This window comes from Chryseobacterium sp. NFX27, assembly GCF_049887855.1.
Taxonomy (GTDB): domain Bacteria; phylum Bacteroidota; class Bacteroidia; order Flavobacteriales; family Weeksellaceae; genus Chryseobacterium.
Map to the genome: position 1 here is coordinate 230567 of NZ_JAGEKK010000004.1, position 43287 is coordinate 273853.

The 43287-nt window shown below is 36.0% G+C and carries 35 protein-coding genes and 2 tRNA genes (1 of these 37 running past the window's edge); 18 read left to right on the forward strand and 19 right to left on the reverse strand.

The window, feature by feature from the left end; translation table 11 throughout:
• Window positions 1-61, reverse strand: the 5' portion of a protein-coding gene (locus J4Q03_RS06665; protein WP_426047426.1) for a glutamine--tRNA ligase/YqeY domain fusion protein. 1613 nt of this gene lie to the left of the window's left edge; 61 of the gene's 1674 nt are visible here — the first part of the coding sequence; its start codon is at window positions 59-61; the stop codon falls past the left edge of the window.
• A gap of 154 nt (window positions 62-215) precedes the next feature.
• Here J4Q03_RS06665 and J4Q03_RS06670 point away from each other — a divergent pair, with 154 nt between their 5' ends.
• Both J4Q03_RS06670 and J4Q03_RS06675 read left to right on the forward strand, forming a co-directional pair.
• The gene (locus tag J4Q03_RS06670; RefSeq protein WP_426047427.1) at window positions 216-1349 is read left to right on the forward strand and encodes an alpha/beta hydrolase; all 1134 of its coding nucleotides are present in this window, start codon (window positions 216-218) and stop codon (window positions 1347-1349) included.
• Between the two features lie 436 nt (window positions 1350-1785).
• Window positions 1786-1938, forward strand: coding sequence for a hypothetical protein (locus tag J4Q03_RS06675; protein ID WP_426047428.1), 153 nt, complete (start codon window positions 1786-1788; stop codon window positions 1936-1938).
• On the opposite strand, the gene menC is transcribed toward J4Q03_RS06675, so the two are convergent.
• Entirely contained in the window at window positions 1935-2951 is a 1017-nt protein-coding gene (gene menC, locus J4Q03_RS06680; RefSeq protein ID WP_426047429.1) for an o-succinylbenzoate synthase, read from the reverse strand. The two genes, J4Q03_RS06675 and menC, sit on opposite strands and share 4 nt — an antisense overlap.
• A complete protein-coding gene (gene fbp, locus J4Q03_RS06685) occupies window positions 2951-3967 on the reverse strand; it encodes a class 1 fructose-bisphosphatase (protein ID WP_040998657.1) in 1017 nt (338 codons plus the stop codon). The genes menC and fbp overlap by 1 nt, the downstream gene beginning before the upstream one ends.
• Before the next feature lie 325 nt (window positions 3968-4292).
• On the opposite strand from fbp, the gene J4Q03_RS06690 reads away from it, so the two are divergent.
• The 3 genes from J4Q03_RS06690 (at window position 4293) to J4Q03_RS06700 (ending at window position 7575) form a co-directional block, all read left to right on the forward strand.
• Window positions 4293-5531, forward strand: coding sequence for an aspartate kinase (locus J4Q03_RS06690; RefSeq protein ID WP_426047430.1), 1239 nt, complete (start codon window positions 4293-4295; stop codon window positions 5529-5531).
• A 22-nt stretch (window positions 5532-5553) separates the two neighbouring features.
• Window positions 5554-7395 (forward strand): lysophospholipid acyltransferase family protein, encoded by a 1842-nt coding sequence (locus J4Q03_RS06695; protein ID WP_426047431.1) that lies wholly within the window; start codon window positions 5554-5556, stop codon window positions 7393-7395.
• Window positions 7396-7502: 107 nt separating this feature from the next.
• Window positions 7503-7575: transfer RNA gene (locus J4Q03_RS06700), tRNA-Phe, on the forward strand.
• A 154-nt stretch (window positions 7576-7729) separates the two neighbouring features.
• On the opposite strand, the gene J4Q03_RS06705 is transcribed toward J4Q03_RS06700, so the two are convergent.
• A complete protein-coding gene (locus J4Q03_RS06705) occupies window positions 7730-8296 on the reverse strand; it encodes a cysteine hydrolase family protein (RefSeq protein WP_426047461.1) in 567 nt (188 codons plus the stop codon).
• A gap of 259 nt (window positions 8297-8555) precedes the next feature.
• Here J4Q03_RS06705 and J4Q03_RS06710 point away from each other — a divergent pair, with 259 nt between their 5' ends.
• Complete coding sequence (locus J4Q03_RS06710; protein ID WP_426047432.1) at window positions 8556-8918, forward strand: winged helix-turn-helix transcriptional regulator; 363 nt, start codon at window positions 8556-8558, stop codon at window positions 8916-8918.
• 138 nt (window positions 8919-9056) lie between these two features.
• Window positions 9057-9129: transfer RNA gene (locus tag J4Q03_RS06715), tRNA-Phe, on the forward strand.
• A 216-nt stretch (window positions 9130-9345) separates the two neighbouring features.
• Here the strand turns inward: J4Q03_RS06715 and J4Q03_RS06720 are convergent.
• The 3 genes from J4Q03_RS06720 to J4Q03_RS06730 all read right to left on the reverse strand — a co-directional run bounded on the left by J4Q03_RS06720 (window position 9346) and on the right by J4Q03_RS06730 (window position 13955).
• Window positions 9346-10629: a galactokinase gene (locus tag J4Q03_RS06720; protein ID WP_426047433.1), complete on the reverse strand. Its 1284-nt coding sequence runs from the start codon at window positions 10627-10629 to the stop codon at window positions 9346-9348.
• 188 nt (window positions 10630-10817) lie between these two features.
• The gene (locus J4Q03_RS06725) at window positions 10818-11876 is read right to left on the reverse strand and encodes a UDP-glucose--hexose-1-phosphate uridylyltransferase (protein ID WP_426047434.1); all 1059 of its coding nucleotides are present in this window, start codon (window positions 11874-11876) and stop codon (window positions 10818-10820) included.
• Between the two features lie 195 nt (window positions 11877-12071).
• Entirely contained in the window at window positions 12072-13955 is a 1884-nt protein-coding gene (locus J4Q03_RS06730) for a beta-galactosidase (RefSeq protein WP_426047435.1), read from the reverse strand.
• 128 nt (window positions 13956-14083) lie between these two features.
• Here J4Q03_RS06730 and J4Q03_RS06735 point away from each other — a divergent pair, with 128 nt between their 5' ends.
• Entirely contained in the window at window positions 14084-15082 is a 999-nt protein-coding gene (locus J4Q03_RS06735) for a GntR family transcriptional regulator (protein WP_426047436.1), read from the forward strand.
• Between the two features lie 392 nt (window positions 15083-15474).
• Here J4Q03_RS06735 and J4Q03_RS06740 read toward each other — a convergent pair whose 3' ends face one another.
• The 3 genes from J4Q03_RS06740 to J4Q03_RS06750 all read right to left on the reverse strand — a co-directional run bounded on the left by J4Q03_RS06740 (window position 15475) and on the right by J4Q03_RS06750 (window position 24030).
• Window positions 15475-19227, reverse strand: a complete 3753-nt coding sequence (locus tag J4Q03_RS06740; RefSeq protein ID WP_426047437.1) for an RICIN domain-containing protein — start codon at window positions 19225-19227, stop codon at window positions 15475-15477.
• Between the two features lie 255 nt (window positions 19228-19482).
• Window positions 19483-21135 carry a RagB/SusD family nutrient uptake outer membrane protein gene (locus J4Q03_RS06745; RefSeq protein WP_426047438.1) on the reverse strand — a complete coding sequence of 551 codons (1653 nt, stop codon included), beginning with the start codon at window positions 21133-21135 and terminating at the stop codon, window positions 19483-19485.
• A gap of 21 nt (window positions 21136-21156) precedes the next feature.
• Window positions 21157-24030: a SusC/RagA family TonB-linked outer membrane protein gene (locus tag J4Q03_RS06750; RefSeq protein WP_426047439.1), complete on the reverse strand. Its 2874-nt coding sequence runs from the start codon at window positions 24028-24030 to the stop codon at window positions 21157-21159.
• A 1108-nt stretch (window positions 24031-25138) separates the two neighbouring features.
• Between J4Q03_RS06750 and J4Q03_RS06755 the strand changes: the two genes are divergently transcribed.
• The 5 genes from J4Q03_RS06755 to J4Q03_RS06775 all read left to right on the forward strand — a co-directional run bounded on the left by J4Q03_RS06755 (window position 25139) and on the right by J4Q03_RS06775 (window position 28656).
• Window positions 25139-25723: a Crp/Fnr family transcriptional regulator gene (locus tag J4Q03_RS06755; RefSeq protein ID WP_426047440.1), complete on the forward strand. Its 585-nt coding sequence runs from the start codon at window positions 25139-25141 to the stop codon at window positions 25721-25723.
• Window positions 25724-25790: 67 nt separating this feature from the next.
• Window positions 25791-26486, forward strand: a complete 696-nt coding sequence (locus J4Q03_RS06760; protein ID WP_426047441.1) for an alpha/beta hydrolase — start codon at window positions 25791-25793, stop codon at window positions 26484-26486.
• A 159-nt stretch (window positions 26487-26645) separates the two neighbouring features.
• Window positions 26646-27821 carry a thioredoxin family protein gene (locus J4Q03_RS06765; protein ID WP_426047442.1) on the forward strand — a complete coding sequence of 392 codons (1176 nt, stop codon included), beginning with the start codon at window positions 26646-26648 and terminating at the stop codon, window positions 27819-27821.
• A complete protein-coding gene (locus J4Q03_RS06770; RefSeq protein WP_426047443.1) occupies window positions 27822-28445 on the forward strand; it encodes a DUF3575 domain-containing protein in 624 nt (207 codons plus the stop codon).
• Window positions 28446-28449: 4 nt separating this feature from the next.
• Window positions 28450-28656 carry a hypothetical protein gene (locus J4Q03_RS06775; RefSeq protein ID WP_426047444.1) on the forward strand — a complete coding sequence of 69 codons (207 nt, stop codon included), beginning with the start codon at window positions 28450-28452 and terminating at the stop codon, window positions 28654-28656.
• 101 nt (window positions 28657-28757) lie between these two features.
• Here the strand turns inward: J4Q03_RS06775 and J4Q03_RS06780 are convergent, their stop codons facing one another.
• The gene (locus J4Q03_RS06780) at window positions 28758-29954 is read right to left on the reverse strand and encodes an exo-beta-N-acetylmuramidase NamZ family protein (protein WP_426047445.1); all 1197 of its coding nucleotides are present in this window, start codon (window positions 29952-29954) and stop codon (window positions 28758-28760) included.
• Between the two features lie 4 nt (window positions 29955-29958).
• On the opposite strand from J4Q03_RS06780, the gene J4Q03_RS06785 reads away from it, so the two are divergent.
• Window positions 29959-31188 (forward strand): ABC transporter permease, encoded by a 1230-nt coding sequence (locus tag J4Q03_RS06785; RefSeq protein WP_426047446.1) that lies wholly within the window; start codon window positions 29959-29961, stop codon window positions 31186-31188.
• A gap of 244 nt (window positions 31189-31432) precedes the next feature.
• The gene (locus J4Q03_RS06790) at window positions 31433-32416 is read left to right on the forward strand and encodes a PLP-dependent cysteine synthase family protein (RefSeq protein WP_307212655.1); all 984 of its coding nucleotides are present in this window, start codon (window positions 31433-31435) and stop codon (window positions 32414-32416) included.
• Between the two features lie 66 nt (window positions 32417-32482).
• Here J4Q03_RS06790 and J4Q03_RS06795 read toward each other — a convergent pair whose 3' ends face one another.
• Genes J4Q03_RS06795 through J4Q03_RS06805 form a run of 3 tightly spaced genes read right to left on the reverse strand, consistent with a single transcriptional unit; the run spans window position 32483 to window position 34275 of the window.
• The gene (locus J4Q03_RS06795) at window positions 32483-33010 is read right to left on the reverse strand and encodes a hypothetical protein (protein ID WP_426047447.1); all 528 of its coding nucleotides are present in this window, start codon (window positions 33008-33010) and stop codon (window positions 32483-32485) included.
• Between the two features lie 44 nt (window positions 33011-33054).
• Window positions 33055-33357, reverse strand: a complete 303-nt coding sequence (locus J4Q03_RS06800) for a chaperone modulator CbpM (RefSeq protein WP_426047448.1) — start codon at window positions 33355-33357, stop codon at window positions 33055-33057.
• A gap of 3 nt (window positions 33358-33360) precedes the next feature.
• Window positions 33361-34275: a DnaJ C-terminal domain-containing protein gene (locus J4Q03_RS06805; RefSeq protein WP_426047449.1), complete on the reverse strand. Its 915-nt coding sequence runs from the start codon at window positions 34273-34275 to the stop codon at window positions 33361-33363.
• A gap of 92 nt (window positions 34276-34367) precedes the next feature.
• On the opposite strand from J4Q03_RS06805, the gene J4Q03_RS06810 reads away from it, so the two are divergent.
• Complete coding sequence (locus J4Q03_RS06810) at window positions 34368-35567, forward strand: dicarboxylate/amino acid:cation symporter (RefSeq protein WP_426047450.1); 1200 nt, start codon at window positions 34368-34370, stop codon at window positions 35565-35567.
• A 23-nt stretch (window positions 35568-35590) separates the two neighbouring features.
• Window positions 35591-36103 (forward strand): hypothetical protein, encoded by a 513-nt coding sequence (locus J4Q03_RS06815; RefSeq protein WP_426047451.1) that lies wholly within the window; start codon window positions 35591-35593, stop codon window positions 36101-36103.
• Window positions 36104-36112: 9 nt separating this feature from the next.
• On the opposite strand, the gene J4Q03_RS06820 is transcribed toward J4Q03_RS06815, so the two are convergent.
• The 3 genes from J4Q03_RS06820 to J4Q03_RS06830 all read right to left on the reverse strand — a co-directional run bounded on the left by J4Q03_RS06820 (window position 36113) and on the right by J4Q03_RS06830 (window position 39824).
• The gene (locus J4Q03_RS06820) at window positions 36113-36496 is read right to left on the reverse strand and encodes a DUF779 domain-containing protein (protein WP_426047452.1); all 384 of its coding nucleotides are present in this window, start codon (window positions 36494-36496) and stop codon (window positions 36113-36115) included.
• Between the two features lie 428 nt (window positions 36497-36924).
• Window positions 36925-37959 (reverse strand): alcohol dehydrogenase AdhP, encoded by a 1035-nt coding sequence (adhP, locus tag J4Q03_RS06825; protein ID WP_426047453.1) that lies wholly within the window; start codon window positions 37957-37959, stop codon window positions 36925-36927.
• 335 nt (window positions 37960-38294) lie between these two features.
• Complete coding sequence (locus tag J4Q03_RS06830; protein WP_426047454.1) at window positions 38295-39824, reverse strand: aldehyde dehydrogenase family protein; 1530 nt, start codon at window positions 39822-39824, stop codon at window positions 38295-38297.
• Between the two features lie 180 nt (window positions 39825-40004).
• Here J4Q03_RS06830 and J4Q03_RS06835 point away from each other — a divergent pair, with 180 nt between their 5' ends.
• Window positions 40005-40937 carry an AraC family transcriptional regulator gene (locus J4Q03_RS06835; protein ID WP_426047455.1) on the forward strand — a complete coding sequence of 311 codons (933 nt, stop codon included), beginning with the start codon at window positions 40005-40007 and terminating at the stop codon, window positions 40935-40937.
• 70 nt (window positions 40938-41007) lie between these two features.
• Here the strand turns inward: J4Q03_RS06835 and J4Q03_RS06840 are convergent, their stop codons facing one another.
• Window positions 41008-42336, reverse strand: coding sequence for a hydroxymethylglutaryl-CoA synthase family protein (locus J4Q03_RS06840; RefSeq protein ID WP_426047456.1), 1329 nt, complete (start codon window positions 42334-42336; stop codon window positions 41008-41010).
• 145 nt (window positions 42337-42481) lie between these two features.
• A complete protein-coding gene (locus tag J4Q03_RS06845; RefSeq protein ID WP_426047457.1) occupies window positions 42482-42907 on the reverse strand; it encodes a hypothetical protein in 426 nt (141 codons plus the stop codon).
• Between the last annotated feature and the right edge of the window lie 380 nt (window positions 42908-43287).

Below are 43287 nucleotides of genomic sequence, written 5' to 3' on the forward strand. Positions count from 1 at the left end.
TTGCCATATCATCTTCAATAATTTGCTCAATAAAATTGAGTGATTTTTTTTCTTCTTCCATTTAAATTAGCTTTTATTGTATGCAAAAAAAGTTTGACAAAGTTACGGAAAATTTAGAGCTTACGGAAATGATAATCCAAATGCTGAACGGGTAATAAATCATTATTTTTAGCTAACTTAGATACAGATAAAACCAATTTACAAAATTACTGACTATGGCTGTTTATATCCTAAGCAATCGTAAGATCGTCCGTCACAAAGGCGAAAAATCAGATTCATTTTCCAATGATGAATATTCTATTCCCAATTTCAGGATCGCAAAATGTGATTTTGAAACCTACAAAGAGCCTGCTGCTGCTGCAGCCAGAAAGAAGAAAGATTATACCAATCGTAATATTTTAAATTACAAATTATTTTCTGAGCCCGAAAAGCAGGGCTATGAAGATGTCCTGGAAGTTTTACGAAGCGAAAAAGGCATTAAAAACTCTCCACTGACAGCCAATAATCTCGGAGGAACCCAAAGGATGTTCTATGAATTATATAAGAATATGTCTTCTACAAAAGAAAGAAGCGATGTTTTGATTTTTATTCATGGGTATGCCTACGATTTTGATGATGAGTTAAAAGCAATTATTGATCTTAAAAATCTGTTTATTGATAATCCGGCATCACCCGTGGAACATATTCTTTTTGTGAGCTGGCCTGCTTCAAGCAGCATTGTTCCTCTAACCTATTTTGATGATAAGGCATCAAGTATTAATTCCGGATCATCGCTGATGCGCCTGTTTTATTTCTATACCCAGTTTTTAAAAGATATTTTTTCAACCCGTGGCCTGGCGCCATGCAATCAAAGAATACACCTGATGGCCCATTCTCTTGGAAACAGGGTTCTTCAAAGCATGCTGTACAGCCTTAAAAAGGAAAATGTTCTCCGCGTTATCGATCAGGTCCTGCTTTTAAATGCTGATGTAACGTATAAAGTTTTCGAAGATTCTGAAGATTCATATAATAAGCTTCCGCTGCTGGCCAGCCGTATTTCTGTTTATCTCAACAGAAAAGATACGGTGTTGGGAATTTCACAATTCACTAAAAATATCCTGACACCGAGATTGGGCAAAAACGGGCCCAGTGATATTGAAAATCTGAAAGATATTGTTGCTATTATCGACTGTACTTTTGTAGAGGATGACATTTTAAACAGTCTCAAATATGACATCGGAAATCATTGGGGATACCTTTCCAGCTCAAGGGTTCAAAATGATATTTTTCAGAATTTACATGGAATTGACAGAAGCTTAATCACAGGCAGAATAAAAAATAACGAAAATCTTTTCACAATTATTTCTTAACAATTAATTAAAAAATTCTTATAAAATGAACTATATGTTAAAGTTTAATTTATTGCTCTAAATGGCACAAAGATTGTAAATCATTACCATGAGAAATAAAATATTTTATCATGAAAAGAATTAAAAACAAGTTTTCTTACATAGTGAGATATATTAAGAAAGCAATTTTTGTAAAAGACGTGATTTAATAAATGAATATTAACCTATAAATAGAATTATCCGACCCTAACACTACTTTGCTCCTATTTTTAAATCCAACATCTTCTTTATTAATTTAAAGAAGTCATTTGTGATTTCCTTAATTTAGGTATAAACAGATAATATTGACAAAATAATTCCTCCCCTTGTGATTTTAGTTAATTAAAGTTAAATTCTTGTGTAATAAAAAAAAGAGATTGATATTTACTATATTAATCAAATCAAAACCCATTTCACTATGAAAAACATGAAAAAACTTAAAAAAGCTGAACTAAAAGTAATTAAAGGAGGGATAGTTCCACTTGGTTGCAACAATTGGGACCCAAGAAAAAGATGCTGTACATCATGGGATGAGGAGCACATGTTCAACCCTATCTGTCCGGAGGCTTAATTAGTCTTGCTTGTTTTGAACCAGAGCATCTCATTGTTCAGTTCCAAAATAGATTCAAAATTATTTACAAATAAAGATCCGGTTCCCAAACCCTGGGGCATCGGATTTTTTTTTGTGAACGTATATTGTGCGATAGCATTCAGTCCTATATTACTTTCGAGCGCGGAAGTGATCCACCAGCCGATGTTCTGCTCCTCTGCAAGTGAGATCCATTCATCTGAACCGGCAAACCCACCAACCAATGCAGGTTTAAGAATAATATACTGAGGCTTGACGACTTCCAAAAGCCTTCTCTTTTCAACAGGATCTGTAATGCCTATCAGCTCTTCATCCAAAGCAATGGGAGTTGGAGTCTCGGCACATAAAAATGCCATATCATTCCAGTTTCCTGCTTTGATAGGCTGCTCAATAGAATGAATATGAAGATCTGCAAGCTGCTGCAAAACAATTAGCGCTTCTTCTTTATTAAATCCGCCATTGGCATCTACACGAAGCTCTAATGCATGTTCCGGGAATTTCTCTCTTAATTTCTGAAGGATTTTATACTCAGATTTCCAGTTAACGCCAATCTTCAGCTTGATACAATGGAATCCTTTTTCAAGCTTTTCCAGGATCTGCTCTTCCATATACTGAATATCTCCCATCCAGATAAGCCCGTTGATCACAATAGCAGATTTCCCATCGGTAAATTCACTTGGAAAATACAGATGATCTCCATATTTCAGATTCAAAATTGCCTGCTCATATCCGAACCATATAGATGGAAACTCTTTCAGTTCTTCTTTTAAATACAGATAATCCCGGTTAATATTTTCACAAAGCCATTGGAGCTTTTTCTCATAGTCCGGCCTGTCATCGAAACTCAATCCTCTGAATAATGCGCACTCCCCCGTTCCCGTTCTCCCGTTTTCTTTAATTTCGAGAATAAAAGTCTCTTTTTCATGCAAAACGCCGCGAGACGTTCCGCTCGGGCGTTTAAATTCTAATAAATATCTGAAATATTTTGCTGTCATTATTTTACACTGTCAATCCGCATAAATTCCTCTGCTTTTTCCACCATCTGAATACTTCCGCAGAAAAACGGGATTCTCTGATGAAGCTCTGTAGGCTCTACTTCAAGAATTCTTCTGAATCCGTCTGTGGCTTTTCCTCCAGCCTGTTCAGCAAGGAATGCCATAGGATTACATTCGTACAGCAATCTTAGTTTTCCGTTTGGAGCCTGAGAATAGGAAGGATAAATATAAATTCCTCCTTTCAGCATATTTCTGTGGAAATCTGCCACTAAAGAACCGATATATCTTGAAGTGTAAGGACGGTCTCCTTCTTCCATCTGGCAGTATTTAAGATAATTTTTTACACCCTGAGGGAATTTGATATAGTTTCCTTCATTGATGGAATAAATTTTTCCATTGGTAGGAAATGTCATATTAGGATGAGAAAGATAATAGGTTCCCAATGAAGGATCCAGAGTAAATCCGTTTACACCGTTTCCGGTAGTATAAACGATCATGGTAGAGGAACCGTAGATCACATATCCTGCTGCAATCTGGTTGATCCCTTTTTGAAGAAAATCTTCCAGCTGAACCGGAGTTCCTGGCTCTGTTACCCTTCTGTAAATAGAGAAAATAGTTCCAACGGAAACATTTACATCAATATTGGAAGATCCGTCTAAAGGGTCGATCAGCACGACATATTTACTTAAATGACCGTTTTCACCACATTTAATGTCAATAAAATCATCATTCTCCTCCGAAGCAATACCACAAACAACCTCTCTCTGAGACAAAGCCGTAATAAAAATTTCATTGGCAATCACATCAAGTTTCTGCTGTTCTTCACCCTGAATATTTTGGTTTCCGGCAGCTCCTGTTATATCTACAATTCCGGCTTTATTTACTTCTCTGTTTACCACTTTTGAAGCCAGTCTTATGGCGCTCAGAAGACGGGAAAATTCACCTGTAGAATACTGAAAATCGTCCTGTTTATCTATAAGAAATTCTCCTAAAGTCTGTAATGGTTGATTTGACATATTTTTCTTTTTACGTTTTCCCCAAATTTCGGAAAATTTATCGGAGAAAGAAAGCTTTTATTAGAAAAGACCTTAACGATTGTTTTTCAACATCATACAGAGTCACCAATGATATACGCTTAAAATTATCATTGCATAATTAATCCCCATTTGATGACAATAAATCAATGAAATTCTGATAATATTCTTCAAGTTTCAATTTTAATTAAATCTTAATCCTATCTCACGGTCAGAAACTTTCATATCTCGTTGTAAATTTATAATTTTGACGTCCGTAAAAAACTCATGTAATTTTTAATCTAACAATTTTATTTTTAACAAATTAATGAAAATTTTCAAGTTTGGTGGGGCATCTGTAAAGGATGCTGAGAGTGTAAAAAATGTCTCCATGGTTTTACAAAGCCAGGGATTTGCCCAATGTCTGCTGGTTATTTCAGCAATGGGCAAAACGACAAATGAATTGGAAAAGGTTGTAGAACTTTATTTCAAGAAGGACAACTATCAAACTGAGATTGAAAAGATAAAAAGAAAACACATTGAGATTGCGGACGGTTTGTTTTCTGAAAACCATGCGGTTTTTGCTGAGATCAATATATTTTTTGATGATATTGATTCTTTCTTAAGAAGGAACAAATCTCCTAATTACAGCTTCGTCTATGACCAGGTAGTAAGCTGCGGGGAAATGATCTCTACAAAAATCCTGAGTGAGTACCTGAACGAAATTCAGTTTACTAATCAGTGGCTGGATGCCAGAGATTATATCAAAACGGACAGTTCTTACCGGGAAGGTACGGTAGACTGGGCTAAAACAGAAGAATTCATTTCAACTTTAAATACGGATATCTGCTATGTAACGCAGGGATTCATTGGCTCTGACGACAATAATTTTACGGTAACTTTAGGAAGGGAGGGCTCTGATTACTCTGCTGCTATTTTTGCGTATTGCCTGAATGCTGATGCCATGACGATCTGGAAAGATGTTCCGGGCGTAATGACAGGGGATCCAAGGAAATTCAGTAATGTAAGTCTTCTCTCTAATATTTCTTATGAAGAGGCTATTGAAATGGCTTATTACGGAGCAAGTGTCATTCACCCGAAAACGTTACAGCCTCTACAGCAAAAAAACATTCCTTTTTATGTAAAATCTTTCGTAGATCCTACCAAAGGAGGAACTAAGGTTGGAGCTTCAGATAAAAACCAACATGAAGAGTCTTATATCCTAAAAGAGAATCAGGTTCTGCTAAAGATCTCGACGAGAGATTTCTCATTCATTGCAGAAGACCATATGAGTCTTATTTTCGGATATCTTTCCAAATATAAGATCAAGGTATCTCTGATGCAGAATTCTGCCATTTCATTAGCTTTATGCCTGGAAGATAAATTCAATCAGGTGGATGAGCTTAATGATGAACTTCAAAAAATATTTAAAACCAAAGCTGTTAAAAATGTATCTTTATTCACAGTAAGAAATGCGAAGATGGATCATATTGACCAGTTTTACCAGGAAAAAAATGTATTATTGGAGCAGATTTCCAAAAATACGGTTCAAATGGTAACACAATAATTTTAACTGCGACTAAACACATATGAGTTTAATTTCGAAAAACGATCTTATCACTGCTTCCGGCTTAAGCAAAATTGGGTTTCTGAAAAACCCGGTAGCAGCGGCCGTGATGAGTATTGCCAAAATAAATGAAGTTAATAGATTATACAACAAATTAAAAGATAAGGAAGGCAAAGATTTTTTCGACTCATTTGTAAGAGAAAGGAACTTAAGCTATATCGCTTTTGAAGAAGACCTGGCAAAAGTTCCCAAAACCGGACCGTTTATTCTGGTATCAAATCATCCTTTGGGAGCTATTGACGGAATTTTAATGTGTAAGATTCTTTCGGAAGTACGTCCGGATTTTAAAGTAATGGGGAATTTTCTTCTGGAAAAGATCAAACCTATGGAGCCGTACGTGATTTCTGTAAATCCTTTTGAAAACAGGAAGGAAGCTTACAGCAGCACTTCGGGAATGCGTGAAACCCTGAAGCATCTTCAGAACGGAGGCTGTGTGGGCATCTTTCCGGCAGGAGAAGTATCCAATAAAAACAATCCTTACGGAGAGATCCTCGACAGAGACTGGGAAAAACCTGCCCTTAAGCTGATCAGAATGGCTAAAGTACCGGTAGTTCCTTTGTATTTCCATGCTAAAAACAGCCGCCTGTTTTATCAGGTTGCAAAACTTCACCCAAGTTTACAGACCTTGATGCTTCCTGCAGAAATGATGAACGACAGGGAAAAACCGATCAGAATCAGGATAGGAAAACCAATCACTGTAAAGGCAATGGATGAGATGGAAACCATTGAAGAGCTGGGGGAATTTCTGAAACGTAAGGTATATATGATGAAATCTTACTACGAAAAGAGAAAATCATTGGCCCAAAGCATCAATCTTAAAAATTTAACGTTAAAGTTTCCGCTTTTAAAAGAAGAGAATATCGTCCAGAATATCATTGATGAAACTCCCAAGGAAGACATCCTGAAAGACATCAACCGGCTGAAAGGCACAGAAAAGATGCTGTTCAGCAATGGAAATTACGAGATCTATTTCACTACTTACGAGGAGATTCCTTCTGTAATGAGAGAGATCGGCCGCCAGAGAGAACTTACTTTCCGTGCTGTGGGTGAAGGAAGTAATCTTCCGTTCGACCTTGATGAATACGATAAGCATTATCATCATCTTTTCCTTTGGGACAGCAGTGCGGAGAAACTTGCCGGGGCCTACAGAATGGCTTTGGGGAAGGAGGTTATGAAAAAATATGGCATCAAAGGGTTCTACACCAGTTCTTTATTTGAGTTTGAACAGGACATTCATCCGTTCTTCAAAAAAGTGATCGAAATGGGCCGTGCTTACATCTGTGAGGAATACCAGCAGAAGCCACTTCCGCTGTTCCTTTTGTGGAGAGGAATCGTTCATGTATGTTTAAGGAATTCCGACCATAAATTTTTGATGGGCGGTGTAAGTATTTCCAATAAATTTTCTGAGTTTTCCAAATCTCTGATGATTGAGTTTATGCGTTCCAACTACTTTGATTCAGCAGTGGCACAGTATATCACGCCGAGAAATGAATACAAAGTAAAGCTTCGCGACCGGGATAAAAATATTTTCTTTGAGGAAATGGAATCTGACCTGAATAAGCTTGACAAGATCATTGATGACCTTGAACCGGAATTAAGATTACCTGTTCTGATCAAAAAATATATCAAACAGAATGCAAAAGTGATTGCTTTTAATGTAGATCCGAACTTCAATGATGCTATCGACGGATTGATGTACATCCGGATCAGTGATCTTCCGGAAAGCACGATAAAGCCTGTATTGGAGGAGATGAGCGACCACATCAGAAAAGAACAGGAAAATAATTCAGCTGAAAATCAGTAGGTTTTATTTTTATTTTAAAAAAGTACGGTTAATACTTGCTTCATATAGGAAAACTTACTACTTTTGCATCACTTTAAAACAACGAAGTAAGTCAACAAAAATATAATGGTTTCTTAGCTCAGTTGGTAGAGCAATGGATTGAAAATCCATGTGTCCCTGGTTCGATTCCTGGAGAAACCACTTGAAAACCTCTAATTTATTTAGAGGTTTTTTTGTTTTTATTCGGTAGACTTTTCAATAAATATTGAAGCACAAATAGGACTAATATACTTCACTGATAACATTATTTGAACTTTCCCGGCCGTACGGCTAATTTCACTTTCAATTGAAGCCTCTATAATTCTTTTAATAGTTTTTCTGAATTCCAGACTAAAGCAAATTCATCATTTAAATTGGCAAGGGCGGTCAGGTGGATCAGTTGAGCATCATATTTTTCGCCATTTATCCCTACCCTGTCAAATGCTGCTGTTGCATCTGAAATAACATACGTTTCATAGCCAAAGTTTCCGGCCATCCTTGCCGTCGTTGAAACACAATGATTGGTAGTTATGCCTAGAATCACCAAAGTATCGATATTCTGTTTGTCCAGTCTTTCTTTTAAATCGGTTCCGATGAATGCACTGTTTACATTTTTTGTAATAACAGGTTCATCATTTTGAGGCATAACATGATCATTAAACTGAAAACCCAGGTTCGATTCATACAGCTTAGATTCTGGATTAACTGAACTATGTCTGATATGAAATACAGGAAGTCTCAACTCTCTCCACTTTTCCAGCAATATTCCACTGATTTTTTCTGCATCTTTATTATTCCTGTTGCCACCCCAATACTCTTCATCTAAAAATCCTTTTTGAATATCAATCAATACCAGAGCTGGTCTTTTATCTCTTAATTTTATCATTTTATTATTATTTGTTTAGAACATACGGTTGTAAAATTGAGCTTGATTGATCTCCAATGAAAGCGGAAAGCTATCTATACTTTTCTTCAGGTCCTTATCAATTCTATTGAAATTCATTGTAGTATGTCATGTGTTTTGGATAGACAAATTTTAAGTTTCAGCTCTAACTGTCAATCTTTTATTTTGTAAATTTATATGATGAATATCGGGCCTCCAAACACTCAATGAATTGTGCGGAACGAACAAAAATGTGAGTATGAGTATTAAAGAATCATCAACCAATCATGAAAATAAAAAAGGTCTGGAACTTAGCTGTTCAGAAATATATGCCGTAAACCTGATCAGTGGGCGGTGGATTCTTTCGATCTGCTACTCCCTTAAAACAGGAAAACTGAGATTTTCCGAACTCAGGAACAGTATTCCTAATATCAGTGAAAGAATGCTGACCATGCAGCTCAAAAAAATGGAAGAAGAAAAGCTGGTTCTAAAAAAGGTCTATGCAGAAGTTCCTCCAAGAGTAGAATACGAATTAACAGAAATTGGGCAACAGCTGATCCCTGTTTTAGATCAATTGGAAATATGGGGCGAAGACCACAAAAAAATAAAGAAAGGTTTGTAAGAAGAACTGCACTGACTTTTAAGCAAATACATATCATGAAAAATATACCTGAAAATACTTTTGAAATTAATTATAAAAAACTTGCACAATATTGCAGAAAGTTCTATTTTTGCACCCACGTTAAACAACGAAACAATTGGTTTCTTAGCTCAGTTGGTAGAGCAATGGATTGAAAATCCATGTGTCCCTGGTTCGATTCCTGGAGAAACCACTGGAAATTATTTAATTTCTAATAAATCCCTCAAATTGTACAATTTGAGGGATTATTTTTTCGATATATACCAAATAAGAAAAATTCTCTCAAATTGAAAGTTACCTATTTCGTTTACCTGATGGATTGACGGCTTCTAAACAAATGCCTCTTCCTTGGATATGTGATCCTCATTTCCTTTTTCATTTTTTGTCCAACTGGCAGATATCCATTATTTTAAAAGTCTAATTTAACTGCTCCTTTTTGTCGAATCGATAAAGGATGGCAAGAACCAGCACCAAATAAATCATTTAAAGTTGTGGTATATTTTTCAAGCAATTTTTCAGGAACAAAGGCTTGTATTGTTCCTGCAAACCCTCCCCCATGCACGCGCCAAGCACCAGCATCTTTTAGTACTATTTCGCTATAAGCCAATCCCAAAGAAACTGCTTGTTCTCTTATATTACTTGATATATAAACGTTTTGATTATACATATAGGAGCTGTGTCCTGAATCTATTACCAATTGTAAAAATTTTTTAAAATCATTCTTTTCCAATGCATTTACTTCATCTTCTACCCGATCATTTTCGCATTCAAAATGAATTGCTCTTAAAATAGCTCGATCTCCTACTTTCTGACGAATGGAAGGTGCAATATCCATTACTTTTTTCAAAGTGGTTTCTCTCAGAACATTACACCCTAAATAGGCTGCAACTTCTTTCATCTCTTTAGGTAAAACAGCATATTCATCATTCAAATTGGTATGATCTCCTCTAGTATCTGTAATCACTAAAGAAAAACCAGTAGAAATAAAATCAAAATCTACTTTTTTAACAATAGGATTTTTTACATCTGCAAAGTCAATGGTTACTAATCCTCCTACCGAACAGGCTACTTGATCCATTAGCCCACAAGGTTTTCCAAAGAAAACATTTTCTGCATATTGTCCTATACGAGCATTTAATACGGGGTCTAATGTACCTTCATTAAATAAATGACTAATAATTACTCCAATTAAAACTTCAAATGAAGCCGAAGAACTTAATCCTGAGCCTTTAGGAACGCAACCATCAATGACAGCATCAAATCCTCCTATTTGATACCCCAATTCATTTAATCGAGCATTAATCCCACGGACAAGAGCGTTTGATGTTAAAAATTCGCTTTCGTTGGGAATAAGATGCTCTAAATCCACTTCAAATGTTTGATAACCAGAAGATTCAATCCGAACAACATTTGTATTGTTTTTAGAGGCAACAGCAATATTGTCTAAGTTTACTGCACCTGCTAATACACGGCCATGATTATGATCTGTATGATTGCCTCCAATTTCGGTTCGCCCTGGTGAACTGAAAATAGAAACCTCTTTGTCCCCGAAAATTTCTTTGAAGCGGGCTAATGTTTTAGTATATCGGATTGCTTGCTGACGTAGTAATTCTGAATTTTGTCCATATAGTTCTCTAAATTGAGAGAGATCTCCCTCTTCAATTAAAGAACCAGCACATTTAATATTTAACATTTACTTGTATTTAATTATGAACAATATACTTTAATTAAGAGCTTATTTAAACCCTAAAAGGTGTAATTATATGTCTAAATATTTTTTAAACAAGCTCTAAAATTTAAAATATAATCTGTGGAAAGCAAAATTGCCTAATTTGTTCTTTTATTTAGTTTTTGTGAGATAATAAAAACCCATCGACAATTTCATCTATTTTTATAATGAATTGTTGAACTTTTTTTAAGAATTTCTGAACTTTGTTCAGGAGTAATATCTCTTTGGGCTTCTGCTAACATTTCATATCCCACCATGAATTTTTTCACACTGGCTGAACGAAGTAGAGGTGGGTAAAAATGCATATGAAAATGCCATTCTTCGTGTGATTCTAAATCTGTAGGAGACTGATGTATGCCTGCAGAATAAGGGAAAGAAATTGAAAAAATATTATCGTATTTCGTTGTTAAATCTTTCAATATCTGAGCAAATAAAATTTCATCTTCTTTTGTAAAAGCCAATATACTATTTACCGGCTTTTTGCTAATAATCATTGTTTCATATGGCCAAGTTGCCCAAAACGGAACTAAAGCTACAAAAGAATTATTTTCTAATATAATCCGCTCATTAATTCTTAGTTCTCTTTGAAGATAATCAGAAAGAAGAGTTGTTCCATGTTTATAATAATAGTTCTTGAAATTTTGTTGTGTTTTAGCGACCTCGGAAGGAATGGATGACTGAGACCAAATTTGCCCATGGGGATGAGGATTGCTGCAACCCATAATTGCTCCTTTATTTTCAAAAATCTGAACATGATTAATATAATCTAGTTCTCCTAGACTTTGATATTCTTCTTTCCAGATCGACACTACTTTTGTAATTGCTTCTACAGACATTTCAGGAAGAGTCAATGAATGGTCATGTGAAAAGCAGATTACTCGGTTAATTCCTCTTTCAGGTTTAATTTTAAATAACTCATCCGATACATCCCCGGTTTTATCAGTGGTTACTTCTACTCTCAATAAAGCTCCAAAATCATTATCGAATACATACACTCCTTCATACTGGGGATTTGGGGCTCCATTAACTCTTGAATTTCCGGGGCATAAATAGCATTTTGGATCATGTTGATTTTGAACGCTTGTTAGTGGTTTTTCTTGTTGTCCTTGCCACGGGCGTTCTGCTCTTTGAGGTGATACCAAAACCCATTTATCTAATAAAGGATTATACCTTCTATGTGGATGAAGTTTACTGTTAAATGAATTACTCATATTGAGTTTATTATTTAATTCCGTAGAAATTTTACTTAATCTTCTTAAAAAACTTATCTTATTTAGCTTTAATTAAAATATCATACCTTCTAAAGAACTTGGTGAGAAGTATTAACTATAATATATATGGAAAATATTTTCAAAAGTATTTTTTAAGATTTACAATATCTTAAGTATCTACTATTTATGACGTGATTAGTTTAATCCATTTTCAGGGATTAGTTTATCCAGAATAGGCTCGGTTAAAGTGTTTAATTCTGTTTGAATTTTAGTGTTTTTTTGTTCAAAAATAATAATCTCATTCTTACCTTTTTTCAGATAACACCCTGGTAAATACAAGGTTTGCTGTGGCCCAACTGACCAATATCTTCCTAAATTAATTCCATTAACAAATACAATTCCTTTTCCAAAAGGTCGCATATCTAAAAAAGTATCTCCCAATTGTGACACATAAAAATCTCCTTTGTAAACAGCTGGTCTGTTTTCTTTTAATTCTGATTTTTGTTTGGCATCAATTGATGGCGCTTCTGCAAAAGGAAGCCCATACATCTCCCAATCTCCCGTTATTTCCCGGTCATTAATAAATACAGGAGACGTAATTCCTTTTGTGTTCTTATTAATATTTGCCCCATAGTTAATCCTTCCCATGTTTTCTACTATAATGTCTAATTTCCCATTGAATGGTATATTAACTTCACACTCATATTTTTTATAGTAACGATTAAGCTCTCCTACTTTTTCTCCATTCACATAAACAATCGCATAATCTCGTAATCCATCAATTTTTAAAGTTCCTTTAATTGGCTGATTAAAATTTTTGCTATACCAAATATAGCCATGCCCCTGATTTAACTGTTCAAAAGTTAAAGGATTATCATTAATTACCGGTTTTACATCCTTTTTTAAAATTTCTAAATCAATTCCCTTAGACAATGTAATAGCCGGGATCTTAATTACTGGAATTCTTGAAGGAATAGGAGGCGTAGAAGAATTTTTTAGTAAATCTCTTAATTTCATATACTTTTCGGTTTCCCAGCCTGCCTCAGTAATAGGAGCATCATAATCATAACTGGTCATACTTGGCTGTATATCATGATTTTTATCATAATTGGCTCCGGAGGTAAACCCAAAATTAGTTCCTCCATGCACCATATAAATATTAAAAGAAATATCATTGTTAATGAACTTTTCTATGTGCTTTTTTACTCTTTCCGCGTCTTTACGGGGGAAAGGTTCTGCCCAATGATCTAACCATCCGGGATAGTATTCTGCTACCATAAAAGGGCCTTCACCATTATGATACTTTTTCACTTCTTTCTTAACATTTTCTGGGTTTTCGTCTCCATTTGCAGTTGGTAAAGCCCCGGGTAAAGCTCCTCCTTCAAATAACCAATCACCATCTGAAGTAAAAAATTCCATTCCTTTGAAACCAACTTGTTTTAATTGATCAAATACGGATGAACTATATTTTTTATGATCTTCCATTTTAATATCTTCTCGTTGAGCAACAAAAGATCCAAATTCATTTTCTCCTTGTACCATAACAATAGGACCTCCATTAACAATCAAATAAGGTTTTACCACCTTGTAGAGTTCTGTAAAATATGCTTTTGTTGAATTCAAAAAAGGAGTATTGTATTCTCTAATTTTCATATCCTTGTTGTTTTGCAAAAACCACGGATAGCCTCCAAATTCCCATTCTGCACAAACATAAGGCCCCGGACGAAGAATTACCATTAAGCCTTCTTCTTTTGCTATTTTTAAGAATTCAGATAAGTTTCGATTCCCGGTTTGAAAATCCCATTTTCCAGGAGCTATTTCATGATAATTCCAAAATACATAAGTCGCTATTGTATTTAATCCCATCGCTTTAACCATTTTTAAGCGGTGTCTCCAATAATCATGAGGAATTCTAGCATAATGAATCTCACCTGAATGTAACCTAACTGCCTGTCCGTTAAATTTAAATTCTCCCTCTTCGATTTTGAAGGATTCATATTTAGTAGGTTTCTGCTGTGCATCTATCAAAGTTGCTCCCACTAAGTAAAAGGCTAAAATTATATTTTTAATAAACTTCATTATATATACCGTATTAGTTATTAAAATTGACTGAATATTAACAAATTTATAAATTTACCGGACGCTACCACAATAGTTACTACCAGTTTTTATAGCTTTACCACCAGTTTAACACATTTTGAAAAATTATGAAAATTATTAGAATAACTCCCGATTCAGTTGTACCCAAATACCGACAGATTATAAATTCCATTGAACAAGCTCTTGCCCAAGAACTGCTAAAAAAGAATGACAAGTTACCTTCCATCAATAAAGTGTGTATGGAATTCGGCGTTTCTAGAGACACCGTCTTATATGCCTATGAAACACTGAAAAAAAAAGGAGTAGTAAATGCCATTTTAGGTAGAGGATACTATATAAAAAGTACCGATTGGCATTTTGAAGAGCGAATCTTTCTACTGTTTGATGAGTTGAATGCTTTCAAGGAAAACCTTTATAATTCGCTTTTGGAAGACATACAGCAAAGATCTAATATCCATGTTTTTTTCCACTATTTTAATATAGATGTCTTCAAGAAGTTAATCGAAGAAAATAATGGAAACTACACAAAATACATCGTTATGCCAAGCAATATGAATGATACTGCACCCATTATTAAGACTCTTCCAAAGAAAGACGTTTACATATTAGATCAAACCAATTTACATTTAAGAGAATATTCGTCAGTACACCAAAATTTCGCAAAAGACATATACAATGGTCTATTCAAAGCGAAAAATTTGCTTGAAGCTTACCGAAGATTGATTCTTATTTTCCCTGGAAAAAAAGAACCTATAGGCATGGTAGAAGGATTTACCAGTTTTTGTGAGCAGTATAAAAAAAAACATATCATTATCAGTAATTTTACAGATGAGGAAATACTGAAGGGAGACGTATTCATAATTCCGGATGATAAACATTTAGTAAACGTCATTAAACAGTCTAAAAAGCAGAATCTAGAGATTAGAAAAGATTTCGGTATTATCTCCTATAATGAAACCCCTCTTAAAAGTATTGTAGAAAATGGCATTACTACAATTTCTACAGATTTTTGTCAAATGGGAAAAATTCTGGCGGAGATGGTTCTTAATACCAGACGAGAAAGAATTGAAAATGCTTCTGATTTAATTATCAGGAATTCCCTATAATTGATTTGAAGGTAATGTGATCAAAAATAGGTGGTGTTTTCCACAAAAATAGTTCTTATTATCCGGCAACTGATTGGAAGAGGAATTGAGCTCTGCTGAGGAGCACTGACCATCAATACAATCGGGGGTAAAAATAATTCAGAAGGATGGCAAAACCATCCTTCTGAATTATGTATTGGAAGAGTTTTATTAAAAAAAGAAAAGGGTTCAGGAGTAAAATCTTTTTGAATTTTTAATTTAAAACGTCATTTATTTACCTTGATTTTATTTATTAATTTACATTTATACTAGTCTAGAAAGTATCAATATTAAGATAAAACCAACTGTAATCTTTTGGTGACATAAAGACTTTTAAAAATATGATTGTTCCTTTTAACCAGTCAAATCAATATTTATTTCACAAGAAGTTTTGTACTAAAAGTGTCATTTTGATTGACAATTTTTAAATAGTAAACCCCGGTAGATACATTAAGTAACATCTCGTTTACGCCTACCTTTAATGTAGCATTTACGATTAATTTTCCCAGACTATCGAATACAAATAATGTCGAATTTTTCCATCCTGCCGGCACGTCTATTTTTAGGGGTGTATTGCTTTTTAAAGGATTGGGATATACGATCAGCTTTTCAATGGTATTGTTTTGGTCTAGTGCCGTAACAGCACCAGCCATCTTTCCAGCTGAAGAAGCCACATCAACAATCTTCCATTGCTGATTATTGCCTCCTCCATAAGTCCACTGTATTATATTTGTACCGTTTGTTGTACTGGATCCGGAGTTATCTAATGCTTTACCACTTGAAACATTTATAATTTTATAATATCCCGTGCCTAAATCCACTAACTGCCATTGCTGGTTTGTACCTCCAGTATCGCTATATTGAATCATTACCGTACCGTCGGCAGTGGAACCTGAAGGGTTGTCAATCAGTTTGTTACTATTCTTATTAATTATTTTATAATTTTCTCCTGTTTGGGCCAATTTCCATTTCTGGCTGTTGCCCGCAGTATAGTCCATTTGAATCAGTTTCGCTCCATTATTCAAAGACGCAGTATATACATCAAGAGATTTCCCGCTTGCCCGGTTTATGATTTTATAATCTTTAGCCGGATCAAATACTTCTACAATTTGCCATTGCTGATTATTTCCTCCTCCATAAGTCCACTGTACTATATTTGTACCGTTTGTTGTACTGGATCCGGAGTTATCTAATGCTTTGCCACTTGAAACATTTATAATTTTATAATATCCCGTGCCTAAATCCACTAACTGCCATTGCTGGTTTGTACCTCCAGTATCGCTATACTGGATCATTGCTGTACCGTCAGCAGTGGAACCAGAAGGATTGTCAATCAGTTTATTGCTATTCTTATTGATTATTTTATAATTTTCTCCTGTTTGAGCCAATTTCCATTTCTGGCTGTTGCCCGCAGTATAGTCCATTTGAATCAGTTTCGCTCCATTATTCAAAGACCCAGCATATACATCAAGAGATTTCCCGCTTGCACGGTTTATGATTTTATAATCTTTAGCCGGATCAAAAATCTGAACACATTGATTATTTACTTCAATAAAATTATTTAATGTTTGTGTACTGGTACCATATTGATCTGTTACGGTTAATGTTACAGAATACCATCCACTCGGAGCATCTTTATAAGATACCAGCGGATTTTCTAATGTTGAAGTTGAGGGAGTTGCGCCAGGGAAGCTCCATTGCCATGTTGCGCTGGCATTACGAACTACTGAATAATCTTTAAACTGTACTTTTTCTATTGCCGGACAATATATTTTGTTTTTATCAGCTGATATTAGAGCATTGGGTGGGCTTATCTCATACAGAGTATGTTCAAAAGCACCCCTAGAAGTTCCTATTTTTAACTTATTCTCATTATAATTAATAAACATAAAGCGTACATCACACATTGGCAAGCCATTACCCAGCATTACCCAATTCGGCATTGCATCATTTCTGTAAAATACCCCTGCTTTATTGCCTACATACACACCGCCGTTTGATCCTCTTTGGAAAATAATTTTCGTAATAGGAGAAGTAGTGAGTACAGAAGAACTAAGATTAGTCCAGGTTGCCCCTCCATCATTAGATTTTAAAACCTTACAGTCCGACTGAACCCCACTATAGGTGATCCAAATTTCATTAGCATTATCATCCCCAATAGCAATATCTGATATATTTTTCGGGCCTGATGTGATGGTTGTATTTGGTGTTATATCAGTCCAGGTAGCTCCTTCATCTGTAGTTTTCCAAAGCTTATTATTGGTAATATCTTCTACAACGCACATTACATTTGGATTCTTAGCAGAAATTTTTTCTCTGAAAACTTGTTTATTAAAAGTCTTAATAATAGAAATGCTGTTTCCGTTATCTTCGGTTTTGATAAGAGAGTTTTTCCATGTTGCAAGATTAGAATTTCCAGTTGGATATTGACCGGCGTGGTGTGTAATAATCTTATAGTATTTATTAGGATGAAATTCTATAGAATTAAAATAATTATAGATTCCTCCCAAATCTAAAAAATTAGATTCATTTATTAAAGTATGTACACCGGTTCTAAAATAACGGTAGTTACTGTATCCCTGACTGTAAATATAACGGTCATCCAAAGGGTTTACATCTGTGTTTCCCTGATCTGCCCCTGTCCCATTGTACCATGTAAAACCATTACCACTTTCTTTGATCATAACAGGACCATGGTTATTTCCTGATGCAACTAAATTAGTTTTAAATGCACTGCCAAATCCCCATAATTCATGATTACTGATGCTATTGGTTTTTGTTGTCAAAGTACTTCCCAAATCATTAGAATCTACCATTTCCCCGTCACTCCCTACAATTAGCTTTCCGTTGATAAAATCAATAGTCCTGATATCAGAATGGGTAGTTCCTGACGATAAGGAAAATGAAACACCATTGTTTGTAGAAATATGTATTTTTTTATTTCCATAACTTCCGTAAGCCATTTTATTTTCATCATGACGATCCATCTGGATATCTCCGTGGTGTAATACCGGATCATGATTGAATGCGTCTCCAATACCGGAAACCATATTGGTTCTGGTAAGCTCAACATTTCCTGCTAATTTATTTAATTTGTATAAATGAACTGCATTATGACCATAAGCGCTAGAGCCTGTACCTACTGCTACATAGAATGAAGCCGTATTATTAATAGGTAAAAAAACTTTTGTCCACCCGATGATTTGACCATTTGATGAAGCATTTAGTGTTGTAGAATTCAATTGGGAAAAACCCGCTCCCTGATTTGCAGATTTATAAACTTTGAAAACATTATCATTGGAAGTGCTGGCAAAATAAACAGAATTACTATCATTGGTATCCCATTCCAAACACTCGCTGTGTATTGATGAGTCACGTATTGCATAATTAGGAAGTCCAGTATAAACTTCATTCCAAGAGCTTCCCCCATTGATTGTGCGATAAAGCGATGTTCCCCAACGAACCACTACAATATCCGGATTTACAGGTGAAACAGCAATATCATATGCTTTTCCCGGATAGTTATTGGCAGTCATAGTGGTTGTAAGCCAATTAAGGCCTCCATCGGTAGATTTAATGAGCTGGTTATCACTTAATGCATAAACAATTTGCGGATTAGCGATGCACACATCTATATCATTATATCTAGAATCAGGGAAACCGTTATCAACCAAATTCCAGGTTGAACCCCCATCAATTGTACGCCATAACCCACCGGTGACAAAAGATACAAATATCTTCTGAGGATTGGTAGGATCAATTTTATTTAGATACACATATCCTCCATGGTTCCCCTTACCTGAATAAGATGTAGTAGCACTATTTACAGGACCAATCATAGACCAGCTTCCCACTTGAGTCTGCGTATTTATTAATGCCTTATTCTTAATTTTTGAATTGTTTATTAAAAAAGGCTCCGGAACTACTTTTCCTTTCTCATCCAGATAAAACAGCTTGGTTTTAAGCCAATCTTCACCGAGACTTCGCGGTTTGCTTTTTTCCCATCTGTGGTTTCCAAAATACTTATCAAAATTCGATTTAATTTTAAAATAGTCTGCATAATCTTTCATTTCTGAAAACCAAGGCATAGACTTATGCCTAATTTCATACTCGATATCTTCTTCCATTCTATTTTTTTTTGAAGAAAAATCTTGACCATTGTGGATTATAGATATAAATAATATCAACAAAAATAATTTGTTTTTCATAAAGTGTTTATTTATTGATTAATTAGATAGATAATTGAATATCCATTTCTTGATCCTAACGCTAATGTTAGCAATGACAATCCTAGTATTACCAATACCTGCCAATGATATTCCAGCCAAAGCACCAGAAGTATCATCAACTTCATATTCCTACTAATCGTTTTTCATCTATACTTAATATCCTTTCGCAGTTTGAGCTTCTTTTAATTTTGGATTTAAATCCACAGCTTTTTGAGGATAAGGAAATCTGTAAAATCTATCATTCCAAACTCTTGTTCCAACCTGTGTATTTGTAATATCATAAACTGTTTTCATTACATTTGGTGCAATCTTCCATCTTCTAATATCATAGAATCTGTGTCCTTCATTTGCCAGTTCTATTCTTCTTTCATTTCTGATAATGTCTCTTAGGGTTTCTTTTGTTTGTGTTTTGCTAATTCCTATCATACCTACTCTACTTCTGATTTGGTCTAATGCATCATAAATAGAGACTTCGGGCCCTGAAAATTCATTTTTTGCTTCAGCATAAGTAAGCAATACCTCTGCATAACGAATAAGCATAAAATTATTACTTGCATATAAGTTCTCATCCAGCGAGTTATAATCAGCCATCTTTTTGTAGTTATAGCCAATTTTCGATGTATTGTTTGCTCCTTTGCTCCACGTGAATAGCTGGTTTGTGCCAAAACCTTTTAAGTAAGACCAAGGTCCGTTTGGGTGCATAATACTTGCATATAAACGGGTATCTCTGTCTTTAAATTCATCCAGATAGATGTTATTTGGATTACCATTATTATAATTTGAAGCTCTTGTAGCATTAGAAGGGGGCGTAAAGGCAGTTCCATCTTTTTTCCAGTAGGCATTTACCAGATCAATTGTTGGGGTTATAGAACTCCATCCACTCTCTTGATTTGGCAACAGGAGAAGGGTCATGTAATTACTATATGTTCCTTTAGGATCTGGTATATATTGAGCTTCTAAAATTGATTCTTTATTGCCATTATTTTTAGCCCAGAATAACGCTTGATAATTACTTATACCTTTATAAAAATCATCTTTATCGGTGGTAGAAGTAAAGGTAACAAAGCTGTCATAGTTTGTACTTTTATCAACCGTTGCAGTATTGAAAAGCTTGTAAGCACCAGAATTAATTACCAATTGAGCAGCTTCATAAGCTTCTTTATATTTTCCCATGTACAAATACACCCTTGCTTTAAATGCCAATGCAGCTCCTTTTGTTATTCTACCTTTATCTTGACCTGAAGTATAAGTAGTTGGTAAATCATTTTCTATAGCACTCAATTCACTGATAACATAATCATCAATGTTAGCTTCAGAAATAGGTGTAAGGGTGGCACCATCCAACTCGCCTGATTTTTGCACTAATGGAAGAGCTCCAAAGTACTGAGATAAGTTAAAATAATTAAAAGCTCTTATAAATTTTGCTTCTGCTATATATCTTTTAGCAAGATTTTTGTCCATTGGGATTTTATCAATATTTTCTAAAAAGGTATTTACCCTTCTAATTGTAGTAAAATCATAACCGAAATCTGTAGAAGGAAGTATATTCCCTGCAGAAGCATCTACTGCAGTTGTTTCCCAGGGATATTGAGCAAATGAATTATCGGTATAGCTATCGTTATACAAATTGTTATAAGCTGCGCCGGACAAATATGTATAAATACCATTTAATGCCATGGTAGCGTCTTTTTCAGTTTTCCAAAATGTATCTTCTGATATTTTGTCTTCTGGAAACCTATCTAAATTACAAGAACTGGTAACTACAGCCAGGATAACTGACAGTAATATAATTTTTATTTTTTTCATTTTCAGATGTTTCATTTTAAGTTAAAAAGTTGTATTTATACCAAACGATATGGTTTTTAAGTACGGATATGTTGAACGGGCGCTAGGCATTTCAGGATCAAAATCTTTCATTCTTTTGTCACCTCTCAGCGTAAAGTAATTTTCTAAGTTTGCATATATTCTGAATTTTTTCAATCCTATGTGGCTAATTGCATTCTCAGGAATGGAATATCCCAAAGTAATAGACTTAATTCTAAAGTAACTTGCATCAAAAAGCCAAAAATCTGAAGCGACCCCTATATTTTGAGTTCCTCCTCCAGACGGCAGCACTCTGTGATACAAAGCATTAGAATCTGGATTTTCTGGAGTCCATCTGTTATCTAAAACATATTGCTTTGCACCTGCACCATTGAAAAATGCCTGAGAAGATTCTTTATCCAGATATACCTGAACATTAGCTACTCCTTGCCCTACTACGCTAAGATCAAAATTTTTATATCTACCTCCTAGGCTTATACCGTAGGTAAAACTTGGAACATCATTTCCTATTACTGTTCTATCGTTCTCATTAACAACTCCGTCCCCATTAATATCTACATACTTTATATCGCCAGGTTGAGAAGCGCTATATAATTGGGGATAATTATTATTAATGTCCTCCTGGGTTAAGAGACCAGCAGTTTTGTATCCGTAGAAATCACCAATTGAACCTCCTACTTGTGTTATCCAGTTATCACTATATAAAGGTTTGTTATTTACAAGTGAAAGAATGTTATTTTGGTTTTTAGCAACATTAGCATTGATGTAAAAGTCCCCATTTCCAAAACTTTTATTATATCCCAAAGTAATTTCTATCCCTTTATTTTCTACATCACCCGCATTAATTGGCGGCGCTTGGCTTTCTGCTACACCTGTTTCATATTCTAATTGATTGCTCATTAATGCACCTTTTGTAAGACGGTTATATAAATCAACTGAGAAAGTGAAAGTATTACTGAATAGAGACCCGTCCAGGCCTATATTTTTGGTGACTATTTTTTCCCAACCTATATCCGAAAACCCAACCTTACCTGGTACCACTGCCCCAACTATAACATTCCCTAGAACTGAAGAACTATTATCCATATAGGTCTGGCTGTCATAATAACCAATGGTATTGACAGATCCTGTACTGCCATAAGAACCTCTTAATTTTAGGGTATTGATAAAATTCAAGTTTTTAATAAAATTCTCCTTATCCAGTCTCCAAGAAGCCAGGACTGCAGGAAAATAGCCCCATCTATTTTCTTTGGCAAAACGCGAAGATGCATCTGCCCTTACAATACCTTCTAAAAAATATTTTTCCTGATAATTATAATTAATACGAGCGAAAGCAGACTGCAAAGCATATTGCTGAGTATTAGACCTCAATTCATCTAAGGTTCCATCAAGGGTAGTAAGAGCACTTAAAGAATGTAATCCATCTTTTGGTATATTAGATTTTTTACCATAGATTGATCTAACTGTATAGTCTTCATAGGAAGCACCTCCCAAAACTTTAAAATAATGTGATGAAATCTTTTTTTCATAACTCACCAAAACCTGAGTATTAAGTAATTCATCAGAATTCCAAGACTCAGAATAGTTATTAATTGCTCTCGCAGTTGCACCAATAGGAGCTTTAGTCAAAAAATTGTATACAGGATTCAGTGTATTTACAAAAGTGCCTGAACGATAGTTCCAATTTGAATAGCTGATTTGAACATCTACAGCTAATCCTTTTACAGGAGCGTAGTTTGCAGATAATGCACCCATAAATTTTTGATCATTTGACTTGGAATCTCCACCCTCAATGTTATTTCTTACAGGATTGGTATTCGCAAATGTGTTATCTACTTTACCAGCATTTATAGATCCCCACCATCCATTGGATTGTCTTAATGCCATAGTAGGAGATATTCTTGCCAATTCTGTAGTATTAATACCGCCTCCCTGATTATTGATCATTTGTTTGATAAACGATATATTAGAATTTACTGTAAGTTTATCACTTAATTTAGAGGATGTATTTGTCCTAAAAGAATATCTATCCATACCTTTTGTGGGGGATAGAGACTCCTGTTTCAAATACCCTAAACTTGCGAAATAACGAATTTTGTCACCTCCTGATACATTAATCTCATTATTAAGCACATTTGCCATTTTTCTATAAGTTGATTTATACCAGTCTGTGTTAGGGTATCTATCCGGGTCTGCACCTGCAGCTGTAAGATCTATTTGCTCTTGCTTGTACTGAGAAAAATAACCAACCTTATTATTGGCGTTGTAATATGCTTCATTTTTTAATTTCATATATTCAACAGCACCTACATACTTAGGCAAATAAGTTGGTGTCTGATAGCCATTATACATATTATAACTTATACTCATCTTACCTCCACCGCCTTTTTTGGTCTCGACAAGAATGACACCATAACCAGCTCTTGTACCATAGATAGCTGCTGAAGCATCTTTTAATATGCTTATATTTTCAACATCAGCTGGACTTAGTCTGGAAAAATCTGCAGCACTGGAGGGAATACCATCTATAATATAGATTGGCGAATTACCAGCAACACTTCTTCCCCTTACATTTAAGACAGCTACAGAACCCACATCTCCTAAGGAAGACTTAATTGTAACTCCTGGTAAAGCACCTTGTATACTTGCCGTTAAGCTTGTTGTTGGACGATCCTGCAGTATTCTTTTATCTACAGAAACTATAGATCCGGAAACGGTTCCTTTCTTCTGTTTTCCGAATCCTACTAAAAGAATTTCTTCCACATCTTTTACTTTTTTGGTGATGGAATCCGAAGGTTTATTTTTAGTATCCTGTGCATCCACTAACGTTACAGAGGACATTAGAACTGCACTCAAAATAATTGTTTTTTTCTTCATGTGTTTTAATTTTATTGAAATATTATTCTATCATAGGATAGCTATCTTACCAATCTTTATAGAGATGAAGTTGAATTCTAAAACCATATCCATTTTTACCTTTCTAGGCAAGAACAAAAAAATTATGATTTTCCATATTTTATGCTGTAACCTCTGTTCTGGCACAATTAGAAATATGTACATGTAAACTTCCTGATGATACACAAATATGTTCTATATTTTCCTCTTATTTTCTTACCCCAATATGAACTAGATATTGCTATAACATCAACTCTATGTTACTCAAATGTATAGTTTTACATCATATCTCCATACTGGTAGCCACCAGTTTCTGTACCTTTACCACCAGTTTGGAAATTCTTGAATAAGCCTTATTAGAAAGCCCTTTATAGATTGACTATGGTTGGCAGATACTTCCTGCTTTTCTACTTTTTAAAAGGAAAAAATCCGTTTAACCTATTATTTTTTGTATTAAGAGCGTCTTGATTTATTTTTTAATATCAAGGCTAGTTTTTAAAGGTTAAAAATCTTCATCAGGCAAGTTTAGAATTATTCTCAAAGCGTTTTAAATAATGTAACATTCTTCACATAAAGAATATGTTTTACTCACCTGTTTTGTATTTTAATAATGAAATAAGCCAAAGGATATTGAAAGATGTCCTCAACGTGGGTTCAGACTTTTCTTGGATTGAGAACAAGAAGAATGATGGATAATGCGTAAGCTAAAAAATTAGCAAAATTCCCAAGTTGTGAAAGAAAATTGCTTACCTGAATTGGTTTTTGATTTATAAAACTTCAATATCTTCTTTTCTTGTGACAAAATATCTTTTCAATTAAAGAGTGGATATCTAATAGCTAATCATAGTTTAGTAGAGTTTAAGCTATTATTTTATTTTTTAATCTCCTTATATTATTCATGACTTGGCGGGAAACAAATTATTTTTTTATGCTATTTGAGAAATTTGAATGATACTATTTTCTTGGCTATTTTATTTCCAGATAAGTTTAATTTTTATTAGCATTTCATTAGCATCTTTCGTTAGTTTTTAATAGTATATTAGTTTTTACTAAAATAATCTAGCATACAATTATACCATCCTTTTACTATATGAAAAACATTATTAACGAATATGCTAAATATGGACCTCTGTTTCTGGTGGATGAAGAGCATTATGAAGAATTCTGCAACTATTTACACGCAGCTATTTATAAAAAAACTGATTTTTTCCTTAAAGAAGGAGAGGAATGTCAATACCTGGGGTTTCTCAAAACCGGTTTTATGAGAACATTCTATATCAGTGAAAGTGGCGAAGATGTGAATTTCAATTTTCATTTTGACAATTATTTCTTCACAGATTATGAAAGTATCCTTTGTCATACCAGATCAAAAATGAATATTAAAGCCGTCAAAGATTCAGAAGTTCTGCTGCTTCATAAAGATGATCTTCAGGCGCTTTATAAAAAAGATACCTACTGGCAGGAATTCGGAAGAAAAATGGCTGAAGTAATTTATCTGAATGCAAAAAAAAGAATTGAAGAGCTACTATATTATTCTCCTGAAAGACGCTACAACAACCTATTGACAGAGAATCCTAAAATTTTTCAATTGGTTGCCCAGAAACATATTGCAAGCTATCTGGGAGTAAAACCGCAATCATTAAGCAGGATCAGGAACAGAACATTGAAACGTTAACTAAAGTGAACATTTTTTACGCAACAGACTCCTAAATTTGTTTTACAAAATGTAAAGAATAAAAAATATGGAAAACAAAAATGTAACAATTATTTTAGTTCACGGAGCTTGGGGAGACGGATCTCACTGGAGACATGTTATTGAAAACCTTCACAGCGAAGGCTATAAAGTACGAAGTGTTCAAAATCCATTGACTTCTATGGATGATGATATTCAGAAAACAAAAGACCTGATCGATTTACAGGAAGGGAAGGTTCTTTTGGTTGGACATTCTTACGGAGGTGCTGTTATTTCAGCAGCAGGAAATCATGATAAAGTAGTAGGATTGGTTTATATTGCTGCTTTTGCTCCTGATAAAGGGGAAAGCCTGGGAGGAATTTTTGGACGCAGAGAACAGCCTGCCGGGGGATCCAATATTGTTCCGGATGAAAAAGGATTTTTATGGATAAAGTATGACAAATTCCACGAAAGTTTCGCCCAGGACCTTAATCCGGAAGATTCAGTGGTCATGTCCTTATCTCAGAAACCAATTCACGGAAGTATTTTCGCTGCTGAAGCGGGAGAACCTGCATGGAAAACAAAACCAAGCTGGTACCAGGTTTCTGATAATGACAGAATGATCCCGCCGGCTACAGAAAAGGAAATGGCAGAAAGAATGAATCCTAAGAAAATCATTCATCTGGACGCCAGCCATGCTTCATTAGCTACTCACCCAAAAGAAATTACGGAACTTATCAAAGAGGCAGTGGAAGCTGTTTCTTAACTAATTCACAGTTTAAAAGCAATAAACAGGTTTCGGCCTGTTTTTTTTATTTAACGGCTCGCAGCAGTCTTAAAGTTCGTTAATATAGAGCCTGCCTGACCAAATTCATCGTCTGTTTTTTGGAAAATAACTATCTTCGCCTACAAATCTAATTTGAAAATGAAGAAGATCATCTCCGGGGTATTTGTTTTCTGCTCTGTTGTTATACTGGCTCAGGAAGCCATACAGTTCCAGGAACTGCCGTTCAAAGATATTATAGCAAAGGCAAAAAAAGAAAAAAAACTTGTTTTCATCGATGCCTATGCTGCCTGGTGCGGACCGTGCAAGATGATGGAAAAAAATGTATTTACCCAGAAACCTGTCGGGGATTATTTCAACACCAATTTCGTCAATGCCAGATTCGATATGGAAAAAGGTGAAGGAAGGGAAATTGCTGCCAAATATGGTGTACGCTCCTATCCTACTTATCTTTTCCTGAATGGTGAAGGTGAGCTGGTTTCTCAAAATTCAGGTTATATGGAGCAGAGCATGTTTGTGGCCATGGCCCAGGACATTAACTCCGCAAGCAACAAAAAAGGTTCTTTAAAAGAACGTTTTGCCAATGGAGAAAAAGATCCGGAATTTCTGATCAATATTATGAAACTGAACTCTTCCTCAGATTACGATTTCGCTAAAAAAGCTTCCGACCGATATTTTGAAAATAAAAAGAAAACAGAAGAAATTTCTAAAGAAGAAATAGGCTTCCTTTTATTTTTTCTAAAGTCAACGGAGGACAGTAACTATAACACATTTACAGCAAGAAAAGCTGAAATTATTAAATACCTGCCGGAAGAAACCTACAATGAATTTGACAATCAGCTGAAGCTTTCAAAAATCGTAGAACAGTCTATTGATGATAAAAATAAAAGAATCAATGACGAATATTTCATGAAAACAGCCGAGCCGTTAGTAGGAAAACAGCTTGCACAATCCAAGCTGAATCAGACGAAGCTCAGCTATTATGAGCAAAACGCCAATTATCCTGAATTCGAAAAAGCAGCTTTGGAATATTATAAAAACTCCGATGCATTTGAACCTAATGAACTGCTGAGAGCAGCGTGGGTATTCAGTGATCATATCAAAAATCCGGCATCGCTAAAGAAAGCCTCGGAATGGGCAGAAAAATCTGTAATGCGTGGCGAAACACCAGAAAACACCTACATTCTTGCAAAACTTTATTTCCTTACCGGAAATAAGGAAATGGCCAAAAGCTACGCAGAAATGTCTAAAAATATGGCCGTTCAGACCAACAAAGACTCCAAACTCGCAGAAGAATTATTGAAACAAATAAAATAAATGCTGAAACACAAATTTCTCACTACATCTATCACACTTCTGTCTGCAGCAATGCTGACAGCCCAGGAACAAGAACAGGAAAAAAGTCTATATATCAAAGGAAATGCACTTCTGGCTCCAATTGGACTTATCAATATCGGGCTTGAAAAGCAATTAACTTCGAAGATCACCATGCAGGGGGACGTTCTGGTATCTCCTTGGAAATCTTTTGCAGGGCATGAATTTCAGTATTATTCCCTCTCTCTGGAGGGAAGGTATTACTTCAATGAGGCATTCAGCCATTGGTATGTTGGAGCCAATGTTGGGGTATCTTCATTTGTCCTTCAGAAATGGAATTATTGGAAGGATGTTGCCTATACCAATGACCGAAATGAGGTATTTGTTAAATCTAATCTATATCAAAAAGGATTTTCATTTTTAGTTGGCGTTACCGCTGGATATCAATTCAAAGTATCTGACAGATGGAATATAGATGTGTATGCAACTATAGGCTCATCCACGGATTTCTATAAAGGATACGATCGTACCACCGGCAAGCGGTATGAATCGGCTCAAGGATATAACAAAAGCGGAGAAATCCTTCCTTACAGAGGAGGTGTCATGATTTCTTATAAATTAAAATAAATACATGAAACTGTTCGGAAAAAATCATATTATCATTTCAGTGATTACTTTTGTGATCCTTTTTTTAATGAATTATCTCGGAAATGACCTGCCCGACAAACTGGAAAGGGCATTAATGACAGCTTTTGCAGGGGTAATAGGTTTATCACTCGGGCTTTTCATCCTTAATAAGGGTAAGAACGATAAAAATCCTCCACAGAATTTTGATTGATAAAAAAGTGAACAGGCAATAGTGAATTTAGCTTCACCAGTTAATTGTGAAAGCTTTAAAATTAATACGCGAAGCCAAATTCACTATTGACATTCAATAAACTAATCCTGATAAATAACATATTGAGTACGGATCTTTTCAAATTTATCCAGATCACTTTTCCATGAAGCTTTGATTTCCTGAATTGATCTTCCGGCTATGATCTGTTTTCTGAATTCATCTGTTCCGGCCAGTTTATCGAAGAACAAATTCTCTAGGAAGAAGTTCTGCTTTGTATTCTTATAGTTTTTATAAGATTTGATCAGCCATTCAAGATTGAGCTCTTTAAGGTCTTTCGGATAGGCTGAAAGATCTTCACCGTAACAAAGTTTCCCGTTCAGGAAAGGATCTTTTGCTCCAAAATTAGGTTTTGGTGTAAACTGATAAGAAAGTCCCGGCGTCCATGGAGAACCATAGATCTGAAACGGGAGATCAGTACCTCTTCCCACAGAAACCTGAGTTCCTTCAAAAAAGCATAGGCTTGGATATAGATTGATAGATTTATCGTTAGGCAGATTCGGAGAAGGTTTATCTAATATTGGATACCGTAGTTTTTTGTGATAGTTTTTCATAGGAATCAGGGTATATTTTGCCTGGACTCCATTTTTCAGCCACTTTTCACCGTTGACCATTTTCCCATACTCTCCTATCGTTAATCCGTAGACTACAGGAACTTCGTGCATTCCTACGAAGCTTGACCATTTTTTCTTTAAAACAGGTCCGTCTGTATATCCGTCATGTGGATTTGGGCGGTCCAGCACCATTATTTCTACATTGTTCTCTGCTCCGGCTTCCATCAGGTAGGTTAAAGTTGAAATATAAGTATAGAACCTGACACCAACATCCTGGATATCAAAAACAACAATATCAATTCCTTTTAGCTGTTCAGGTTTTGGCTTTTTATTGTTTCCGTATAAAGAAATAATCGGGATTCCTGTTTTGGTATCTACCCCGTTCTTAACTTTTTCTCCTGCATCCGCATCTCCTCTGAAGCCATGTTCGGGAGCGAATATCGCCTTGATCTTAATATTATTTTTGACCAGAAAATCTACGACATGGTTTTTATCACTCATCAGTCCGGTTTGGTTAGTCACCACACCTATTGTTTTATTCTTGAGCAGCGGCAGATAAAGCTCAGACTGATCTGCTCCGGTTTTGAAATCCGGCTGATCTTGAGTCTGAGAATAATATTGGTTGAATACTCCTAAAAAAATTAGGCAAATAAGAAGTAAATTTTTAATTTTGAAATCTAAATTCATAAGCTTGAAATTTCCTTTATATTTCTCTAGAAAAATAGCGTTTTCCAAAGATAACAAAAATAACCTTTCGAGGGTTATCATCTTCATTGGCAGACTTTCTGTAGCTTTGGGGATCATTGTTTCTTTGATTACCGTGTCTACGGGCTTCGGTTCAAAGAAAGCCATCAAAGAGAGACTGGCAGATTTCAGCGGGCACGTTACGGTACGGTCTACAAGATCCAATTCTTCTTACAACACATCTGTTCTTGACAATCAGGGACTGAATATTCAGAAAATTAAAACCCTTCCGGATGTGGAAAGTGTTCAGAAGTATGCAACGGTAACAGGAATCATGCGTAATGAGCACAATTTTTCAGGCATTATATTTAAAGGGATCGGAAAAGACTTTGACAGTCTGAGATTCAAGAAATTCCTGGTTGCCGGTACCACTCCAAAAGTTACAGAGAATGGTTTTAACAATGATGTGACTATTTCACAGAAAGTCGCTAATGATCTTCACCTGAAAGTCAATGACAGTATTGTTACCGTATTTTCAAAAGCAGACCAGAAACCGATCTACCGTAAATTCAGGGTGATAGGAATTTATAAGACTGATATTAAAATGATTGACGAGCAGTTCGTTATCGGTGGAATCAATCATGTAAGAAAAATTCAGGAAATGAAGCCTGATGAAATAGGAGGTCTTGATATATTCTTTAAGAATGTAAATGACATCGACAAAGATTTTCCGGAAATTGAAAAACTGATCGGCTATAAAAACTATGCTGAAAAAGCAACGGAAAAATTCCCGCAGATCAATGACTGGATCAGCATTTTTGACACCAATATTGCCCTGATCATCATCATTATGCTGATTGTGGTTGTTATCAACATCATTATGGTTCTTTTGATTCTGATTATTGAACGAACGAATTCTATCGGACTTCTAAAAACGCTGGGAGCGAGCAATTCACAGATACGGGCTACATTCATCAATTATACACTAATCATCATGATCCCAGGGCTTCTGTATGGTAATGCCATAGGGCTGGGCTTGATTCTGATTCAGAAATTTTTCGGCATCATCAAGCTTAATCCTGAGAATTATTATGTAAGTACAGTTCCGGTAGATCTTAATCCTGTTGCTATTATTTCCATTTCATTGGGTATTCTGCTTATTTCCGGACTGGCTCTGATCGTTCCTAGCTATCTGATCAGCAAGATATCTCCTGTGAAAGCGATTAAGTATAACTAAGAGAGAACGGTGAAATGTAAATAGTGCATGGTCAATTACAAAACAGTGACCAATTATTCTATTTAGTTTAAATCCACCGATCATTTATAAAATTAGTAATAAAACAGGATATAATTAATCCGATTCACTGACCGTAAGTAAAATTCCACTATTGACAATTCACCATTCACATTTATAAATCATAATCTTTAAATTATACAGCTAATTTTTAAAGCCTTATCTTTGTACCGCTTATAAAACATTTATGAAATACGCAAAAAATATTCTTGAAACGATAGGAAATACCCCTCTAGTAAAACTTAACAAAGTATTGGGAGAGGACTTTCCTGCTTTGGTTTTAGCAAAAGTAGAGACATTCAATCCGGGAAATTCTGTAAAGGACAGAATGGCTCTTAAAATGATAGAAGATGCTGAAAAAGACGGCAGATTAAAACCTGGAGGCACCATTATTGAAGGAACTTCAGGAAATACAGGAATGGGGCTGGCTCTTGCAGCCATCATCAAAGGCTACAAATGTATTTTTGTAACCAATTCCAAACAGTCAAAAGAGAAGTGTGATATTCTTCGTGCTGTAGGAGCCGAAGTTATCGTATGCCCTACTGATGTGAAGCCTACAGATCCGCGTTCTTATTATTCAGTTTCCAAAAGGCTGGCTAAAGAAACAGAAAACGGATGGTATGTAAACCAATACGACAACTTATCGAACAGAGCAGCTCATTATGAATCTACAGCTCCGGAAATCTGGGAACAGACGGATGGAAAGCTTACCCATTTTGTAGCAGGCGCCGGAACAGGTGGTACTGTTACAGGTTGTGGAACATTCTTCAAGGAGAGAAATCCGAACATTAAAATAATAGGTGTTGACACGTACGGTTCTATTCTGAAAGAATTCCACGAGACCGGTGAACTTCATTATGATCATGCTTATACCTATATCACTGAAGGAATCGGGGAAGATATTATTCCTGAGAATTATGATATGTCTGTCATTGATCATTTTGAAAAAGTAACGGATAAAGACGGTGCCATCTACGCCAGAAAACTGGCTAAGGAAGAGGGGATTTTCTGCGGATATTCTGCAGGAAGTGCGATTGCTTCTTTAATCCAGATGAAAGATCAGTTCACGAAAGATGATGTAATTGTGGTTCTTCTTCATGACCACGGTTCAAGATATGTAGGAAAAGTCTACAATGACGAGTGGATGAAAGAAATGGGCTGGCTGGATTAATCAAAACGAAGAAGTAAATTTAACTTTATATAAATAAAAAATCAGAGCAAAACGCTCTGATTTTTTTTATGGCTTGATTTTTTTCTTTATGGTCTGCTTGAGGATATTGAAATCTCCCTTACTCATTGACTTTTCAGGAAACATGTAATTGTATTTTCCTTCCAGGGCAATAAATGAATCATTGATGTCATATACCTTGAAATCTTCCCATTTGCTGAGCTCTTCCTGATGATTAAGATTAACATTAAAAATATCATTATTAAAACGGATCTCGTAGATTTCAGAATCTTCCAGCGACTTTAGATATCTGTTCACTTCTTTCTTCCACCGGGAAACCTTATTGATGCTTAAAGAAAGATAAACTGTACAAAGCAGGAATAAAAAGCTCACGAAATATAGAATTCCAAACTTCTCTTTGCTTAAATCATCTTTAAAACAAAATAAGATCAGTAGAATTACTCCTATAACTGCTGTAGTAACCGTTTTTCCTTTGGTAGCCTGTGAAAAGAATAAACTTCCCTGGTTACCGCTGAAATAAATTTCCTCGAAATCCTTTCTGTTTACATTTAATTTAATGACTTTCTCTCCATTCATTTCTCAGAAATATTTAATTTGTTTTTAAAGAGTACAAAACTAAATCAAATATCTTCATATTGGTCACTTATTGCAGAAAGTTTATTCATTAGATCACGATTTTTTCTCTTCAAATCTTCCATTTTCCGAAGCATCTCATGGATGACTTCCAGACCGGGAAGATTAATTTCCAGATCATAATGCCAGTTGGTCAACTTCTCAAAAACAGGCAGATCCTCATAAAGTAAATACCGGACTTCATTCTCTGTTTCTACATTCAGCAACCCTACATCCACCAATTCATCAAAAAAAGTGATTTCTATATTGTATATTTTTACGAGTTCTTCCCGCGATATTCTTTCACTCATGACTTAGGAATTTTTAAGTTGTTCAAAAAGTTCTTTCTGCTTGTCTGTCAAATTAGTAGGCAGCTTCACTTCATACGTCACAAAAAGATCTCCGGACTGTCCTTCTTTTTTATACACCGGAAAACCTTTTCCTTTCAGCCTTACTGTTGTTCCGTTCTGTGTTTCCGGCTTCACTTTAAGGTTAACGCTTCCGTCCAGCGTAGTCACTTTTACATCGCCTCCTAAAACAGCGGTATACAGATCTATTGAAACCTTGGTTTTCAGATCGTCTCCGATTCTTTCAAAATCGGGATCTACAGGAATATTAAAGGTGATATAAAGGTCTCCGCTTGGACCGCCGTTAAAACCTGGGCTTCCGTGGCCTTTCAGCTTGATCTGCTGTCCATCATATACTCCTGCCGGAATTGTAATTCTTACTTTTTTGCCATTGATCTCAAAAGTCTGCGGATGAGTCTGGGCAGCATCTTTTAAGCTTAAATTTAATTCAGCATGAACATCCTGCCCCTTGAATTTCCCTGAAGAACTTCCCCTTGAGCTCCTTCCAAAACCTCCGCCGGCACCGCCAAACATACTTTGGAAAAAATCTGAAAAGTCCTCACCCTCAGCGAAATCAGCACCGGCAAATCCGCCACCGCTATAGTTCTGCTGCTGATACTGCCTTTGCTGCTGCTGAGCCTTTTCATATTCTTCGCCGTGTTTCCAGTTTTCCCCATACTTATCATATTTGGTACGGTTTTCAGGGTTACTGAGAACTTCATTGGCTTCATTCAGTTCTTTGAATTTTCTCTCCGCTTCTTTGTCGCCGGGATTGAGATCAGGATGAAGCTTCCTCGCCAGTTTACGGTAAGCTTTTTTTATGTCATCCTGTGTTGCGCTTTTATCTACGCCTAAAATTTTATAGTAATCTATATAAGCCATAGAAACGATATTTACTCAAATTTATGAAATTTACACCTGAAAATTATTTAAGAGAATGTTAAAATAAACCTATCTTTGATAAAAAGCGTTGAATGAAAGAGGTACTGAAAAACTACTCAGGAATTATATTATTGCTCTTAGGAATTGTTGCAGGAAGCATTATAGGCATTACGGCTCCAGGCGTAGTGGAATACATTAAGCCATTGGGGGATATCTTTCTGAATCTCCTTTTTGTGAGTGTGGTGCCATTGGTATTTTTTGCAGTTTCCAATTCTATTGCATCGCTGGAGCAGCAGTCTAAATTCGGAAGAATCATTTTAGTAATGTCCTTTACTTTTCTGTTTTTTATTTTGACAGCAGCCATTTTTACGATCTGTGTAGTTTATGTATTTCCAGTTTCCGGTGTTTCCGGCAGTTCTGAAATCATTTCTGAAACCGTTAGTGAGGACAGCTGGGGTAACAGGATTGTAAGCTTTTTTACTGTTGGAGAATTTACGCAGCTTTTTTCAAGACAAAATATGCTGGCTCTTCTTATTTTTGCTTTCATGACCGGATTTGCCGCCCGTAAGGCCGGAGAAAAAGGACAGCCGTTCAGGGTTTTTATTGCTTCAGGATATGAAGTGATGAAAGAATTGCTCTTACTGATCATGAAGCTTGCACCCATTGGGCTTGGGGCCTATTTCGCCTATCAGGTAGCCACTCTGGGGCCTCAGCTTTTTGGTTTTTATGCTAAGCCTTTAGGTCTTTATTATATCGCAGGGATCGTTTATTTCTTTGTATTTTTTTCTCTGTATGCTTTTATGGCAAGCGGACAAAAGGGAATCAAAAGTTTCTGGAAGAATGCTGTCTACCCTACTTTAACCGCTTTAAGTACCTGCAGCAGCTTTGCCACTATGCCGGCAAATCTTCAGGCCGCATCCAAAATTGGCATTCCGAATTCTATTGCTAACCTGGTCATTCCTATTGGGACAACCCTGCATAAGAATGGCTCTTCTATGTCTTCTATTATTAAAATATATGTTGCTTTTCTGATCATCGGAAAAGACTTTTTTGATCCGGCGAATTTACTGCTGGCTTTAGGAATCACCGTTTTTGTAAGTATTGTAGCGGGTGGAATTCCGAACGGTGGGTATATCGGTGAAATGCTGATGATCTCAGTCTATAAATTACCTCAGGAAGCTATTCCTGCTGTGATGATCATTGGGACGCTGGTGGATCCGCTGGCCACTGTTTTGAATGCTGTGGGAGATATTGTGGCGGCCATGTTTGTGAACCGGTTTGTGAAAGTCTGATTATAGTTTAAATATTTTACAAGATGAAGTCATTTTTTAAAAACATTGGCCTCTACAACAATCTTACCATTGAACTCAATATTAATAGTGCAGAACTTAAACAAAAGCTATGGAAAATAACTTATAAAACCAATACTACCTTCATCTCATTGGAAAAAGATTCTGTAATTCCTACTCGGTTTGAATACAGGGGAATGGTTGGAGAAAATAGTTTTACTATTAAAAGAAGAATAAGACTATTTGACATCAATATGAATAATCCTGTATTTCATGGCCACATTTCAGATCAAAATGGTAAATCATCTATCTCTATAGAAATTTATCCATCCATATTTCAGATTTTCACTTGGATTCTCATCGTATGTTTTTGCTTAGTGGCAATTCTTGTCAATATAAGAAATGATCAACAGGATCTTATGTTCATAGTAGTTGCTTCAGTAATTGCTGTCACACAATATTTCATTTTAAAAAGGGGAATTTCAAGAGGTAAATATGAATTTGAAAGAGAGCTTATTTATATTACTCAAAAACATTAACCCTTCTCTTTATTCACTTCTCTTTACAGGTTCCAGGTGTTCATATTCTTCTTTGGTGAAAAGCCTATATTGGACCTTGAATGTTTTACCTAAAGGAGTTTCCAGAGAAAAGCCTCCCGGTCCGAATCCATCTGTAACATCGAGTGTAAAGTGGGAATATTTCCAGTATTCGAATAAGTCACGGTCTATCCAGAATTCATGACCATTGATTGTTCCTATCATAGCATCATTCATTCTGGGAAAAAAACCTCCTTTCTCAAAACATTGCGGCTGGGTGCCTTCACAGCATCCTCCTGCCTGATAAAACATCAAAGGACCGTATTTATACTCCAGTTGATAAATAACATCAAGTGCTTTTTCTGTTGCTGATAATCTGGATATTTTGGTTTCCATTTTTATTTTTTTTAACTAAACTTAGAGAAGTTTTGTATATTTCTATTAAAGTACGAAGATTTAATTGACGAATCTTGCTATCCGTTATTTTCTTTTTTAATCGCAAAGGCGCAAAAGTTTTTTATTTAAAATATGTTTTTAAGGCGCAAAGATTTTATCTCCGATAAAATTTTCTACTGCTGTCATTCTGAGAAATAAACTGCCTCACACGACATTACACCATTTATTTCAGATATTATACATCTAATTTGACTTTTCCTCTATTTTTTCTTTTTGTTGAAATCTTTGATTTAAAGCATGTCTTAAGTAAAAACCTTTGATTTTACGTTAATCAACCTTGTAAGGTTTATATTTCTGCAATAATCTTTTTTATTGGCTTAAGAGAAAAGCCCGGCAAATAATTGCCGGGCACATTAATCCATCATCATTTAATTTGAGCCGGCAATATCGAGTACGATTCTGCCGTCTATCTGTCCTTTCTTCATTTTATCAAAAACATCATTGATATCTTCCAGTTTTGCAGAGGTTACCGTTGCCTTCACAAGACCTTCATTGGCGAAATCCAGCGCTTCCTGAAGATCTTTTCTTGTTCCGACAATAGAGCCTCTCACGGTTATTCTCTTTAATACGGTTTCAAAGATCGGGAGCTCAAAAGAGCCGGGAGGAAGCCCATTAAGAGCAATCGTTCCTTTTCTTCTCAATACATCTATTCCCTGTTTGAAGGCAATGGGAGAAACCGCTGTAATGAGCGCTCCATGCATCCCACCGACTTCTTTATGTAGATATTCTCCCGGATCTGTAGTTTTTGCATTAACGACCAGATCTGCCCCTAATTTTTTCGCCAGTTCAAGCTTATCATCTGCAACATCAATCGCTGCCACATGCATTCCCATTGCTTTGGCATACTGGACAGCCACATGCCCCAATCCTCCTATTCCAGAAATGGCGACCCATTCTCCGGGTTTTGTTTCAGTTTCTTTCAATCCTTTATAAACGGTTACTCCTGCACACAAAATGGGTGCGATTTCCAAAAAATTAACATCGGACTTTAAATGTCCCACATATCTTGAATCTGCAATCACATATTCCGCAAAACCTCCGTCTACACTGTAGCCGCCATTTTTCTGCGCCTCACATAGTGTTTCCCACCCGGTAATACAGTAATCGCAGCATCCGCAGGCACTATACAGCCACGGAACGCCTACAGCATCACCTTCTTTCACATATGCTTCCGGTCCGCAGGCTACTACAATACCTACTCCTTCATGTCCGGGAATCAAAGGCATTTTGGGCTTTGCCGGCCAGTCGCCGTCTACAGCATGTAAATCTGTATGGCAGACTCCACAGGCAATTACTTTTACCAGCACTTCATATCTTCCGGGTTCTCTTACCGGAACTTCTTCTATTTTCAGCGGTTGTCCATAGCCCTGAACTACTGCAGCTTTCATTGTTTTTGGGATCATAGTATCTGAGTTTAGTTTTTTTAGTTAATGATGATTTTGAATGATGAATCGTGAATTGTGAAGTTTACTAGTAGCCGAGCCTTAGCTATTGACTTGCGAAGCAAAACTGACTTTTCACATTGAAAATTTCACTTCCGTGGCGGTAACAGAATTCCTGCTTACCTGAAATATTCCAGATAAGGACGTCTGTTTTTCGCGTGAGGGATAGGAAGGGCGGCGAGGAACGAGCCGGTGCGGAATGAAATGGAACACCGAAACGAAGTGAAGCCCTGGAAAGCCCGACCGTTTTGCCCCGGCTCTGCCGGGGCAAACGGGCACGCCCTAATATTTAAAAATTAAAAGAAACCTAATTTATTTTTGTTGTAGGAGATCAGCATATTTTTAGTCTGACGGTAATGATCAAGCATCATTTTATGGTTTTCTCTACCGATTCCCGACTGCTTGTACCCTCCGAAAGGAGCTCCTGCAGGATAGGAATGATACTGATTCACCCAAACTCTTCCTGCTTGGATCTGGCGCGGAACGTTGTACAGCTGATGTGCATCTCTTGTCCATACTCCTGCACCAAGTCCATAAATCGTATCATTAGCGATTTTTACAGCCTCTTCTTCATCTTTAAAAGTTGTAAATGCCAGGACAGGTCCGAAGATCTCTTCCTGGAAGATTCTCATTCTATTGTTTCCTTTGAAAATAGTCGGCTGGATATAGAATCCATCTTCTAAGTTTTCTCCCACATTATTTACGTCTCCACCTACCAGAACTTCTGCTCCTTCTTCTTTTCCCAGCTGAATGTAGGAAAGAATTTTATCTTTCTGGATCTGGGAAGCCTGAGCGCCCATCATCACAGTTTTATCAAGAGGATTTCCTACTTTGATCGCTTTTACTCTTTCGATTACTTTTGCGATGAATGCGTCTGCAATATCTTCCTGAACTAAGAGTCTTGAAGGGCAAGTACAGATTTCTCCCTGGTTCAAAGCAAAAAGGACAGCTCCTTCAATCGCTTTATCCAAAAACTCATCATCTGCGTCCATTACAGAACTGAAGAAAACGTTTGGAGATTTACCTCCCAGCTCAAGCGTTACCGGGATAATATTTTCTGTAGCATACTGCATGACAAGGCGTCCCGTAGCGGTAGAACCTGTAAATGCTGCTTTTGAGACTTTTGGATTGGTCACTAAGGCTCTTCCCAGTTCTGCTCCGAAACCATTCACGATATTAATAACACCTGCAGGGAGCAGATCACTGATAATTTCCATTAAAACAAGAATGGAAACCGGAGTACTTTCGGCAGGCTTCAATACAACGCAGTTTCCTGCTGCCAAAGCCGGAGCCAATTTCCATACAGCCATTAATATCGGAAAATTCCAGGGAATGATCTGGGCAATTACTCCTAGCGGTTCGTGAACGATCAGGGAAACGGTATCTTTATCCAGTTCGTTATGAGAACCTTCTTCTGCACGTACTACAGAAGCAAAGTATCTGAAATGGTCTATCGCAAGAGGTAAATCGGCAGCGAGTGTTTCTCTTACCGCCTTTCCGTTGTCGATGGTTTCAACAATAGCTAGGTATTCAAGGTTCTGCTCGATCCTGTCTGCTATTTTGTTTAAAATAATGCTTCTTTCCGTAGAGGAAGTATTTTTCCAGGTTTGGAATGCTTTGTCTGCAGCATTTACAGCCAGTTCCAAATCTTCTTTGGAAGAGTGTGCCACCTGCGTAAAGTTTTTACCGTTCACCGGCGAAACTACATTGAAATACTGTCCGTTTACCGGAGGTGTAAATTTACCGTCAATGTAATTATCATATTTGTTTTTGAATTCAGGCCACTGAAAAGCGGTCTCTGATTTCGGTTCTGTCATAGTGCTCATATTAATGTAATTTTATTTTTTTCGTAATGCCAAATTACATTTACCCATGAAAAAGGGATAGCACAATCGTGTAAAAAAACATCACAATAGTGCAGATGCTTAATTTTATAATTTTATTAACAACAGTGTAGGACTAAAATTTATATATTTGAGTGATTGGGTTTTACAAAATGTTTAGAAATGAATAACAATAATAAATTTTTATTAAATACTCCTGAATTAAAGAAGGAGAACCAGTTATTGAACCTTGTTGAAAACCAGACAAAATTCAATCTAAACAACTGTGAATTCAGCATATATGAGACACACAAGGCAGCTTTTGGAGTCCAGCTTCACTTTGAAAATATTGCTTTTACGGCTATGCTGAGAGGCAAAAAGCATATGAAACTGGACAATAAGACGAATTATTTTGATTATTTTCCTGGTGAAAGTATTCTGGTAGCACCCGGTGAAACCATGGTTATTGATTTTCCTGAAGCAGACGAAGCCCCTACCCAATGTATTTCTTTAAGTCTTAATCCCGATTTTATAGAGGATTCTCTTAACTATTTAAATTACAATCTTCCAAAAGTGGATGAAACTTCCCAGTGGAATATCCAGCTGGATGAATTTTTTCTCTTTAATAACCAATCCTTAGCTTCTGCTACCAACAATATCATGAGAATTGCAATGGATGATAATTCACAGAAGGATATCATGGCAGATTTTGCCCTGAAAGAACTGTTGATCAGACTTATGCAGACCCAGGCCAGAAGCATGGTTGAAAAAAATATTGCTAAAAACAAGTCCAGGATAGGTTTCGCCGTAGATTATATCCGTAAAAATCTTCACCAGAAGCTTTCTATTGACAGTATGGCAAAACTGGCTTATGTGAGCAAGTCCAATTTCTTCAAAATGTTCAAAGATGAGCTGGGAACTTCTCCTAACGATTTTATCCTGCAGGAAAGGATCAGCAGGGCAAAGGAGTTACTCGCCGGACAGAACAGCATTAAGGAAACCGCTTATCAGACTGGGTTTTCGGATACAAATTATTTTACGAGAGTTTTCAAGCAGCTCGTGGGAGTTACTCCAAAAAATTACCAAACCTCAACGGTATTTTCTGAAAGATATTAAACGCAAAGTATTACTTTTAAATAAAAAAAAGCATTCCCAAGGGAATGCTTTATAGCTTATGAAAATAAGTTTAGTCTTTATAATGGTAGTATCTTGCTCCTTTCAAAACAAGGTTTTCAGATTCTACTGAGATCAGCCCGAAACCCTTATAATCATTATTAACCGAAGTCTGAAGCTGTTTTCTATGGAGCTTTTCATAAGTTTGAAAATCCACTGCAGTTCTGCTCTTTAGGTTTTCAAACAAATTCCATTTTGAAACAGCGGTTTTCCAATTCGGGGATATTTTTCCGGCGAAAATTTTGGATTTTGAACCGCTTCCGTATCCTAAGAAGCCTATTTCTGCGCCCGCCAGCTCTTCACCTTCGTCAAAAGCAACCTGTATTGCAGAAAGAAATGCCATAAAGATGGAGGCTGTATACATATTTCCTATTTCTGAGGATGCACGCTGTGATCTTTCAATCTTTTCACTGATAAATTTGAGATAATCTTCAGATTTGGCAACGGCTTTCTGTTCGTCAGGAGTTTCGTAAGGAAGTCCGTTTTCCAGGCTGTAGATTTCTGTAAAAACTCTTTTTCCGTGGAAAGCATATGGAAGATGAAAAATAAGGTATTTCCAGGCTTCATAAGGTTTATCTTTTCCTGTAATTTCTTTATAATGCTGGTAAGCTTCCCTGATTCTGTCCTGATAACATTGATTGGAATACTGTCCGTCAAAAACCGGTTCATCGGTAAAGATCTCAATTTTATCAGGAAAAGTTTCCGGAGCTGAATTCAGATCTTCCTTAGTGTAGGCTCTTCTGGGCTTAAAGAAATCAAAAACGCCTTCGGTAGCTACTCCCCAGTTATTTTCGATTTCAAGGAGATCCGGCTTTGATGAAATGAGAAGAGCAACCGCACCTCCTCCCTGAGTATATTCACCGGAAGAAGCCAGTTCGTATTTGGCATAATCGCTGGCGATAACCACTGCTTTTTTGTTGGGGTTCACTCTTACAAAATCAAGTGAATTATGCAGAGCATCTACTGCTCCGATGCAGGCAAAAGTCATATCTACCACATCACAGTTCCTGAAGCATCTTTCGCCATATTCTTTTTCCAGAACTTTTTCTATCATCTGCATTGCGTAAGAAACCGTAGGTTTTGCTGCATCGAGAGCACTTTCCGTTCCTAAATAAATTCTGGCTATATCTTTGGGATTGAGCTCATGATCTCTGATCAGTTTCAACAAAGCTTCTGCCGCAAATGTAGCAGCATCTTCATGAACATCAGGAAACCCCATTTTATGCAGTCCCAATCCTTTTTCCAGTTTTGCAGGTTCAATTCCCCTTTTCTCCGCCAGGTCTTTGATCTCTAAGTACAAAGACGGCACATAATAGCCCGCAGCCTCAATTCCAAAAGTCATTTTATTCTAAATTTTATACTAATTTATAAAATGATGTTTGAATAAGCCCTCAGTTATCAGGCATAATTTGCCTTTTTAATACAAAAATCATAAAAATGAATCCGTCTCAGTTGTGAAACGGATTCATTTTTATTTTTAAATTAATTTATTTTTTTTCTGAAAGAATCTGCTCTAACTGCTTTTCCAGTTTATTAATCTTTTCGGATTGAGATTTTAACGTTTTATTTTCTTCCTGGAGATTTTTGATTTGCTTATTCTGCTCTATGGAATAAAGGGTAAGCTCCTCTATCTTTTGTAAAAGTTTGATCTGAAATTCACCAATATTGACTCCATCTTTCTCCATTACTTTTGCAGAAGCAATTTCCGGCAAATGTTTCTTTTCTTTAATATGCTTTTCAACATCCTCCAACTTTGGAAGATTGTATTCATTTTCAAATACAAAATCAGCAGTTGGCGTAAGGGTTACTTTTACTTCTTTTGCTTCAAATTTACCATTTAATAATGCATTTCCATTCTCTCCATTTATTATAAATGCTTTACTCCAATCCCAATCAGTATTAGCAGCATTCATGGGAGCAATATATAAAGTTTTCCTAACATTATCTCAGGTGTGTGCCATATCCATGAATTACTCCCTGCACTAATGAAATCAAAGAATCTGACACCACCATTTACATCAAGTTTAGCAACAGGCGAAGCAGTTCCTATTCCCACATTTCCATTTTCCAGTAATTGAAAGCCTACTCCTGTAGAGGTCCGAAGTCTAATCCCGCCATACCAATTAATATCCAATCCATGAGAACCTGTTACAGGATACCCGCCTATGACTAGTCCTGAAAAAGGTTGACTAGGTTTATTACCCAAATATAATTAAATCAGAGTAGGAATTTTTCTATTCTGATTTTGTTTTTTATAGGTTTTTAATTTCACATTATTTTTTAGATGTACTTG

Coding starts and splice junctions, on each gene's coding strand:
- J4Q03_RS06765 (WP_426047442.1), top strand. CDS start 26,646: ATGAAGAAGATCATCTCCGGGGTATTTGTTTTCTGCTCTGTTGTTATA.
- J4Q03_RS06820 (WP_426047452.1), bottom strand. CDS start 36,496: ATGGAAACCAAAATATCCAGATTATCAGCAACAGAAAAAGCACTTGAT.
- J4Q03_RS06735 (WP_426047436.1), top strand. CDS start 14,084: ATGAAAATTATTAGAATAACTCCCGATTCAGTTGTACCCAAATACCGA.
- J4Q03_RS06670 (WP_426047427.1), top strand. CDS start 216: ATGGCTGTTTATATCCTAAGCAATCGTAAGATCGTCCGTCACAAAGGC.
- J4Q03_RS06790 (WP_307212655.1), top strand. CDS start 31,433: ATGAAATACGCAAAAAATATTCTTGAAACGATAGGAAATACCCCTCTA.
- J4Q03_RS06695 (WP_426047431.1), top strand. CDS start 5,554: ATGAGTTTAATTTCGAAAAACGATCTTATCACTGCTTCCGGCTTAAGC.
- J4Q03_RS06810 (WP_426047450.1), top strand. CDS start 34,368: ATGAAAGAGGTACTGAAAAACTACTCAGGAATTATATTATTGCTCTTA.
- adhP (WP_426047453.1), bottom strand. CDS start 37,959: ATGATCCCAAAAACAATGAAAGCTGCAGTAGTTCAGGGCTATGGACAA.
- J4Q03_RS06775 (WP_426047444.1), top strand. CDS start 28,450: ATGAAACTGTTCGGAAAAAATCATATTATCATTTCAGTGATTACTTTT.
- J4Q03_RS06835 (WP_426047455.1), top strand. CDS start 40,005: ATGAATAACAATAATAAATTTTTATTAAATACTCCTGAATTAAAGAAG.
- J4Q03_RS06800 (WP_426047448.1), bottom strand. CDS start 33,357: ATGAGTGAAAGAATATCGCGGGAAGAACTCGTAAAAATATACAATATA.
- J4Q03_RS06815 (WP_426047451.1), top strand. CDS start 35,591: ATGAAGTCATTTTTTAAAAACATTGGCCTCTACAACAATCTTACCATT.
- J4Q03_RS06795 (WP_426047447.1), bottom strand. CDS start 33,010: ATGAATGGAGAGAAAGTCATTAAATTAAATGTAAACAGAAAGGATTTC.
- menC (WP_426047429.1), bottom strand. CDS start 2,951: ATGACAGCAAAATATTTCAGATATTTATTAGAATTTAAACGCCCGAGC.
- J4Q03_RS06675 (WP_426047428.1), top strand. CDS start 1,786: ATGAAAAACATGAAAAAACTTAAAAAAGCTGAACTAAAAGTAATTAAA.
- J4Q03_RS06755 (WP_426047440.1), top strand. CDS start 25,139: ATGAAAAACATTATTAACGAATATGCTAAATATGGACCTCTGTTTCTG.
- J4Q03_RS06830 (WP_426047454.1), bottom strand. CDS start 39,824: ATGAGCACTATGACAGAACCGAAATCAGAGACCGCTTTTCAGTGGCCT.
- J4Q03_RS06725 (WP_426047434.1), bottom strand. CDS start 11,876: ATGAGTAATTCATTTAACAGTAAACTTCATCCACATAGAAGGTATAAT.
- J4Q03_RS06730 (WP_426047435.1), bottom strand. CDS start 13,955: ATGAAGTTTATTAAAAATATAATTTTAGCCTTTTACTTAGTGGGAGCA.
- J4Q03_RS06750 (WP_426047439.1), bottom strand. CDS start 24,030: ATGAAGAAAAAAACAATTATTTTGAGTGCAGTTCTAATGTCCTCTGTA.
- J4Q03_RS06740 (WP_426047437.1), bottom strand. CDS start 19,227: ATGGAAGAAGATATCGAGTATGAAATTAGGCATAAGTCTATGCCTTGG.
- fbp (WP_040998657.1), bottom strand. CDS start 3,967: ATGTCAAATCAACCATTACAGACTTTAGGAGAATTTCTTATAGATAAA.
- J4Q03_RS06720 (WP_426047433.1), bottom strand. CDS start 10,629: ATGTTAAATATTAAATGTGCTGGTTCTTTAATTGAAGAGGGAGATCTC.
- J4Q03_RS06805 (WP_426047449.1), bottom strand. CDS start 34,275: ATGGCTTATATAGATTACTATAAAATTTTAGGCGTAGATAAAAGCGCA.
- J4Q03_RS06780 (WP_426047445.1), bottom strand. CDS start 29,954: ATGAATTTAGATTTCAAAATTAAAAATTTACTTCTTATTTGCCTAATT.
- J4Q03_RS06770 (WP_426047443.1), top strand. CDS start 27,822: ATGCTGAAACACAAATTTCTCACTACATCTATCACACTTCTGTCTGCA.
- J4Q03_RS06760 (WP_426047441.1), top strand. CDS start 25,791: ATGGAAAACAAAAATGTAACAATTATTTTAGTTCACGGAGCTTGGGGA.
- J4Q03_RS06710 (WP_426047432.1), top strand. CDS start 8,556: ATGAGTATTAAAGAATCATCAACCAATCATGAAAATAAAAAAGGTCTG.
- J4Q03_RS06845 (WP_426047457.1), bottom strand. CDS start 42,907: ATGAATGCTGCTAATACTGATTGGGATTGGAGTAAAGCATTTATAATA.
- J4Q03_RS06690 (WP_426047430.1), top strand. CDS start 4,293: ATGAAAATTTTCAAGTTTGGTGGGGCATCTGTAAAGGATGCTGAGAGT.
- J4Q03_RS06840 (WP_426047456.1), bottom strand. CDS start 42,336: ATGACTTTTGGAATTGAGGCTGCGGGCTATTATGTGCCGTCTTTGTAC.
- J4Q03_RS06745 (WP_426047438.1), bottom strand. CDS start 21,135: ATGAAAAAAATAAAAATTATATTACTGTCAGTTATCCTGGCTGTAGTT.